Genomic DNA, 55,045 nt, shown 5'->3' on the forward strand with positions numbered 1-55,045 from the left:
AACGCTATCCATACCGAAGCTTCGAGCCTTCTAGCCGCGCGAAATGGCTCGATACCCAAGGAGGGATAAAAATCTACCGCGATGACTTCATCGTCCGTCCTTACGGCGAGCCTGACGGTAAGGGGTTCGACTGGCTGCGCCTAGGCCAGCGAGTAGCGGCAAACCCAGTTCAGGCTTCGCGAAAGGGATGGCGCGCCAATCCGCAGAGCCTCGCCGGAACGATCAAGATATCTCGTGCCACTAATCGTGGGTTGAACGATCAATCCAACCGCGAGGGCTTGATTGAGAACGATACCTTTCGTGCCTTCAGCACACTCATGATCCGGCTTATTAAAGAGTTCGAAGACGACCGAAGCTATATCCTCTTCAACTTAAATGAGTCCTACAAGACAGCCCACCCTGCAGCAACCGCCATAATTGAAGCCAAGTCTGTCGCCGACAGAATAGAACGGTCAGCGACCACGCCGTCGCGCGAAGATGCTGTCACAATGGTGCGCGCGTATCGGGCTCAAGTCGAGGAGATCCGTGAGCTCAATTCCGAACGCGGCATGCTGCGCGCGCTCGCTACATTGGGAACCGTCCTCATCTCCTTCTCACATGAGATGGGTCAACTTCAAAGCAGCCTGGAAAATCGTGCGACGACGCTTGCGCAACTGCTCAAACGACATATCACACCAGAAATGCTCGACGGCATCTCAGACGAAATGAATCCGTTCGAAATGCTCAAGGATGCCGAAGCGACTGATCGCAAGATAAAACAGTGGTTTAAGTTCGCGCTATTTTCCATCAAGGCTGATAAAAGGTCTTGGCGGGCAATCAAGTTGAGGGATCAACTGCGAACCATCCAAAGCGGTTGGCACGATTTTCTTGATACACGCCAGATCGCCCTCAACGTCGAATTCGCCGATGGTTATGACCCCGTCATTCGGGCTTTGGAAATCGACCTTGACAGTATATTCAACAATCTTCTGCTCAACTCGGTCGAGGCTTTCGTCTTAAGAAATCATGGTGGGGCGCGAGTAATCACGATCCAGATCAATCGGGGTTCGTCTAACGCAATATTGATCGACTATCGCGATTCGGGGCCAGGTATCGATCCGAATTACCGAAACGTGTCGCAAATCTTCAATTTCGGCGAGACAACTAAAACCGGTATCGACGGCAATGGCACCGGGATTGGAATGTGGATCTTGGACTCGGTCGTTAAGGAGTATGGCGGACGAGTCGAAGCCTTCCGTCCTTCGGCAGACTGGGGCTTTAAGGCCGAGATCCAACTGCCCGAGCGGAGGACAGAGCGTGCCTAAGCTAGTCTATGTAGACGAGCAAGACGACCAACGTCGAACCATGTTGCGAGCCGCGATTCTCTCAGAGGAATTTGCTGATGGCGAGGTACAATCGCTGGATCCTGTTCCGGAGCTGGTCGACATGGTCTCCCAGATTGAGGACCTCAATCCAGATGTGGTGATTACGGACTATCGTCTACACGAATATAAGGCAGGCGTTAAATACTCCGGCATCGAGCTCGTCGCAGCCCTTCAGGATCGCTATAGGGGTTTCCCGTGCTTCGTTACGACTGGCTGGGCTAGGGACGCAGCCGGAGAAGCTGCTAGCAGTTTCGACATCAATGCCATCTATTCAAAGAGCGAAACGCAGGTCACTGGCAACGACAGCCAAAATGCGTTGCCCTTCTTTAAACGCGTTCGCCTCAAGGTCGACGCTTATCACTCACTTCTTCAAAAGTTGGAAGATGAGCACGCAGAGCTGAAGGATAAGTTGAGCACGACAGGCCTGACGCCGGCCGAAACCGAGAGGCTGCTGGTCATCGACGGCGACCTGGAAGCGATGCTCGGTGCGCAGCATAGCCTACCCGCGGAGATCAAGCGGATAGCTCTCGAGCCTCTCAATGAAATCGTCGAGAAGGCTGAGAGGCTGTTGCAGGGTCTTGAAAAGGCATATCGCGACGAGGCGCCGGACTTGGGTGGCACAAGTGCCTAGAGTCGCACTGCCTGTCCGCTCTGCGAACGAGCCAGTACGTGCACGCTATGGTGACTACAAGCCGCAGCTGCGTCTCGATTTTAGTAAAAGCTGTGGCTATTGCGGCGACGAGGATCGGTTTTACGGAGGACTGCCCGGCTATCATGTCGATCATTTTGCGCCGAAAGACCAGTTCCCAGGCCTTGAAACTACCTATGCCAATCTCATTTATAGTTGCCCTTACTGCAACCGAGGAAAATCGAACAAATGGATAGGCAGTGATCCGTCCGTTTCGCACAATGGTAAGGAAGGTTTTGTTGACCCTTGCCTCGCGGAATTCGACGTTCATATCGATCGGGACGACGACGGAAATTTCGTTGCACTTACCCCGGTCGGCGCCTACATGATTAAGAATTTGAAGCTCTATCTCGCTCGTCACCGTTACATTTGGACTATTCGCAAGTTGCAATATTTTGCTGATCGCGCAGATCGGCTGCGCCACTTTGTCAGCAAGTCCGATGGCCAATACGTACCGTTGCTTGAGCTTCTCGCAGACATAAATGCCAGAATTAAAAAATATAATGACAGTGTCTTCGACGTCGCGGCCCAGTGATCGTAACCTTGGCATCGTTTATACGCCGCCGGAGATTGCTGATGCTATCGTCGAGGAAGTCGTCGCTCGGTCGGCGGCAAATCTAGTAGCGGTCCTTGAGCCGAGCGTTGGCGATGGGTCTTTTCTCGATTCTCTAAACCGGATTGGCCTTCTCGATCGGGTTACCGCGCTTGACGTCGATGATCGCGCGGTAGAGCGGGTTCGCGCTCGCCTAGCTGGAGTCCACATCGAGGTCGGCGAGTTTCTGGCTTACGCGGCCAGCACCGAAAAACGCTTCGATCTCGTCATTGGTAATCCGCCCTATATCCGCCGCAAGAATTTCGGTAACGATCTCAAGTCCGAGATTGAGGCCTTAGCCGAGCGCCGGGGCTATCCTAGAGCCAATCTGAAAAACGCGTGGTCGGCATTTTTGGTCGCCTCCGAGGCTTTGTTGACGGATGACGGCAAGCTTGCGTTTGTCGTTCCATATGAATTGATGAATGTTGATTACGGCATCGCGATACAACGCTGGCTCGTTGAGCGGTTTGCGCGGCTCGATATTTACATCCCGGATGAGAAGGCGTTTAAACAGATCGATCAAGACGCCGTGCTTTTGCTTGCATGCAAACGTTGCGAGCCGAAAGGGGCCTTCGTTCGACGGGTTGCCAGCCTTCAGGCGCTGTCGTCCGAGCCAAGAGCGGTCGATCTGAATACTCAAGGTGAGACTAGCATTAATCTGAAAGGATTTCTGCTTGAGTCCGATGTGCTGGAGCAGGTACGCGAGTTGGTTGGCGCCAGCCCAAGTATCTCGGACTTTTGTCGCAGCGGCGCTGGTATCGTAACTGCTGCAAATGACTATTTCATTCTCACTGACGAAGCTGTGCGCAAGCAGGAGCTTGATCGCTGGGCTAGGCCGATCCTCAAGAAAAGCGCCTATTTGGGAAGCGGCCCGATTTTCACGGCGAAGGATTTCGACCGCGTGCGCGCAAGCCTGCCGGCAAATCTCATTGATCTAAACGCCTACGATGAGGAAAGCCCCGACACAGCAGTCGAGACTTATCTCGACAGAGGCCGAAAGAGCGGCATTCCCAACTCGTATAAGGCCCGGCACCGGACCCAATGGTATAAGGTTCCTGTTACCTGGCTTGGAGAAGGTTTCTTCTTCAAACGTTCGCATGCTTATCCTCGACTGTGTGTGAACGCTGCCGGCGTTCATGTGACGGACACTGCCTATTCGATCGCTCCGATCGCGCCTGCAACAATTCGTGGAATTTGCTTCTCGTTTTACAACAGTGCGACTCTTCTCATGTCAGAGATCGAAGGTCGTTTCTACGGTGGGGGCGTCCTCGAACTCACGCCGAATGAATTCCGACGCTTACCGCTCTATTATGATGAGCCGAACGATGATGAGTTCGCTGCCTTCTGCAGCCAAGACGTTTGGTCCAATCCGATTGGACTTGCTTTGCGTGGAGACGAGCGCCTCATCGCTCGTCATGGCTTTGACAAGGCCACAGTTGAAGCGCTTCATGAGGCTTGGAAAACGCTTCGTAGTCACCGATTGCGCCACGGGCGATAGCCGAGAGCTTATCAGGTTTATACGCAGACGCTTCAACTGGGTTCGATGATCGAAGCCGAGCCCGGGGAGGGGACAGCAGCCGGTTCCTTTCTGAGCTCCGGGCCTTATCAATAGCGCTGTCGGTTCAGTAGCCCTCCATCACAACAGACGTCTGCCGCTCCCGCAACGTCGCCGTAATCGCCCCAATCCCCACCTCAATCTCGCGCCTGCCGACGAGCATCGCATCCCCGTTACACCTTCCAGCATCGACCGCAGCAGCTCCGCCTGGCCGACCAGCACCGCGTCCTTCTCCGCCAAGGCGGCGAGCGTGTCCGCTTCCAGGCGCTGGGCCACGCGGTCGTTTGCCGGCTGGTGATCAGGCCTTCCAGCGCGCCGACCTCGCGACCGTTCCCGTCGACCTTGCCCTACACCACCCCAGCCGCCTGCGCCCGCATATACGCCAACCCCGCCGCCGCCAGATCCCCCACGGCCATCCCCCGGAACACAAACGCCGTCGCCTCCTCCGCGCCCTCCCGCCCGGCAAAGTCGCCGCAGACCAGGCCCGTCAGGTCGCTGGCGACCAGCGCGGGGTCGACCATGGGTTTGGGCATCTGCTTCTCCTGCTCCAGGTCGTCGACGACGATGCGGTCGAAGCGGCGCATGGTTTCGGGCAACCAGGGCAGTGCTAGGTCGGTAATGGCGGTGAAGCTGCCCGGTTTCAGCCAGTTGGCGTCGAGGAACGGTTCGGGTTCGGGCACCAGGGTCACCGTCGTCACCACGATGTCGGCGCCCTCGACGGCGGCCCTTGCCGTGTCGCTGGGGATGGCTTCGAGGCCCCGCGACCGGGCCATTTCGCACAGCGCGTCGCGATTGCTTTTGCCGCGACCGAAGGCGCGGATTTCGCGCAGGGGAAAGAGGTCGGTGAAGGCTTCGAGGTGGCCGCGCGCTTGCACCCCGCAGCCGATGAAGGCGACGGTCGACGCATCGCTGCTGGCCATGCGCCTGGCGGCTACGGCGCTCAAGCCCGCCGTGCGCTTGGCCGTCACCCAGTTGCCGTCGACCAGGGCCAGCGGCAGGCCTGTCTCGGCGTCGAGCAGCGTGATCAGCGAATTGATCGTGGCCAGTCCGCGCTCTGCGTTGCGGGGATTCACCACCAGCGACTTGGTGGCCAGCACTGAAGGCACGGAGGCTACGCCGAGCGTGGCCATGAAGTAGCGGTCGTCGCCCGGCCACACGGCGGCCTTGGGCGCGCACCAGACTTCGCCCCGCCGCTGGCCTGATATCTGGCGTTCGATCTCGTCGACTATGTCGGGCGTGGAGATCGCCAGGCGATCGAGAACCGCCGACGACAGATAGGGCAGCGTTTCGGCGGCCGGGGACTGGTTGTTCATCTTGTCATGTTCCCTAGAAGGCGATCAGACTACACGATGTGCGCCGGGCCGAAAGCCTGGGCGATGCTGGCGACTGGATCGGCGAAACGGCTCGTCCTGGCGGGCCGTCGAATTTTTGCAGCTTTATCGCCGCCCATGGGTTATCCCAACACCATTCGACACGGAGTTTCGACCCATTGAGCGTAGCCTTTGCCAAGGAGGAAAGTGCGGAGGCGGCATCGGAAACCATCCTGCCGGCTCGGCCGATCTCCGATCGGATCAACCTCGTCACCGAGGCGGGCCTCAAGATGCTAAGCGATGAATTGGCGCGCGCCCGGCAGGCTCTCGAGGCCGCCAGCGTGCTGGACGATGTCAACGAGAGGCGGCGGCAGTCGGCGGTTCCGGTTCGCGATGTCACCTATTATGCCGAACGCGTGCGTACGGCGCAGCTCATGCCGGCGCCGACGTCCCGTGACGTGATCGCCTTCGGGCACACCGTTACCTTCGCGCGTGACGATGGCCGCACCCAGACCTTCCGCATCGTCGGCGAGGATGAGGCCAACCCGGCGCAAGCGTCCATATCGCATGGTTCGCCGGTCGCCATCGCGCTGATCGGCAAGAGCGTTGGCGATGTTGTCCAGCTGGGGCAGCGCGAACTCGAGATCCTGTCGATTTCTTAGCTGGACATCGGGGTACGACGTCAAAAACCCGGAACAGGCCGGGTCTTTCCACTCAGTCGAGCGCCAAGCGTCAAGGCCGCCGGGAAAGTCTTGACCACGGCGCGCATCACCGTCCTGCTGCCAGGCCGCAGCGCTATGCGGGCAATCAAGGCCGAGGCGCGCAAACGGGTCGAGAATTGCCGACGCCATTGCCTCTCGTAGCGGCGTCCGGCCTCGTCGTGGCCTTCGTTGCCTTTACCCGACGCGATCAGTTCCCGCGCAAGCAGCCAGCCGGATTGCAGCGCCATCGAAATCCCTTCCGCGATGACGGGATGTGACTCACCCGCAATGTTGCCGACGCGGAAGATGCCCTTGTCATAGCCAGCGCGAATGCCGGGATGAATCGGTCCCGCGGCGAGCCATGGGCCATCCAGTTCGGCACCGGCCAGCACCGTTGCCACGCCTCGGCACGAGGCCAGGACGTGGCGCGAGACTGCATCGGCGGCGGCGATGTTTCCCCAGCGCTGGCGCAGCCCTGACAGAACATCGCGGCGGAAGCAGCAGGATATGGAAACCCGGCCACGGTCCGCCGTTACCATGCCACCATAGCCGCCGGGGAATACCAGCAGCGGCATCAGGTCGGGCGAAAGTCCTGCGCCGATGAAATGCGCCTTGAAACCGAAAAGGTCGGAAGGTCGGCTCGTTCTTTCAAGCTGGCTTGGAAGTTTGCCTGCTTCCCAGGATCCGTGCGCGGCAATGATGACCGGTGCGGTCAAATCCCGTTGTTGCTGGCCCGCCTCCACGGTCACGGACTGCAAATCACCCTGCCGGTGAATGGCGACAGCCTTGCAAGGCTGGAGAATTTCGACACCGGCGCGTTCGGCGGCCTGCAACAGGACGGTATCCAGGCGATCGCGGCCGAGCGCGCGGCCGAGACCCGTCTCGGCGCGTGGCATTGGCGCCTCGGCCAAGACCTCGCCCGAAAAGAAGCCGACGCGCCGTATTTCGGGGCCGGCTTCCGCGCGCCAGATCTCGCCGACGCCCAACCGGTCGAGCAAGGCAAGGCTGGTGCCCGACATGAACTCGCCGCAGACCTTTCGGCGCGGAAACGCGACCTTCTCCACCATTGCCACCGACCAACCATGCTGGGCCAGCGCGATGGCGGTGGAGCTGCCGGCGGGGCCGGCACCGATGATGATTGCGTCGTGCGTCATCTGGCGCCGGGCATATTGGTGCCGGGCATTTTGGCACCGACAAAACCTTGCGTGAACAGGCCTTTGCGGGCCTCGATCACCGGCGTTCCCCCTGACGCTTGCCACAATTGCGAGAGTTCCTTGCCGCGAAAACCGGAGCGGACACTTTGGGTCGCATCGTTCAGTGTCACCGCGCCGGCGCCGATCAGTCGCAGGCATCGCGTCGCGACAAGCGGCCCCTTGGCCCTGAGCGGCTCGGTCGCGACCAGCAGCGGTGCCATCGTCATGATCCGGGAAAACAGCTCCAGGAGGCGCGTGTCGTCGAAGTGATGGAGGATAAGGTTGGCGCAGACAAGATCGAAGGGCCTGTCTGCCGTCCAATCGAATATATCGGCGGTCACGGGATGCGCGCGCCAACCCAATTCAGCGAAAGAATTGCACACATCCTTGCCGACCAAGTCGATCCTGTCGACCATGACGACCTCCACATCGGGCCAACGCCGCGCCATCAGCCGCGCCACACGCAGCATGAACTTTCCGTCACCGGCGCCCAGTTCGAGGATGCGCAGCGGCGGCGTTTGCACATTGGCGCGCATCAGCGAGGCCATGAACCTGGCCTGGAACATCAAGGCATTGATCCAGACGAGATCACGACGGGATGCGATCGCACGGGGATCATCGGCCGCGAGACCGTCGAGGAGTTCTGGCTCCAGATGCCGGATGTTTAGGTCGCTCATGCGATGGATCGGAATTTTTGGGGGCTTCAGCCGGCAATCCGGCACATTGAATTCGGTCGAACCTTCATGGCCGCGCTGTTCATTTGGGAATTCGCATCTGAACCCGATCCGGATGGCGAAGCCGAATTTCGGTCCCTTTCATACAGGATCGGAGGCTGGTATCACAGTTTGCTCATATGAAATATCGGCATCACGCAATAAAATGCCTTATGTCGGCGTTTGCCTTAGAAAACACTTCCCCAATTCCTAGACCTCTTGTGAGACCCGATTGGGCTCATTGTCGGAGCAATTTTGGCCCCTCAAGCGTATCTGAACCGCATTGCCACGTCCGTTCCACAACACGACGTGCATCAGTTCTATCTCCGCTATGGAGCTTTGCTGCTTGACGACGATGCCCAGCGCCTTGCGGTCTTCGAGCGCATGGTCGCTCTTGCCGGCATCGAACATCGCTATTCCTGCTTCGCGCCGGCCGACGATCCGCGCGGCGGGGCAATCGACCGCGACGGCACCTCGGTCAAGGGTTCGTTCGCCAGCACCGCGATCCGCATGGAGATGTACGAAGCCGCGGCACCTCAGCTCGCGCAACAGGCCGTCGACAAGCTTCTGGCCGACGAAGACCGCTCGCTGATCACGCATTTGATCGTGACCAGCTGCACCGGCTTTTCGGCGCCCGGCATCGACCTCGAGCTGGTGGCGCGATGCGGCCTGCCGAATTCGGTCGAGCGCACCATTGTCGGCTTCATGGGATGCTACGCCGCCATCAACGCCTTGAAGCTGGCACGCCATATCGTGCGCTCCGACCCGAAAGCCCGCGTGCTGACCGTCAACATCGAATTGTGCACGCTGCATTTCAGGGAAGCCACCGAGCTTGAGAAGCTGATCTCGTTTTGCCTGTGGGGCGACGGTTGCGCGGCCTCGCTGGTCACGGCCGAACCGCACGGCATCCTGCTCGAAAGCTTCCACGCCATCGTCGCTGCGGAGCGCAAGGAGCTGATGAGCTGGCACATCCGCGACGACGGCTTCGAGATGGTGCTGTCCGGCCAGGTTCCCGGCGCGGTCCGCGAGACGCTGCGCAACGAGCATGCGGCCATCCTCGGCGGCAGGCCCGCCAAGGAGATCGATTTGTGGGCGGTGCATCCCGGCGGCCGTTCCGTGCTCGACGCGGTCGAGCGGGCACTCAAACTGGACCCGTCCGCGCTCGCCGTATCGCGCGAAGTGCTGCGGCAATACGGCAACATGTCATCGGCAACCGTGATGTTCGTGATGGCCGAAATGCTGAAGGAGCCGGCGGGCTTGCTCGGCTGTGGCATGGCGTTCGGGCCGGGATTGACCACCGAGACCATGATGTTCCGGACTGCCTGATGAAGGCCCTGCACGAAAACATCTCGCTCGCGGCCCGTCGGCTGGCGCCCTATTTGCCGTATCCGCACTTCATGTGCGTGGCGCCTCTCGACGCCGTGCTGCGGGTGCTGTGGCGCGCGCAAGGCCAGATCCCTCCCGCCTACTGGCCCCGCCTGGTGCTCCTGCTGCTGCTTTCGCTGGTCAACACCGTCGCCTCCCTGCCTGAGCGCTTGATCGTTGCGGCATGGCTACGGCTGCGGCCGCCCCGGATGGGACGCGACAATGCCCCCGTCTTCGTCCTCGGCTACTTCCGATCCGGAACGACGTTTTTGCAGAACCTGCTGGCAGCCGACCCGGACCTGCGATCGCCGAGCTGGCCGCAGGTTCTGGCCCCTCAGGCCTTCATCCCTGGCTGGTTTCTGCTGCGCTATTTTTTCGTGCCCTTGCTGCCGTTGACGCGCCTCGGCGCGGTCGTGCCGGTGGGCGCCAGGCTGCCGGGGGAGGACGACTTCGCGTTGAACAATCTGGGCGGGATGTCCGTGCTCGCGGGACGCGCCATACTTCCCCGCCGGCAAGCCTTCTTCAATCGATTTCACGATCTCGACGCGCTTTCGGCGGACGAGTTCAGCCGCTGGCGCTCGCATCAGCTGGGTTTCGTCCAGAAGCTTGCTCTCGTTGCGGGCGGGCGGCGACTTCTGCTCAAGTCGCCGAGCCATACGGCGCGCGTGCGCTACCTCCAGGAAATGTTTCCGGGCGCCAAGTTCGTCCACATCTCCCGTTCGCCGGAGGTCGTGTTCCGGTCCAACCTGCTTCTGGCGCGCGAATTGCAGCGTGCATTCGCCCTGCAGCCGCCTCTGCCCGAGGACGAGCAGGAGGAGATCATCGCCCGCGAATATCTCGCGACAGAGATGCACTATCTGACCGATAGAGCCCGGATTCCAGCTGGCGATCTGGCGGAAGTGCGGCTGCAGGATCTCACCGCTGACCCCGTGGGCGAGATGAAGCGGATCTACCATGAGCTGGGCCTGCCATTTTCGCGCGGCTGCGAGGAGCGGGTGCTGCGGGTCGCCGCGACTTTCGGCAAACAGGTGCGAAGCTGCCATCCAGAGCTGAGCGAAAAGCAGAAAGCGCGGGTCGCGCGCCTCGAACCGCTGGCCGCCGCGTTTGGGCATGCGCCTCTACAGGCTCCCGGGACGCCCGATGTTGACAGCAAACAACGCATTGGATGACATAGGATCATGACAGCACGCCTATGGTCGCACGCAAGCTGGGCAGCCTTGGCCCGGCTGTTGCTTGTCGCCGCGCTGCTCGCGATCTGCGCGCCATCGCTTCCGGCGGCCGCCGATGAGCAGAGTGACGCGGTCAAGCTGGTCGAGACCGTGCGACAGGCAGCGATTGCGCTTGGGCACGGTGGATCGGCCGAGGGGCAGCTTCGCTCCATTTCCACGGCGTTCGACGGCAGGGGTATCGCGCAAGCCGTGCTCGGGACCTATTGGCGCCGGGCGAGTGCGGACGACCGCGCCTCGGTGACCGATGCGCTGCTTTATGCGATTGCACACAGGCTGGCCGACAGGCTGGAGCGGACGCAGGACAAGACTTTCACCGTGCTCGGCACAAAGGCTCTGGCCAATGGCGACATCCTGGTGCGCAGCGAATTCCGCCGGCCGCTCCACGGCCCAACATCCGTGGACTGGCGTGTGCGCCACTGTCGCGGACAACTCTGCATCGGCGATGTCCTTGTCGACGGCGGCTCCGTGACCGTGCAGCAGCGGGACCGCGTTGCCCAGTTGCTTGCCGGCAATGGCGGCTCGATCCCGGCACTTGTCGCCGATCTCAGGAAAGGCCGGGTATGATGCCGCGCTTGTGCTCATGTCCCTCCTCGTCGAATTGAGCAATGTCGGTCGCGACTTTGACGGCGGCCGCATTGTCGCCGTCGACGGTGTGTCGCTGGCGATCGAGGATGACGAGACCGTCGCCATTGTCGGCCGCAGCGGCAGCGGCAAGTCCACGATCCTGAACCTGGTCTGTGGGCTCGACCGACCGACACGCGGCGAAGTTCGGTTCGAAGGCAGGGCCATCAACGGGAGGGCCGCATGGGCGGCCGTGCGGGCCAGCAGGATCGGCATCGTTTTCCAGAACTTCTTCCTGCTGCAGTCCTTGTCGGCGCGCGAGAACATCGAGGTCGCCTTGCTCGGAAACCTCGGCGGAACGCGGCAGCGTCGCGTTCGCGCGCTCGAACTCCTGGCCCATTTCGGTCTGGCCGAACGCGCTACGCTGCGGCCGGCCGAGCTTTCGGGCGGCGAGCGCCAGCGGCTTGCCATTGCACGCGCACTTGCCAACCGTCCGAAGCTTCTCGTTGCGGACGAACCGACAGGAAGTCTCGACGTGCAGACGAGCCAGTCCGTGATGAGCATCATTGGCAACGCGCATCGCGAGTTCGGTACCGCTGTGATCGTGGTGACCCATGACGAGGACGTGGCCGCGCTGTGCGGCCGGCGCGTCGAGGTCTCCGACGGCCGCATCCGTTCGGACAGCCGAGCGATGCCTGCGCCCGCTCCATCCGCTAACCCATGACAGAGCTGACCCTTCCCTTGCGCGGTCTCCTTGCGCGCCCGCTTCGAACCCTGCTCACGGTTCTCGGCATCGCTCTGGCGGTCGCGGGGTTTGTGGCGCTTACCGGCCTGACGGCCGGCGTCCAGCGCTCGTTTGCCTCGGGAATCGATGAGAACGGCGCGGATCTGGTGGTGAGCCAGCGCGGCGCATTCAACCTGGTGAGCAGCACCGTGCCCAGGTCGCTGGGCGCCGGTCTTTCCTCGGTGCCAAACGTCGATGCCGTGTCGGGCGTTCTCCTCAACATCACCACCGCTGACGACGCCGCGAACATTGTCATGGCCGGCTGGCCGAGCGACAGCTTCCTGTGGAAAGACATGCACCTTGTGGCGGGGCGCGTCCCTGCGCCCGGGGACCAGTGGCCCGTGATCCTTGGCGAGTCGATCGCCACCGCATTGGACAAGCGGGTCGGTGATACCGTCGAGCTGCAGTTCCAGCCCTACCAGATTGTCGGCATCGCCTCGTTCTCGTCCGTGCTGAACCAGAACAGCGCGATCGTTCCGCTCGAAGGGCTGCAGCAACTCCTGTCGCGCGAGGACGTGTTTACCTTGTACGAGGTGAGGTTGAAGCGCCCGCTCGAGAAGGACGACATCGCTGTTGCCCGAACCCGGCTCATCGCCGCCGCACCGGGATTCGCGGTGGGCGACACCGAGCAGTTTGCCAACAGCATCCGCATCTTCGATCTGCTTCGGGCGATTGCCCAGACAATTTCACTGGTTGTCATGGCGATGGCCTCCGTCGCCGTTGCCAACACACTTCTGATGGCCGTGAACGAACGGACTTTCGAGATTGGAGTTCTCGCAGCACTTGGCTGGTCACCGCGGCGGATCCTTCGGCTCATTCTCATCGAAGGCGTGATCATGAGCGCGCTGGGCGGGGTTATCGGGATTATTCTGGGCGTCCTCACGATGCAGATGGCGGCGAAGACAAACTTCGCGGCGGGCTTGATCGTGCCTTATCTGTCAGGCTGGTCGATCGCACAGGCGCTGATCTTCGTCTTCATCGCTGGGCCCCTTGGCGCGCTCTACCCGGCCTGGCGCGCCACGCGCCTACTGCCTGCCGACGCGCTCCGCAGGATCTGACGCCGGCTCGCTGGGGCGCCTCACAACAAAAACGTCTGCCGCTCCCGCAACGTCGCCGTGATCGCGGCAATCCCCACCTCGATCTCGCGCTTGCCAGCCAGCATTGCATCCCCCGCGACGCCTTCGAGCATCGATCGCAGCAGCTCCGCCTGGCCGACCAGCACCGCGTCCTTCTCCGCCAAAGCCGCGAGCGTGCCCGCTTCCTGGCGGTAGCGCTGGGCCATGCGGTCGTTTTCCGGCACCGGCTGGTGGCGGATCTGGCCCTCCAGCGCGCCGACCTCGCGACCCAGGCGCTCGAGCGTCTGGGCGTTGGCGACGATCGTCGCGTCGGGGAAGGGGTTGGCCCGCGTCGGCGGCGCAATGTTGTCGCGGCGGTAGCGGGCCTCGGCCTCGTCGATGCCTGCCCGGGCGCGGGAAAGCAGCGAGCAGGCCATCTGGCGCACCCGCTGGTCGTCGGCGCGCAGCTGGTTTTCCTGGCGGTAGAAATTGTAGCCGTAGCCGTAGAACAGGTTGATGCCAACCTTGGCGAGCGGCCCGGCCTCGTAGAAGCGGCTCATCTTGTGGCGCCCACCTCATCGCCCAGCGGATAGAAGCCTGTCGGCTGGCCGCCAATGTTGAAGGGCAGGCCGGCGGCGGCGTTGGGCGCCGAGACCAGGCCCTTGTCGGCCATGCGCAACGCCAGGTAATAGCGGACCGCCTCGATGGGGCTCAGGCCAATCGCCTGCAGCGAGATCAGTTCGCGCATGCGCTCGTCGCGCGGCGTGATCAGCACCTTGAGGTCGTTCAGCATGATGCCGTAGACCTTGAGGAAATCGGTGAGATGCAGCTTCACCGCCTCGCGCACATCGCTGATGCGCTCGTTGATGTTCTCCATCTTGGTGACCTGGATGATCTGGTTGATCGCCTGTTCGATGGCCGGCCCGGCATAGTCGGCGATTTCCTTGGTGTCGATCACGGCACCCGCGAACGGCATGTGGGTGATGAGGTCCAGCGCCTCTTCCTTGCTGTCGATGTGGATGTAGTAGTCGACGACATAGGACATCTCCGCCATCTCGGCCGAGGTGGCGATGCCCTCATTGCGCACGAGCAGCTTGGAGCGATTGATGTAGATGACCTCGTAGACCCAGGGCGAGGAGCCGCCGAAAAACCCTTGCACGATCGAACCGACCAGCGGCTTGTCCGGCGTCTGCAGCGCGTATTGGCCGGTCTCGTAGACGTTGAGCACCGCGCCGCGCGATTTCAGGATGCAGAAATGGTTGCTTTCCACCGTCAGCAGCGAGCCCGAGACGATGCTCTCGTCGACGATCTTCATCGCCACCGTCCTGGTGCCGAGCGCGTCCGTGCCGTCGCGCTGCAGCGACGTGATGACCTGTCTGGTGATTGCCATTTTGACTTCCCCTCCTGATGGTGCGGCACGCCCAGCGCGTGCGCTATGCTGTCGACTTGCGGCTGAGCAGACTTGCTCAGCGATTTGTTTGCCGCGCCTTCGCGGTTCCTGAATGGCTCGGCGAACAGAGGCCCTTGCCGCCGAATTGTTGCTGCAGCCGGGCGGTGCGGTCGGTGCGCTGGCGGTAGCCGCCATCGCCATCGAGCAGGTATTTTGCCCGTTGCTTTTCGCGCGGCTGCGATCGCTTTGCCTGGATTGCCTGCTCGATCGGCTCTATCGCCACGGCGAGCCTGCGGCCGGCTCCGGTCCTGGACTCGTCGATGGCCCGGCTGACGACCTGCTTGATCAAATCCCCGCTGTTCTGGCCAAGAAAGTTCGAGACCAGCCCGGCGACATCGGCGGCGATGTCTTCAACCTTGTCGTCATCGGTGAATGAGGCCAGCGGCGAAGCCGGGCGACCTGTGTCTGATTGGACACGCGTTGCAGGGCGGCGGTTCTTGCCCAGCCGCTGCCAGAGAATGAATGCGAAGATCAGTGCAAAGACAAAAAACGACATTCGACCAGCCCCGTTCAATGGTCCGCGTTGATTGCAGGATGCGGTGGAAGCTCTCGTCCTCAGGCACGATTGGCCACCGCTGCTCGGCGGATCAATGGCGGCCGGAGTATCTGCGGACCCCCCAATTCCCTCCCGGTTAACACGTCAGACACAGTCTTGCCGGACGGGGCTGTCCGGGGCAAAAGCTGCGTCGTTGATAGGGGATGTCTCAAATGGCAGCCATACACATTATCGAGAGCATCCCAGCCATTGCCGGTCTTTCGGCGGCAGAGCGACATCAAGCAGCAAGATGCGTTCTGCCTGGGGCTTGATTGCCACGTGGTTCCCCCAATCCGTCGCTGCTTCGCAGCGCCACCTTTCCCCCCTCCGGAGGGAAAGGAAGGGAGCCTTGCTGGGCGGGCGTTGACGGCAAAAGGCTTGGCGCCTTTTCCTCTACCCCGTCGATCGGGGGAGAGGTGGCTCGGCGAAGCCGAGACGGAGTGGGGGTCGACCAGCGCCGCATAAGACAATGCATGCGCCAGGGGCGGGAAGGTGACCTTGCTAAAACCCGCGTTGTTGGGCTCAATGGTCGGACACGCTGCGAGGGAGGGCATGGAGATGAGCGAAGACAGTCCACGGCCGCTGGCGGAGATCGCCAGCTATCACGCCCACATCTACTTCGGCGGGCAAACGCAGCGGCAGCATGCCGAATGGCTGCGGCTTCGCATCGGCGAGCGGTTCCGCGTGCGCCTGGGCAATTGGCACGACCGGCAAGTCGGCCCGCATGACCAGCCTATGTACCAGGTCTCCTTCGCCAACGAGCTTTTCGGCTCGCTCGTTCCGTGGCTGATGCTGAACCACAGGGGCTTGAGCATCCTCATCCACCCGAACACGACCAACCCCAAGCGCGACCATCTGGTCGATCCGGTCTGGATCGGCCGGCCGCTTGACGTGCACGGCGACACGCTTCCGGACGATCATGAGGCGGAAGAGGCGCTGGAGGTCAACACCGAGCCGACGCTGCCCGCCTAGCGACCCTAATGCACCACGGCACGCAACCGCTCGCGCAGTTCCCTTGGTGCCACATCATACCGGCTCTTGAACGCCCTCGAGAAATGCGCGCTCGAATTGAAGCCGCAGGCGAAGGCGATTTCGGAGATCGAGGCGGAGGCGCGGGCGGGGGAGAGCAATTCTTCCTTGCTGCGCTCCAGGCGGCGGTCCCAGACGAAGCGTTCGAGCGTTGCGCCTTCGCCTTCGAAGGCGCGGTGGAGATAGCGGCGCGAGCAGCCCATGTGGCGGGCAATGTCCTGCGCCGACAGGCTGCTGCGGGCAAGGTTGGCGTCGATATAGGCGACGATGCGCTCGCGCAGCGCCTCTAACGGCGAGCGGCGGAATTCGGGCGCCATGGGCTTGGCCTGGATCAGGCCGTTGACGAGCTGGACCAGGCTGTCGCCGACGCGCCGGCTGCCGGCCTCATCGAGCTTGTGTGCCTCGCCGATCGCCATCTGCATCAGGCCGGAGACGATGTGGGTCAGGCTGTCACCGTTGCCGGGCAGGGGCAGGGGTGCGGAGAGGCGGGCGAGCGTGTCGTCGCCAAAGGTCGAGCGCGGCACCTGCAGGATCAACTGGTCGACATCACTGAGGTTCTGCAGGGAGTAGCTGCGCACGGGATCATAGATAACAGCCGATTGCGGGCCGAGGTCGACGGCCACCTGCTGCTGCTCGAAACGGCTGCGGCCTGAAAGCTGCATCAGGATTTTGATCGCGTCGGGGTCGAAGCTGCGCCAGAACAGCCGGTCGTTGAGCACCAGATGCGAATTGGCCTTGATCTCGGACAGCCGGCAGGCGCCGAGATTGACCGACACGAGTTGCGGGATCGACGGCACCGTGCCGCGCGGGAAGCGCTGCGTGATCGGGCCGAACAGAAGGCGTGATGTCGACAGGAAAGCTTCGCCGTCGGCGATGCTGACATGGTGGGCGGCGGCGTGCATGTGTTTCCTCCTCCAAAGAAACCTCCCGTCTTGTCGCGGGCTTGCGGCTGACAGGAACTTAACATGATAATTATCTCTGCCGCAACGGCAGAGAAGCATGCCATTGTTCACCGGTGAGGTGGGCGGAAATCTTCGCACCTGCCTCGCGCGCGGCCTCTCCCTGGCGCTCGGCAATGGCGTCGTCGATGCGCGATAGCGGCGAGGCTATCGCCAGCGTCCCGACGGGGAAACCGTCCGAGCCGAGGATGGGCGCGGCAACACTGTGCACGCCTTCCTCATAGCCCTGGGCGCTGCGTGAATAGCCACGCGTCGCCGCCAGCCGCACGGCCGCCATCACCGCGTCGCGGCTGGTCACGGTGTGGGCGGTGAAGGCGGCGAGCGGCTTGCCGAAATACACTTCCACGGTTTCCGGGCGCGAGAAGGCGAGGAAGGCGATGCCGGACGCGGTGCCGTGCAACGGCAGGATCTGGCCGACATCGACGCTGACGCGATTGGCCCTTGCCGAAAGCTCGACATGCACGGTGAGCAGCGCGCCGGCGCTGAACTCGGAGAGATGCACGGTCTCGCCGGTCTCCAGCGCCAGCTCGCGCACGATGGGGGCAGCGACGCGCACGAAGGGCAGGTGCGCGTCGCGCATGCGCGCCAGCCGTGACAGGCCGGCGCCCAGCCGGTAGCGGCGGCTTAGCGGCTCCTGCTCGATCAACCGGTGTTCGGCCAACGCCACCAGCAGGCGCCGCGCCGTGGCCTTGTCGAGACCCGACTTGCGGGCGATGTCGGAGAGGCCGATCTCCGGCTCCTTCGGCGTGAAAAGCTCCAGCAGCGAAATCGCCTTGCCGACCGTGCTCATTGCAGAATCTCCAAGATACTTAGCGTGTGAATTAACTTGACAGCAGCCTTTGCGGCTTGCAGTCTGGCTATAACATACAAAACGTCGGTTCATATGATGAACCGACATGGGAACGTAAAAACAAGGGGCAAACGCGGTTTCGCGGCAACGCCAAGTGCGGCGCCATACGCAATGCCAAGAGTGCCCCGTCTGGAGCGCAACTGGCGGCGGAGTGAGGAGAGGGAGAAAAATGCCCGATAGAAGTGCCGACCTGGTTCTGACCAATGGCCGCATCTACACGCTGGATCGCAAGCGGCCATGGGCCTCGTCGGTGGCCGTCAAGAGAGGGCGCATCGTGGCGGTGGGCGAGGCTGATGCGGTCGCCGGCCTGAGCGGACCGCAGACGCGCACCGTCGATCTCGGTGGCGCCATGCTGATGCCGGGCATTGTCGATGTGCACGCGCATCTGATGATGGGCGGGCAGGCGGAACTGTTCGAGCTGCGCTTTGCGCCGACCTCGAGCTTCGAAACGCTGATAGCGCGCGTCGCCGAGGCGGCGGCCAAGGCGCCGGAGGGATCCTGGATCATCGGCGGCCAGTGGGGCAGCGACCTGTTGCCCAAGCTCAACTCGCTGGAGGCGCTGGCCGCACTCGACAGAGCCAGCCAGGGTCGGCCGGTGATGCTGCGCGACGACACCTATCACAACAGGTGGATCAACTCTGAAGCACTGCGCCTGGCCGGCGTTTCGTCAGGCACGCCGGATCCGGAAAAGGGCTCGATCGGCCGTGACCCGGCCTCGGGCGCACCGACCGGCATGATGATCGAATCCGCCGCCGGCATCGTCGAAAGCACCATCGCCAGATCGGGCCACTACACCGAAGAGATGGATCGCGCGGCGATGGCGCAGTCGATCGCTACGCTCAATTCCTACGGCGTCACCGCTTTCCTCGACGCCGCCGCCATGCAGCCGATCCTGGCGGCGCTGAAAGGCCTCGATGATCGCGGCGAACTGACCGCCTGGTCGGTGTCGGCGATGCCGGCGGTCGAGCCGTCCTTCATGTTCGGCATCGCCGGCGACGAACTGATCGCGCTGCGCGAGAATTATCGCGGCGTTCATGCGAAGCCCGACTTCGTCAAGGTGTTCCTCGACGGCGTGCCGGGCGCGCGCACCGCCGCCTTCCACGAGCCTTATACCAGCGATCCGATCCTCGGCTGCTGCTTTCGCGGCTCGACCATCGTCACCGTCCCGGACCTGATCCGCTGGGTCGGCAAATGCGAGAAGCTCGGGCTCGGCGTGAAAATCCATTGCGCCGGTGATGCCGCCGTCAGCCAGGCGCTCGACGCCATCGATGTCGTGCGCTCCTTCAACGGGCCAACCAAACTCATCCACCACATCGCCCATGCCAGCTACATCGCGCCCGACGATATCGCCCGCTTCGCCGAACTCGGCGTCGCCGCCGACCTGTCGCCGTTCCTGTGGTATCCGACCAGCTTCCTCGAAGGCCACAAGCAGACGATGGGCGAGGCCCGTGCGCTGCGCTTCTGGCCCAACAAGGATTTGCTGGAGGCCGGCGCACTGCTGGCCGGTGGTTCCGACTGGCCCGTCATGCCCAATCCCGATCCTTGGGACGGCATCGAAGGGCTGGTGACGCGCCGCAACCCGAGCGGCGAATTCAAGGGTGCGGCGCTGTGGCCGGAGCAGGCGCTCGATGTCGCCACCGCGCTCGAAATCTTCACCATCAACTCGGCCCGCGCCATCGGGCTCGCCGACACGGTTGGTTCGATCGAGATCGGCAAGTCAGCCGACTTCATCAAGCTCGACCGCAACGTGCTCGACATACCGTCCGACGAGATCGCCGACACCAAGGTGCTGACCACCTGGTTCGAGGGGAGGGTCGTCTATGAGCGGAACTGACCGCCCCATCCCGGTGACGGTGCTGACCGGTTTCTTGGGCTCGGGCAAGACGACAGTGCTTAACCGCCTGCTGCGGCGGCCGTCGCTTGCCGGGGCCGCCGTCATCATCAACGAGTTCGGCGCTATCGGCCTCGACCATCTGCTGATCGAGGCGAGCGAGGAACAGTTCACGCTGCTCGGCAATGGCTGCATCTGCTGCACGGTGCGCGGCGACCTGGTGGCGACGCTGAAGGCGCTCGACGGGCGCAGCTGTGCCGGCGAAGTGCCTGAGCTGACCCATGTCATCATCGAAACGACGGGGCTCGCCGATCCAGCACCAATCCTGCACACGCTGATGGCCGAGCCGGAATTCGCGGGCCGCTATGTCATCGCCGGCGTTGTCGCCACGGTCGATGCGGTCAACGGCGGATCAACGCTCGACCGTCATGCCGAAGCGACCAAGCAGGTGGCGGTTGCCGACCAGCTGCTGGTGACCAAGACCGATCTGGTTTCAGCGGAAGCGTTGGGCGTATTGCGACGGCGGTTGGAGGCGTTTGCGCCGGCGGCGCGGCAGAGCCTGGCGCACAATGGCGAGGCCGATTTCGACATACTTGATAACCAGCATCTTGGCGCCGCTGGTGACCTTGACCGCATTTCTGCCTTGCTGGAGATGGCCCAGCCCGATTGTGGCCCCGACTGCGCGCACGATCATGCGCATCACCATGGCCACGCGCATCACGGCATCCAGTCCTACAGCTTCGTCATCGACGAGCCTGTCGAGTGGGCAGCCTTCGCGCGCTGGCTCGACTACGTCGCGGCGCTAAGGGGCGAGGATCTCTTACGCTTCAAGGGCCTCGTGCACGTCACCGAGCAGCCGGAGCGGCCGCTGGTGCTGCACGGCGTGCAGCATGTCTTCCATCCGCCGGTGCGGCTCGATGCCTGGCCGTCGGCCGACCGGCGCACGCGGCTGGTATTTATCGTGCGCGACATCCCACGCGAAACCATCGCACGCACGCTGACCAAATTCGCCGCCATCGATGCCGCCAGCATCAGGGCGCCGGATCGCACTGCTGCTTGATCAGAAAATGAATCAGAAAAAACAGGGGAGTGACTGACATGCAATGGAAATCCAGCCTGGTGGCAGTGGCCTTCGCGGGCGTGAGTCTTGCCGCCATGGCCGGGACGGCATCCGCCGCCGGCCCGACCTGCAAGGACGGAACGATCAAGGTCGGCGCGGTCTCGACCATCACCGGCCCCGCTGATTTCAGCGAGGTGCCAAAGGCGACGCAGGCGGCGTTCGATGCCGTCAACGCCGCCGGCGGCATCAATGGCTGCAAGATCGATTACACGATCGCCGACGACAAGGCGGATCCTGCGGTCGCGGCGCAGGCCGCGCGCGACCTGATCGACAACAAGGAAGCGGTGGCGCTGGTCGGCTCCGGCAGCCTGCTCGACTGCGCGGTCAATTCCGCCACCTACAGCCGCAAGAAGGTCCTGTCCGTGCAAGGCCTCGGCGTCGACGCCGCCTGCTTCTCCTCGCCCAATGTGGCGCCGGTCAATGTCGGCCCCTACACGCTCTCCACCGCGATGGCCTACTACGCCACCAACCAGCTGAAGAGCGAAAAACTGTGCGCCTTCTTCATCATCATCGGCGGCACGCAGGAGGCCTACAAGAAGGCGATCGAGAACTGGGAGAAAATCTCAGGCAAAAAGATCCACCTCATCGACCTGACGCTGCCCTTCCAGGGCGACCTCACGCCCTATGTCATCAAGGCGCGCGATGCTGGCTGCGACGCGGTGCTGACCAACCAGGTCGAGCCGCAAGTGGTGCAGCTGATCAAGACCGTCGATGCGCAGAAGATCACAGGCATCAAATGGCTGTTCCTGGCGCCCGGCTACACCGAGCAAGTCGCCTCGGCATTGGCCGACACCAAGCAGCCGATCTATGTCGGCACCGAATGGGAGCCCTTCACCGAGAAGAGCTCGCCCGCCAACGCGCAATGGGCGGCCGACATGCAGAAGGCCGGCCGGCCGCTGACCGCCTTCTCGCAAGGCGGCTATCTCGCCGCCCAGCTGTTCCTGAAAGTGGTGGCGTCGATCGATGGCGAGGTGACGCGCGAGAGCGTGACCAAGGCGCTGCACGAGATGCAGCCGATCACCAATCCGCTCGCCGGCAGCCCTTATGTCTTTGGCACAGCCAAGGTCCATTCGCCGATGCAGGCGACCAAGGTGATGAGACTGGAAAAGGGCGCCTGGACCGTCGAGACGCCGGACTGGGTCGTGCTGCCGCGGGCCAAGTAAGTCCTCCCGGGGCGTTGGCGCCGCTCCTCATCTGCCTGCTGGCGTCCAGGACAATGAGGGCGGCGCCGACTTCGGGAAAAAATTCGGCTCGAAGCCTGCCATTTCTCCAACCGGGATAACCAATGAACGCATTGCTTACATCCGCCGTGGCGGGGCTGACAGCCGGAGGCACCTATGCCTTGCTCGGCGTCTGCGCCGTCTTCACCTACCGGCTGGTCGCCGTGGTCAATTTCACCGGGGCGGCGATCGGCACGGCAGGGACCTTCGTGCTGTTCGCGCTTTATGAAGCCGGTTTCCCGCTCTGGCCCTCGGTGCTGGCCGGCATCGCGGCCAGCACGGTGGTGGGCGTCGCCATCGGCTTTATCATGACGCGGTGGTTCGGCGAGGCCAGCGCCTCGACCAAGGCGGCGGTCACCGTGGCTTTGCTGGTCGGCATCATCGCCATCGGGCTGCGGCTCACCGGCGGCCAGCATCCGCACAACATGCCGGAGCTGTTTCCCGGCTCCGCCTTCCGCCTGGCCGGCGTGGAGGTGACCATCGCCTCGGTGCTGACCATCGGGCTGGCTGCGCTGTTCACCGTTCTCGCCGACCTCTTCCTCAACACCACCAAGGTCGGGCTGAATCTGCGCGCGCTGGCCGACAGGCCAATGGCCGCCGAACTGCTCGGCATCCGCGTGCAGCTCCTGTCGCTGCTGGTCTGGGGCATGACCGGCGCTTTCACCACCTTCGCGCTGATGATCATCGCGCCGCAGCGCTCGCCAAATTTCATGACGCTCAGCCTGCTCGTCGTGCCGGCCCTTGCGGCAGCCCTTGTCGGGCTGTTTCGCAGTTTCTGGCGCACGCTCGCCGGTGGTATCGGGCTTGGCCTGGTCGAAGGCATGGCAAGCTCGGTCGACAGCATCAGCCAGTATCGCAGCGCCATCCCATTTCTGGTCGTGCTTGCCGTTCTCTTGTGGTCGCAGCGGGAGGCTCGTTGGGATGAAGCGCGCTAGTCTGAAAGCTTCGCTGATCGTCATCATCGCGGCGATTGTCCTTGGCGGCGTCATTGCCGGCCTGCTACCGTCCTACTGGGTGTTTTTGGCGACTTCGGTGCTGATCACCGGCGTCGCGCTGCAGAGCCTCGGCCTCGTCGCCGGGCGCACCGGCATGATCGCGCTTTGCCAGATGTCGTTTGCCGGCGTCGGCGCCTGGACGGTCGGCTATCTCAACCTCGCCGAGGCGCCGGGCGGGCTGGCCGTGTGGATCCTCATCGGCGGACTGGCGGCGGTACCGCTCGGCGTTGCCATCGGCCTACCGGCGCTCAGGCTGCGCGGCATCAACCTCGCCATCGTCACGCTGTCCTTCGCCACCGCCTTCGACACCATCCTGGCGACCATGACCTATCCCGGCCAGACCGATTTCCTGCAGGTGCCCCGGCCGGAATTGTTCGACAGCGACGAGGGCTATTTCGTCTTCGTGCTGCTGTTCTACGTCGCCGTCGCGGTGACACTCGAAGTGCTCAGCCGCTCGCGGCTTGGCGCGTCGTGGCTCGCCGTGCGCCATTCCGAACGCGCGGCGGCCGCGCACGGCGTCAGCATCGCCACCGCCAAGCTGTCGGCCTTCGCCATCTCGGCTTTCATCGCCGGCATTTCCGGCGGCCTGCTCGCCGGCTATCTCGGCACGCTGGTCTCGGAAAACTTTGGCATGATGCAATCGCTGTCGCTCTATGCGGTGGCGGTCATGACCGGCGCGCATTTCGCCGAGGGCGCGATCATCGGCGGCTTGCTGGTGGTGATGTTCCCGGAAATCCTGCGCCGGCTCGATCTGCCGCAGGATATCGGCAATGTGCTGTTCGCCATCGGCGCCACGCAGGCGCTGTCGACGGGCGAGACGATGAGCGAGACTTTTCGCCGGCAGTTGCGCAAGCTGATGCCGGCACGCGTCAGGGCGGCCGCCTCGGCGCCGGCAAGCGATTTGCCGAGCCCGGTCAGCCGTGCCGCTGGTCCGGCGCTCAGCATTGACAAGCTCACCGTGCGCTATGGCAGCGTGGTGGCGCTCGACGGCGTCAGCCTGACGGTCGCCGCCGGCACGGTCGCCGGGCTGATCGGCCCGAATGGCGCGGGCAAGTCGACCTTCATCGACGCCGTCGCCGGCTTCCTGTCGAGCTATGAGGGCAGCATCCGGCTGGGCGGCAAGCCGCTCGAAGGCATGCCGGCGCATCTGCGTGCTCGCGCCGGCTTGCGCCGCACCTGGCAGACCAACCGCATCGCACCGGAACTCACCGTCGGCGGCTATCTGGCGCTCGCGGCCAAGGGCCTGTCGGCGAGCGAGACCCGGGCGATCCTCGGCTGGCTCGATTGTCCCGATCCAGACACGCTGGTGGTCTCGGTCGATGCCGGTACAAGGCGACTGCTCGACGTTGCCGGCGTGGTGGCGGCACGGCCGGCGGTGGTGCTGCTCGATGAGCCTGCCGCCGGCCAGTCGCATGAGGAGAGCGTGCGGTTGGGGCAGCGCATCGCCGAAATCCCAAAACTGTTCGGCTCGGCGGTGCTTCTGGTCGAGCACGACATGGATCTGGTGCGGGCGGTGTGCTCCGAGGTCACCGTACTCGATTTCGGTCGTGTCATTGCCTCCGGGCCGCCGGCCAAGGTGCTCGACCAGGGTTCGGTGAAGAAGGCCTATCTCGGGATCGAGGAAGAGAGCGTGGCGGCATGAGCAAGCTCGTCGTTTCCAACCTGTCGATCAACCGCGCCGAATTGCCCGTCGTGTCGTCGCTCGATATTGCGGTCGAAAGCGGCGCCATCAGCGTCGTGCTCGGCGCCAATGGTGCGGGCAAGACAACGCTGCTCGAAGGCTTGTCGGGCATCATCCCGGTTGCCGGCGGCTCGATCGAAATCGATGGCCGCGAGATCCAGAAGGCGCGGCCGGGCGTGCGCTCGCGCGAAGGCCTCGCTCATGTCGAGCAGGGCCGCACCGTGTTCAGGCAGCTCACCACGGAGGAGAATCTTCGGGTGAGCCTGCACTCGGGTTCGGACTTGGCCGAGGCCTATGCGCTGTTTCCCGAACTGTTGCAGCGCCGGACGGTGAAGGCGAGCCTCTTGTCGGGCGGCGAGCAGCAGATGCTGGTCATTGCTCGTGCACTGCTGACGCGGCCCAAGGTGCTTTTGATCGACGAGATGTCGGCTGGCCTGGCGCCGGTCATCGTGACGCGGCTGATGAGCGCGGTGCGCAAGCTTGCAGACAATGGGCTCGCGGTGCTGCTGGTCGAGCAGTTTGCCGCACTCGCATTGTCGATCGGCAACCGCGCCTATGTCATGCGGCGCGGCCGCGTCGTCCATGACGGCGATTGCCTGAAGCTGCTGAAATCGCCTGACGAACTGCACCGGCTCTATCTCGGGGGATAGGGCTCGATCAGGCAGCGCGTTTCCAGCAGGCGATGAAATGGCCGGCTTCAACCTCCTGGGCGACTGGTTCGGCCTTGAGGCAGCCGGCGTCAGCCAGGGGGCAACGGCCGGCGAAGGCGCAGCCGCCGGGGGCGGCTTCGATGACGGGTTGCGCTTCGGCCAGGGTCGCGGCCTGCCCATCGTTCGAGGACGCGGCAAGCAGCATCTGCGTGTAGGGGTGGTTGGGGCCGGCAAAGATCTGGTCGGAGGAACCGGTCTCGACCAGGCGGCCGCGATAGAGCACGCCGATGCGGTCGGCCATGTAGCGCACGACCCTCAGATCATGGCTGATGAAGAGGTAGGCGGTGTCCTGCTTGCGCTGGAGATCGTTGAGCAGGTTGAGCACCGTCGCCTGCACCGAGACGTCGAGCGCCGAGGTCGGCTCGTCCAGCACGACCAGCCTCGGCAGGCCGGCGAAGGCACGCGCGATGGCCGTGCGCTGGCGCTGGCCGCCGGACAGCGTTCCGGGCTTCTGCTCAGCCGTTGTGCGCGCGAGCCGGACCGAGGCCAAGAGGTCGCCGACGCGCTGCGGCACCGCGCGGCGCGGCAGGCCGGCCAGCCGCCGCAGCGGGCGGCCGAGGATGCGGCTTATGCGCTGGCGCGGGTTGAGCGTACGGTCCGGCGACTGGAACACCATCTGCACGTCGCGCCGTTCGCTGTGGTGGCGCCGCTCGACCAGCGGTGCGACCGTCTTGCCGAACAGCTCGACCGTACCCGCGGTCGGCGGCTGCAGGCCGGTGACGATGCGGGCCAGCGTCGACTTTCCGGAGCCGGACTCGCCGATCAGCCCATAGGTCTCGCCGCTGGCGATGTCGAGGTCGATGCCGTGCAGCACCGGCTGGCCGCCAAAGGATTGTTTGATGCCCCGGCACGAGACGGCGATGTCGCGCTGCCGCGCGGGCAGGGCGTTCTCCTCGCTCTCGACGGCGGGCGCGTCCGAAGTGAGGTCGATGGGGCTCGCATCCTCGGCCAGCCTGCCGTCGCGCTTGGTGCGGTTGAGCGTCGGAATGGCGGCGACCAGCGCCTTTGTGTAGGCGTGGCGCGGATTGTCGAACACATCTGTGGCGGCGCCGGTTTCGACAATCGAGCCCGCCTGCATCACCGAGACCCGGTCGCAGGAGCGGCGGATCAGGTTGATGTCGTGGCTGATCAAAAGGATCGAGGTGCGGTGCTCGCGGCGCAGATCGTCGAGGATGGCGATGATTTCGGATTGCACGCTGGCATCGAGCGCCGTGGTCGGCTCGTCCATCACCAGCAGCGACGGGTCGAGCGCGATGGCAATGGCGATGTTGGCGCGCTGCTGCATGCCGCCCGACAATTCGTGCGGATAAAGCTGTAACACTCGTTCCGGGTTGGCGACGCGGACGCGGCCGAGCAGTTGTGCCGCGCGCGCGGACGCATCGTCGTGATGCATCGGGCGGTGGCGCAGGATCGTCTCGGTGATCTGGCCGCCAATGGTCATGCTCGGGTTCAGCGCCGAGCCCGGATGCTGGTAGACGGCGGCGATGCGGTCGCCGCGCAGCCGGCGCAGTTCGTTGGTCGAGAGGTCGCGGATCTCGCGGTTCTCGAAGGCCAGTTGCGCGGCTTCGACGCGGGCATGGTTGGGCAGGTAGCGCAGCACCGCCAGCGCCACCGAGCTTTTGCCCGAGCCGGACTCGCCAACCAACCCGAGCGCTTCACCCTGGCCGATCTCAAGCGAGATGTCATCGACCGCGCGAAGGATGCTTCTGGCACCCCGGTAGGACACGGAGAGGTGCTCGACGTTTAGAACCGAAGACATGAATGACCTGAAACCACTTTCTGCGCGGGCCGCGATCAAGGGTAATCGCTTCCGCTTTCACAGGGAACAATCTCTATAAAATTACTCGAATTAAACGTGAGCGCAATCTAACTTTCGAGAACAGGACGATTTTCGGAGCACGGCAACAAGCCGCCGTGCCAGCGGTTTTCCGCATCCGCAGGGAAGGGACTTTGATGTCGCACATGATCCTCAGCGCGTTCTTCTTCAACCCGCAGGGCGACCACCGCATGTCGTGGCGCCATCCTCGTGCGCCGGGGCGGGAAGTGCTCGATTTCGACTATTACCGCGAGCTGGTGCAGGCGGCCGAGCGGGCCAGGATCGACACCATCTTCGTCGCCGACCACGTGTCGATCTGGGATTCGGTCAAGAGCGGCGTCGCGCACTACGCCAATGCCCGCCTCGAGCCGCTGACGCTGTTGTCGGCGCTGGCCGGCGTGACCAGGCATATCGGCCTCATCACCACGGCGTCGAGCTCCTACAGCGAGCCCTACAATGTGGCGCGCATGTTCGCCTCGCTTGACCATATCAGCAAGGGCAGGGCGTCGTGGAACGTCGTCACCTCGGCGATGGACGAGGAGGCGCGCAATTTCGGCCGCGACGGCAATATCGAACACGCCTTCCGCTATGAGCGGGCCGGCGAGTTCCTCGATATCGTCAAGGCGCTGTGGGACAGCTGGGAAGACGAGTCGCTCCTGATCGACAAGGAGACGGGCTATTTCGCCGACCCCGACAAGGTCCATCCGATCGAGCACAAGGGCAAGCATTTCAAGGTGCGCGGGCCGCTCAACGTGTCGCGGCCGCCGCAGGGCCATCCGCTGATCGTCCAGGCAGGCTCGTCCGAGGACGGCAAGAATTTTGCGACTGCCCAGGCCGATGCGCATTTCGCCATCTACAGCACCAGGGAAGACGGCATCAAATATCGGCAGGACATCAACGACCGGCTGGCGCGCCACGGCAGGCGGCCGGAGAGCTTCAAGATCCTGCCCGGCATCCTGCCGATCGTTGCCGCCTCCGAAGCCGAAGGCCGCGACAAGCAGGAGTATCTGCAAAGCCTGCTTCCCGACCAGGTCGGCATCGACCTGTTGTCGAGCTGGAGCGGTCTCGACCTCGCGGCCTATCCGCCCGATGGCCCGCTGCCGGCGCTGCCCGACGAGAGCACCTTCAATGGCGGGCGCACCTCGCTCAACCGCGTCAAGCAATGGTCGAAGCAGAATCTCAGCCTGCGCGAGATCGCCCGCAAGCTCGCCAACAGCGGCTCGGTGCCGACGGTTGCGGGCACGCCGAAGCAGATCGCCGACCAGCTCGAAGACTGGTTCGTCGCCGGTGCCGCCGACGGCTTCAACCTGATGTTCCCGCTGCTGCCGGAAGACTGGGTGAATTTCGCCGAGCAAGTGGTGCCGGAACTGCAGCGCCGCGGCCTGGTCCCGACCGAATACGCACCCGGCACCTTGCGCGACCGCTTCGGGCTTGCCCGCCCCGCCAACCGCTTTGCCGAGCAGCGCGCCAATGCGCGCGCCGTCTCGTGAGGACCAAGCCATGACCGCCGCGCCAAATCTCCAGCCCCGTGAAGCCACCGCTCCGCGTCTGATCAACGTGCTGCACAGCCCCAAGCGCATCCGCGTCAAATTCGGCGGCCGCACAATTGCCGACAGCCGCAATGTGCTGGTGCTGCGCTCCAACCATTTCCTGCCGATCTATTTCTTCCCGGCGTCCTCGGTCGATGCGTCGGTGCTGAAGCCGTCGCTGCATAAGGAGCCGCACGCCGTCGGCGGCGAGACCGCCTATTGGGACATCGACAGCGGCGACAAGCGCGCCGCCAACGCGGCGTGGTCGTTCACGGCACCGCCGGATGAAAATCTGGCGCCGCTGGCCGGCCGCATCGCCTTCACCTGGAAGGCGGTCGACCAATGGTTCGAGGAGGAAGAGGAAGTCTTCGTCCACGCCCGCGATCCCTATGCGCGCATCGACGTGCTGCAAAGCTCGAGCCATGTGCAGGTCTGGTTCGACGGCGAGATCATCGCCGACAGCAAGCGCCCGGTGCTGCTGTTCGAGACCCATCTGCCGACGCGTTTCTACTTGCCTCAAGAGGATATCAGGCTGGAGCGGCTGACGGCGTCCAGTTCGACGACGCGATGTCCCTACAAGGGCATCGCCTCCTACTGGTCGGGTCTGTTGAACGACGGTTCGGTTCGTCCCGACATCGCCTGGAGCTACCGCGACCCGATCGACGAAATGCCTAGGATCAAAGGCCTGATCGCCTTTTATCCGCAAGCGGTCGACCGCATCCATCTCGACGGCCAGCCGGCCTGACGGCGGCTTTTCCCCAATCCTCCCATTCATCAGAGAGAAAAAATGACAAAGCGTTCCGACATCGATTTGCTGCGCAACCAGTCGACGCGTGGCCAAAATGGCGACATCTGGAATGTCGCGGTGGATGAATATGCGCAAGGGTTCCTCAAGCGTCGCGACCTCCTGAAATACGCCGCACTCCTCGGTCTCACCGGCTTTGCCGCCTCGCAAGGCCTGTTCACATCAGGCGCACGCGCGGCAACCGCCGGCGGCACGGTCCGCGTCGGCCTCGGTCAGCCGACCAAGGCGATCGATCCCGTCACCATCACCGATCCGGCCAGCATCGGCGTGCTCAGCCAGGTCGGTGAATACCTGATCCTCGATGATCCCAAGGACGGGCTGCAGCCGAAGCTTGCATTGTCCTGGGAAGCCGACGAGACGGCCAAGCGCTGGACCTTCAAGCTGCGGCCGGGCGTCAAGTTCCACGATGGCCGCAGTGTCACCGCAAAGGATGTGGTGGCGAGCTTCGAACGGCTGGTCGATCCGGCCAGCGGCTCGTCGGCGCTGTCGGCCTACAAGGGCATCCTGTCCAAGGGCGGCGCCAAGGTTGTCGACGACGAGACGGTCGCCTTCGATCTCGACCAGTCGAACGGCAATTTCCCGTTCTATGTTTCCTCCGACGTCTACAATGCCGTCATCCTGCCGGCCGACTATGCCGGCGACTTCGAGAAGAATTTCAACGGCACCGGCCCGTTCAAACTGGACTCCTTCCGCCCCAAGCAAGGCGCCAGCTTCGTGCGCAATCCGGATTATTGGGGCGACAAAGCGCTGCCCGACCGCGTCGAGATCAAGTTCTTCGACGACGAGCAGGCGCAGGTGCTGGCGCTGCAGGCGGGCCAGCTCGACGTCATTCCCAGCACAACGCGCCTGGAACTGGCGATCGAAGGCAATCCGAACTTCAAGCTGCTCAGCGTGCAGGCGAGCTCGCATGACCCGGCGCATCTGCGCACCGACCAGGCGCCGTTCACCGACAAGCGCGTTCGCCGCGCGCTGGCGCTGACCATCGACCGCGAGGCCGTGGTCAAGGGTCTGCTCAAGGACCGTGCCGTCGTCGGCAACGACACGCCGTTCGCCCCGATCTTCCCCTCGGCCGATCCGTCGGTGCCGCAGCGCAAGCAGGACATTGCCGAGGCCAAGCGCCTGCTGGGCGAAGCCGGCGTGCCCAATGGCTTCGAGGTGACGCTGACCACCGAGCGCGCCTATGACATTCCCGACTATGCCGTGATCATCCAGAACTTCGCCAAGAAGGCCGGCATCGACATCAAGCTCAACGTGCTGCCGCAGGATGCCTATTACGGCTCGGCGACATTCGGCAGCTCGCCGTGGCTCGATTCCAATCTCGGCATCACCGATTTCGGCCATCGCGGCACGCCCGACATCTTCCTCAACGCGACGCTGAAGAGCTCGGGCGCCTGGAACGCGGCGCATTTCAACAACCCGGACTATGATGCGCTGCTGCTCGACTACGGCAAGGCGCGCGACCTGCAGGCGCAGCGGGTTGCCGCCGGCAAGATCCAGAACCTGCTGCTCGACGAGACGCCGCTGATCATCAGCTATTTCTCGCAGTACAGCCGTATCGTCTCCTCGAAGGTCGAAGGCGTGCGCTTCACCGCGATCTCGCACCTGCTGCTCGACAAAGTGTCGTTCGTTTGAGCGGCATCGCCTCGATCGCGATCGTCCGGCCCGTGGCGGCACGCGCAGGCTCGCTGCTGCTCACGCTGTGGCTCGTCAGCGCACTGGTCTTCCTCGCCGGGCAGGTGCTGCCCGGCGATGTCGGCCGTGTCATGCTCGGCCCGTTCGCCGATGCGCAGTCGGTCGCTGAGCTCAATCACAAGCTCGGCACCGACCAGCCAATTCTTCTGCAATACTGGCACTGGTTCAGCCGGGCGATCACAGGGGATTTCGGCGACTCGCTGTCGATGCGCGCGCCGGTGGTGCCGTTCGTCCTGCAAGGCATCCGCAATTCCGCGGCACTCGCCGGCGTCGTGCTGCTGTTCCTGGTGCCGATCGGCATCGGCGCCGGTGTTGCCGCCGGCTTGCGGGCCGGCAGTCTCATCGACAAGCTGATCGTACTGACCGGCGTCTCGCTGTCGATCGTGCCCGACTTCGTCTCGGGCCTGTTGCTGCTGATGGTCTTCGGCCTTTGGCTGGCCTGGTTTCCGATCACCGGTGCGGCGCCGGATGGGGCCGGCTTCTGGACGAGCAGCTACTATCTCATCCTGCCGGCGCTGCCGCTGGTGCTGAACCTGATCGGCTATGTCGCGCGCATGACCAGGGCAGGGGTGATCGAGGCGCGCGCGGCCGACTATACGCGCACCGCGATCCTCAAGGGCTTGAGCCCGTCCCAGGTTCTGTTCAAGCATGTGCTGCGCAACGCGCTGGTGCCGACGGTGGCGGTCATCGCCACGCAGAGTGGCTTCCTGCTTGGCGGGCTGGTGGTGATCGAGGCGCTGTTCGGCATCCAGGGCCTCGGCAATCTGGTGCTGAGTGCCGCCAAGGCACGCGACTTCCCGATGCTGGAGGCCGGCGTGCTGGTGATGGCAACGATTTTCGTGTCGACAGCGGCGATCGGCGACTTCCTGCAGGCACTGCTCGATCCGCGCCAGCGACGGCGGAGTGCGCCATGACCGATCTAGCCCAGTCTCCGATGCGCAGCGACATCAGGCTCTCCTGGATCGGCAGATTGCGCGGCTCCTTGCCTGACGTGGCGCGGTCGACCGTGATCGGTTCAACGGTGCTGCTGTTCTGGGTCGCCTGCGCGGTGTTTGGCTCGCAGTTCTTGCCGTTCGATCCCTATGCCGAGGATTTCCTGTCGATGATGACGCCGCCCGACGCGGTGCACTGGTTCGGCACCGACCAGCTCGGCCGCGACGTGCTTTCGCGCATCATCGTCGGCTCGCGCGACATCCTGCTGGTGGCGCCGTTGGCGACGCTGGCCGGTGTTACAGCCGGCAGCATCATCGGCCTGGTGCTCGGCACCTTTGACGGCCTGGTCGACGCCATCGGCGCGCGTCTGCTCGATGCGGTGATGTCGCTGCCCTTCATCGTGCTGGTGACGATGGCGCTGGTGGCGATCGGCCCGTCCAACCTCACCGTCATCGCGGTGATCGGCCTTGCCTATGCGCCCCTGGTGGCGCGCACCGTGCGTACCGCCGCGCGCGAACAGCGCGAGCGCGACTATATCAGCGCCGCGCGACTGGCCGGCGAAGGACGGCTGGCGATCATGTTCCTCGAAATCCTGCCCAATGTGCGCGAGACCATCCTGATCGAGCTCATCACCCGGCTCGGCTATGCCTTCTTCTCGATCGCGACGCTGAGCTTCCTCGGCCTTGGCATCCAGCCGCCATCGGCCGACTGGGGACTGGCGATCGCCGACGGCTATGGCTTCCTCACCGGCGGCAAATGGTGGGTGGTGGTGTTCAATTCCGCCGCGATCATCTCGCTGGTGATGGCCACCAACCTCATCGCGCAAGGCATCGGCGCGTTCGAGAACAGCGACAAATAGGCCGCAGTCAGTCGAAAAGTTTAATCGGCGCAGTCTCGCAATGGTGCCGGCGCGCAGGCAGGGACGCCGCTCGGCATCGCGTCATGCGCCGGCCTCGCTGCAGGGCTGACTCTTTTCCCAATGCTCAAACGTCTTAGCTACAGTGAAGCAATGGAGCAGGTCGATGAGCCTCAAGGACAAGAAAGTCGTGGTCACCGGTGGCAGCCGGGGGCTTGGTCTCGGATTGGTGGAGGCGCTGGTCGAACAGGGCGCCAGCGTGACTGTCGTTGCGCGCGGCGCGGAGGCGCTGGAGGCGGTTGGGGTTCGGCTCGGGGTCGCCACCATTGCCGCTGATGTCAGGGACGAAGATGCAGCTTATCGCATTCTGGGCGAGGTCCGCCCTGATATCGTCGTGCTCAACGCCGGTGCCACGCCCCGGATGGGGCGGCTGGACCAGTTGAAGTGGGAGGATTTCTCCGTTTCCTGGGAAACCGACGTCAAGGCCGGGCTCTACTGGCTGCAGGCGGCGCTGAACCTGCCGCTGAAGCCGGGCAGCCGGGTGCTGGTCGGGTCGAGCGGTGCGGCCGTCACCGGGTCGCAGATGTCGGGCGGTTATGGCGGCTCCAAGCGTATGCTTTGGTTCATGGCCAAATATGCCAATGGCGTGGCGCAGGAGAAAAATCTCGGCATCCGCTTCCAGGCGATCCTGCCGCGACAGATTATCTTGGGAACGGGGATCGGGGATGTGGCGGCCGGCGCCTATGCAGGCTCAATGGGCATCACGCCGGAAGAATTCATCACCCGCTTCGGCGCGCCGATGCCACCCCGCGCATTCGGCGACAGGGTGGTTTCCGTGCTGGAGGACCCGCAATATGCCGAGGGCGTCGTCTTCGGTCTTAACGGCGATGCAGGGGTGACGATCATGGAGGGTGCTGCGGCTTGAGAAAGGGAAAACCTGCCGTGGAGCGCGACCGACAGGAGGGCCTGCTTGCCCTTGCCGCTGCGCTGCGGCCGGAGCTGCACCGCTATTGCGCGCGGCTGATGGGCTCTGTCATCGATGGCGAGGATGTCGTGCAGGATACGTTTGCCCGGGCCTTCGTCGCGCTGGACGAACTGTCCGAGGTGCCGCAGCTCAGGCCCTGGCTGTTTCGCATCGCCCACAACCGCGCGCTGGATCTGTTGCGCAGCCGCGCGATCCGTGTCGCCGAGCCCATCGAGGCGGCCCTTGAAATTGCCGACGAGACCGAGGCCGATCCGGTGGAGACGCTGATGCGCAGGGAGGCGATCGAAACCGCTGTGTCGCGCTTCGCTGAGCTTCCGGTGTTGCAGCGCAGCGCCGTCATCCTGAAAGACGTGCTCGACGAGCCGCTGGCCGAGATCGCCGCTTTGCTTGGCATTTCCGTCGATGCGGTGAAGGCGCATCTGGCGCGCGGCCGCGCCCGGCTTCGGCAGATCAACGCCCAGGAGAGTTCGCTTCCCGATGCGCGCATCGCTTCCGCCGCCGTGGTTCGTTACGTCAGCCTGTTCAACCAGCGCGACTGGGACGGCCTGCGCGCGCTGCTTGCCGATGATGTGAGACTTCAGCAGTCCATGCATCCGCCGCGCTCGGGGGCCGCCGATGTCGGTACGTTCTTCACGATCTATGCCAAGAGCGAGGGCCTGTGGCTCCGGCCGGCCTGGGTCGAGGGCCGCGAGGTGATCGCGGTGTTCGAAAGCCGGGCGGCGGCGAAGCCAACTCACTTCATGTGGCTGGAGTGGCGGGACGGGCGGATCAGCTTCATCCGCGACTATCGCTATGTCGGCTATGTCGCCGATGATGCGGGGCTGGTGCTGGCAGGTGACATCCAGGTCCTGCGGGCGCGGGACTAAGGCCTGATTTCCTTCAGCGCCGCCGGCAACACATTAAGCCAATTGCCATAAAGCCGTTTTAAAGGTTCCCTCGACTTAGTCCTAACCGAGCAGGCCCTCAATCGTGGCCGCCACGGCTTCCGGGGCATAGGGCTTGGGTAGGAAGACACCGCCGCTTGGCATCGCGTCCGCCGCCGGCTGGCGCTTGCCCGAGGTGATGATGATCTTGATCGGCGGCCAGCGATCGCGCACGGCTGCGGACAGGCGCAATCCGTCCATGGAGCCCGGCATATCGATGTCGGTGAACAGGATGACGATGTCCAGACGTGTCTCCAGAATACGGATCGCCTGGTCGGCATTGCTGGCCTCCAGCACGTTGTAGCCCGCCTCGCGCAATTCGTCGGCGATGGCGAACAGCAGAAAGGCTTCGTCTTCGACGACAAGGACGGTGGCGAGGCTCTGATTGTTCATGGCACGCCCTATGTAGTCAGTACGGTGCTGTCGGCAATTGGGGTGCCGGTGCGTTCAACAAACACTCAACGCCGTCGGGGCGGTAATCGATCCGCACCGTTCCGCCGAAATCGGTGCCAAGCACGCGTTCGATCAGGAAGCGGCCGAAGCCGCGCCGGGTCGGCGGGCTGACCGGCGGGCCGCCGCTCTCGCGCCAGCGCCAGGTCAGCCGCTTTTCGCCGGGCGCCTCGGCCGATGGCTGCAACGACCATTCGATCGACACTTTGCCTTCCGGTGTCGACAGCGCGCCGTATTTCAGCGCGTTGGTGGCGAGCTCATTGACGGCCAGCGCCAGCGTCAGCGCCATCTTCGGGTTGATCGGCAGCGCCGGCCCGGAAATCGAGATCTGCTCGAGCGGGAAGGTGGCGATGGTGTTGTCGACCACCTCGCGGATCGAAGCGCTGGTCCAGCGCGTCTTGTTGAGGATGTCGTGGGCGTTGGCGAGCGCGCGCAGACGCTCGTTGAAGGTGGCGCTGGCGGTGGCGATGTCGGTGTTGCGCAGCGTCTGCGAAGCGATGGCCGCGACCATCGCCAGGATGTTCTTGATGCGGTGTTCGAGCTCGTGGGTGAGCAGTTCCTGCCGTGCCTGCGCCTCGCGCCGGTCGGTGACATCCTGCATGACGCCGAACATCTTGACCGGCTTGCCGGTCTCGTCATGGACGAAGTCGATGTGGCGCGACAGCCAGCGCAATTCGCCGGTGTCGGGCCGCCGGATGCGGTATTCCACGGCAGGCACAGCGGTGCCTTGCGCACGCGTTTGCGGGTTGGAGCGGATGTCCTTGTCGTCGGGAATGACGATGTTTTCCAGGACGGAGATGTGCACGCTTTCGCGCGGCGACAGGCCCCAGAGACCCCAAAAGCCTTCGGAGCCGACCACGATTCCACTGGCGATGTCGAGTTCGAGGGCGGCGATGCCGGCCGCATTTTGCGACAGCTGCAAGCGGCGCTCGCTCTGCAGCAGGGCCTGTGCCGCCTGCTTCTGGTCGTCGATATCGGTGTTGGTGCCGATCCAGCGCAGGATGGCGCCGTCGCTGTCGCGGATCGGAACCGCACGCGCGATGAACCAGCGATAGACACCGTCATGCCGGCGCAGGCGGAACTCGGTCTCGTAGAATGTGCCGGCGGCCAGCACCTCTTGCCATTTTCCCACGGCCGCATCGATGTCGTCGGGGTGCACGATCGCGCCCCATGCCTGACCGTCGAGCTCGCCAGGTTTCGCACCGGAGTAATCGTAGACGCGCGGGTTGAACCAGTCGAGCAGCCCCTCCGGTGTCGCCGTCCAGACGTGGTTCGGCATCGCCTCGGCGAAGGTGCGGAACTGCATCTCGCTTTGCCGCAGCGCCTGTTCGGCGATCAGCCGGTCGGTGACGTCGATGCCTTGCACGAAGATGCCGATCACCTCGCCTGAGGGATTGCGCACCGGCTGATAGACGAGGTCGATGAAGCGGTCTTCGGTGGCGGCGCCGGGCGTGCGCTGCAACTTCGCCTTCAAGGCGTAGCCGATGAACGCCTCGCCGGAGGTGAACACCTGATCGAGCAGTTCGAAGAAGCCCTGGCCTTCGACCTCGGGCAAGGCCTGGCGGACGGGCAGGCCGATCACATCGCGGTGGCCGACCAGCTGCATGTAGGCGGCATTGGTCAGCTCGAACACATGTTGAGGGCCGGACAGCATGGCCATGAAGCCTGGCGCCTGTTCGAACATCTGTCGCTGGCGGTCGCGTTCACTTGTGCGCCAGCGCTCGGCGGCGACCTTGGCGGTGGTTTCGATGACGATGGCGATGACGCCGGCCGGTTCGCCGCTTTCGTCGAGCACCGGCGAATAGTCGAGATCGAGCCAGACCTTTTCGGGTTTGCCGGTCCGATTGAGCGTCAGCATCTGCTCACGATAGGCAAGCGTGCCGCCGCCCAGGCACACCTTCATGATGTTGTCGTTGAAGTCGGCCACTTCAGGCCAGCCTTCGCGGACCTTGGAGCCCAGCAATTGCGGATGGCGGCCGCCGGCGAATTCCGAATAGCCGTCATTGTAGATCATGACGCCGTCCTGCCCCCACAGCATGACGATCGGCACATTCGAGCGCAGGATCAGCGACACCGCCGTCTTCAAGCTCTGCGGCCAGTCCTCGATCGGCCCGATCGAGGTCGAGGCCCAGTCGAACGTGGCGATCAGGCAGCCGAGCTCGCCGCCGCCCGACAGGAATGCAAGGTGACGGTTGTCTGCGGTCATGGTGCTGGTTTGCGGCATGCAGTCTCGCGGATCGGTCGGCATCTGTTCGGGAGTCGATTGGTGCTGGCTAACATGTCAGCTTTGGGTCGCGTGCGATTCATGTCGACCCGCCCGGTATCGCGGGCGTGGCTGTGTGCGATGACAGATTGCCGTGTTGCCGGCTTGTTGACGATACGGTGACCAAGCATTGCTCCCCCGAGCGCCTCAACACCGGACAAGCCATTCGGTTCCCGGCGCCTGCCGATTTTCCTTCGGCGCGGTTGTCGGATTGTGAGAGTGTAAGTCGGCTATTCGATCGAATTTCTTTGCAAACCGTTAATGCGGCCATGCTGTAATTCAGCAATCGCTAAATTAAGTGATCGACCAGGGGTGAGCATGACCAAGAATCTCGGCAATGCACGCTACGTGCCGCCACAGGACACGAAAACCTCCTTCTTCAGCAAGGCAGCACCCGCGCTGTTCCCGCTGGTCGTGGCGGCGCTGGGCTACATGATCGGACGGCAGTTCTTCGGCATATAGGTGCTCGGCGCGTAGGCTTGACGGCCACTTGCCTTGAAGAGCCTCACGCGCCTGTCCGGCGTCTACGGCTTCTTCCATCACTCCGGCCCGCCAATCCAGTCGACCAGCAGGGCGACGATGCCAAAGACTGCACCGATGGCGCAGACCGCTGGCCAGCCGCCCCAGGTCCATGCGATGCCGGCCAGCAATGAGCCGATGGCGCCGCCGATGAAGAAGATACCGACGAACAGGCCGTTGAGGCGGCCGCGTGCCTCGGGCCGAAGCAAGTTGACAGCACGGCGGCCGAGCGTCTGGTCGCCGGTGACGCCGATGTCGAGCAGCACGGCGCTTAAGCCCATCAGCACCAGCGGTTGCCAAGTCGCTCCGGACTGGAAGGAGCCGGCCCAGGCGGCGAGCGCCATGGCGCCGATCAGCACGAGATGGCAGAAGATGGTGGCGGTTCGCGTCCAGCCATGGTCGCCGGCGCGGCCGAACAGCGGCGTGACCACGGCGCCGCCGGCGCCGACCAGCGCGAACAGCGCAATGCCGCGCTGGCCAAGGCTGAAAGGCGGCTCCGCGAGGCGCAGGGCCACCGCTGTCCAGAACAGGCTGAATGCCGCCATCACCAGCGCCGCCGTCAGCGCGCGACGCCGCAACACTGGCTCGTCGCGCAGCAGGCCGAACAGCGAGGCAATCAGCGCGCCATAAGACGATTTCGCCTCCGGCCGCCGCTGCGGCAAGGTGAAGGCGAGAACGCAGGCGAGCAGGATGAGGGCGGCATCACTGAGGCCATAAAAGACACGCCAGCCCCAGGCGTCGGCGATGAAGCTGGCCAAGGGCCGCGCCAGCAGGATGCCGATCATCAGCCCGCTCATCACATCGCCAATGACGCGGCCGGCCTCGCCGGGCGGCGCCATCGAAGCGGCGATCGGCACCAGGATCTGGATCGCCGAACAGGCAGCACCCAGGATGAACAGGACGATCAGCAGCGAGGCGATGGTGGGCGCGAGGGTGGCGACGCTGGCCGCAAGGGCGGCTGTCAGCAGCATGCCCAGGATCAGGGCGCGGTTTTCAGTGAGGTCGGCCATCGGCACCAGGAAGAACAGGCCGGCGGCGTAGCCGAGCAGCGTGGACATGGCGACCAGGCCGACGCTCGTGGCACCGGCGCCGAGCGACGGGCCGATCAATCCGACCAGCGTCTGCGGCGCGAACAGATTGGTGACGATGATGCCGGTGGAGGCGGCAAAAAGCAGCGTTTGCGGGCCGGTGATGGTTGTAGCTGGCAGCCGTTCGCACAACTGGCCGTCGTTGATATCGGGCATGAAGTCCTCAAGAAGTTGCATATTGTGCAGGGACTTTATGCCAAAGCTTTATCATGCTACAATTCAATCAATTCAATAATGATTATGCGGGGTACGCATGAACATCCATGATCTCGAAGCCTTCATCGCCGTGGTGGAAACCGGCTCGATCGTCGGTGCCTCGGCCAGGCTCAACCTCACCCAGCCGGGCGTCACGCGTCGTATCCAGAACCTCGAGGATGGGCTGGCGACAGCACTTCTCGACCGCCAGTCGAAGCCATTGAAGCCGACGGCTTCGGGGCGCGAGGCCTATGAGCATGGAAGGCGCGTGCTTCGCTCGCTGGAGGATTTGAAGGCCGGCGTGTCGCCGCAAGGCGAGGTCAAGGGCGAGTTCCGTCTGGGCATCATGCCCTATCTCTCCGATGCAGCACTGGCGCAGCCGCTCGACAACCTGCGCGCCACCTTTCCGCGGCTGACGCTGCGCATTACCTCGGGCTGGTCGCCAAGGCTGGTCGAGCAAGTGGCGCGCAGCGAGCTCGACGCGGTGGCGGTGTGCCTAGCCGAAGGCCTGGCGCCACCGGACGAACTGGTCTGTGACGATCTCGGCGCGCAATCGGTGCTGCTGGTGGCATCGCCCGGCCTTGGCGTGCCGAAGCAAGCCGACCTCGCATCGCTGTCGCGCTTTGCCTGGGTGATGAACGAAAACGGCTGCGGCTTCCGCGCCTTCATCCGCCAAAGTTTCGAGGCGGCAAGGCTGCCGTTCCAGGTGGGCGTTGAGGCGCTCAGCGTCGACCTCAGAATGTCGCTGGTGGCGCGCGGCCATGGCATCGGGATCGTGACGCCGGGCGCCTTCGCCGACAGCCGTTGGCGCGACGCGGTGGAGGTCATCGACTGCCCCGATTTCAAGCCGCAAGTCCGCGCCTGGCTGCTGCACCGCCCGCCGGCCGGAAGGCTCAGCCGCCCGATCGCGCTGTTCCGCGACGCGCTGATCGATGGGCTGAAGGTGCCGATGCCGCTGGTGTCGTAGGCGGGGCGAGCAGGCGGTAATGCCGCAGCCTTCAAGAGGCTGAAACTCCTTGTGCGCTTGCCTGGGATCACTGACATTACCGCGGGGTTTTGGAGCATCCTATGCGGACGGCGGCAGGGCAGGACTTTCTCGAATTTTGCGCGGCGACAAGCGACGTCAGCAAGGTCATCGAATGCTTCATCGACGCGATCGGCGTTTTCGGCTTCACGGCCAGTGCTGGAGGCGCCTGGGCGGGCGCCGGCGGCTCGCGGTCCTATCGCTTCTATTTCAACGATTGGCCAAAGGACTGGTTCGAGTCCTACATGGCGAAAGGGTACATGGAGATCGACCCCATGATCCTGGAGGCGCGCCGTCGCATGACGCCGTTCCTGTGGACCGAAATGGGGGATGCACGGACCTTTACCGTCGAGGGTGCGGCGGTCATTGCCGCCGGCAAGGCCTATGGCTGGGGCGAGGTCATGGGCATACCGATCCATGGGCCTTCCAGCTACCAGGGACTGGTCTCGGTCGCCGCCCTGAAGCCGGTGACGATGAATGCGGTGGAGAGAGCCATGATACGCTCCATGGCGCTCGCCGTGCACGACAAGGCCTATGAAGCGGTGGGGTTCGGTTTCAGCAACCGCTCGCCGATCCTGCTGACGCCCAGGGAGGCGGATTGCATGCGCTGGGTCGCAGCGGGCAAGACCGATGCGGAAATCGCCATCATCCTGGGCATCGCCTCGGCGACGGTCCATTACCATATCGAGAACGTGAAAAAGAAGGCCGGCACGCGCAGCCGCAGCGAAGCGGTGGCGTTGCTGGTGCTGGCCGGAACCGTCTAGAGCAATTCCAGGAAAAGTGTGAAACGGTTTTCCCGGGAAAAGCGCGTAGCGCTTTCCCTTGGGAATTGCGTCAAAACAAAGAGTTAGACACGCTTCAAGCCTTTTCCCTTTTCCAGCGTACGATCTGTCGCGGGCGAGCGTGGCCGCTCGCGCCATGCAGTCCTCCTCCGCTTTTCAGCTAGGATGCGCTGGCATTCGAACTGCCTTAGTCATTCCCGCATCAGCACATGAATCGCAGAGATGCCTGCGTTGGCGGGAAGCGGGGCGGTCGTCGATGGACGAAAGCAGGACTGTTTTTGTCTGTCGCAGTGCGGCGGCGGGAGGCTGGCCATGGGCGCCAGCTGGACCGCGAGCCGCCGGCATCTCCAGCGATGTCAGCACCCGGGCCATGCTCCAGGAGCCGTGCGTCACCAACCCTGCACTGGGGGATCCAGTGTTTTTGTCGGGAGCCTTGCAATGAAAATCTTCTATGCCGTGATGATAGCCGCGGTCGCGCTTGTGAGTTCAAACGAGGCGTTCGCCCGCTACACCACCACGCAAGGTCCTTGCGCGGTGGATGCCAATCGCTTCTGCGGCGGCGGCGTGCTGACGACGGGCGCCGCGCCCAAGTGCCTGGCCGACCACAAGGACCAGCTGTCGGCATCGTGCAAGGCGCGCCTGTTCAAGCACAAGAAGAAGTAACCGGCAGGCCGGCCGCGATAGCGGAATGTGCGCCTTCAGGTGGGGCCATGCGGCTGCTTCATGGACGGTTCGTCTGGTCTCGATACCACCAGTCAGGCGCATGTGGCGCCGATCCCCGGGCGGGGGATCGGCGCTCTCTTGTTGACGCGGTGCCTCAACAGACGCAACATCAAATTGGGACGGGGGTTTCAGCATGACATCGCATTTGACCGGGTTGCGCCGCTGCGCTTTTGCCCTTGCGGGCATCGCGGCGATTGGACTGTTCGTCACGTCAGCCATTGCCCAATCTGCGCCGGCGCCGGTCGGCGTCTGGTACAGCGATGCGGGCGAGACGATGGTTATCGGGCAGACCTGCCAGATCGAGGCCAACGGCACGGTTGGCGCGATCGGACAATGCAGCTGGGATCCATCGTCCAATGGCGGCATCCTGGCCATCATGAACGTCAACGCCTACCAGCCGGCGCCGGTCTATTTCAATATCGTCTGGATCGATGATTCCAGCTTCTCGATTTCCGGCGATGTTTTTCATCGCAGGGGATGACGTTCCGTTGACATCCGTCTCGCCGTTCCAACACCATTAGCGGATGCAATTGACCTGGTCTGAAATTGTCGTCTCCTTTCGCGACAGGCGTTTGGCTAATGCAAACGACCCGTTTGCCTCAGCATTTGCCGGCATCGAAGAGCTCGCGTCTTTCATCGCGGCCGGACCTTTGAACTCGGTTCTGTTCGGATGGACGTCGATGTTCGACCTGTGCATTCAGCAGACCGCCGTCGAGCCCCGTTCCGGACCTCATCTACGGGTCCGTCCGCTGGATTCCGGACAAATCGAATTCCGCTATGTCGACACCCTCATAACTGCGAAGCAGTGGCACAGGGAGGTGGCGCCGGATGCCGTTATGGAGCGGTTTATGCGCTTCATGGATCAACTCGGATGGGCGCGATCTTGAAGAAGACGGAATCGAGAATGGCACCACCGCGCAAGGCGCCGATGGCGCTGACCGAGGCGCTGGTGGCGCGCACCATGCGGGTGGTCGAGGATACCGGGCCGACGCCGGGCATGGTCTATATGACCGACGCCGACTATGCGCGGTTTCGCGACGAGATCCTGGCCTCAGCGCCGCCCGGGCCGCTGAAACTGTTCGCCTATGGCTCGCTGCTGTGGAAGCCGGCCGGCGAGGTGAGGGGTGGCGAGAGGGCGGTGGCGCGGGGTTGGCACCGGTCGTTCTGCTTCACGGTGCAGCGCTTTCGCGGCACGCTGGAGCAGCCTGGGCTCATGATGGCGCTCGACCGCGGCGGCCAATGCCAGGGTATGGTGTTCGAGATCGCCGAGCCGGTTGGCGAAAATCTGGAAGCGCTGCTGCGCCGTGAGATGACTATACTGCCCGCCGTCAACGTGCCGCGCTGGCTGCAGGTGAGGACCGAAGGCGCAGTGAGCCGGGCGCTCGGCTTCGTCGTAGACCCCGCCAATCCGCGCTATGCCGGCAAGCTCGACAAGCCAGCGGTCGCGGCGACGCTCGCCAGGGCCGTCGGCCATTGGGGCTCAGGCGCGCAATATCTGTTCGAGACGATCCGCCATCTCGACGCCTGCGGCATCCGCGACCGTAATCTTTGGCAATTGCAGGAACTGGTGGCGCAGGAGATCGGGCGGGCTCATGCCGCCGGCTAGCCTTAGCTGGCATTTCAGGTGTTGCGCGACTCAGAAAATTTCTAAGCCTTTCCAGCAGCTTATGCGTAAGTGCGGTGAAATCGCTTGATGTGGCGGCACAGCGCCTCGGCGATCGAGGCGCACAGTTTGGAGCCTTTCCAAATCTTCCGCTTGACGAACATATATCCCTGCGGTTATACGTCAACCAATAGCCAACGGGTTATCGATCTGACATGCCAGACGCCCACGACATGCTCTTCAGGACGCTCTCAGACCCGACCAGGCGGGCGATCTTCGAACGGCTGTGTCGCCAGGGAGAGCAGACAGTGGGAGCGCTGACGAGCCAGTCGGGCGTCTCGCAGCCGGCGGTGTCGAAGCATCTCGGCCTGCTGAAGCAGGCCGGGCTGGTGCGCGACCGCCACGAAGGCCGCCAGACGCATTACAGCGCGCAGCTTGGCGCGCTGGCGCCGCTGATGGACTGGACACGGGAGATGGCGGGGTTTTGGGAGGCCCGCTTCGACGATCTCGAGGATTTACTCAAAAGGATGGACCAGTGAACGATACCCGCACTGTCGTCGTCGAGCGGCAGATTTCCCATCCGCCTGAAAAACTCTGGCGCGCGCTGACGCAACCGCATCTGATGCAGGAGTGGCTGATGAAGAATGATTTTGCACCTGTTGTCGGCCACCGCTTCAACATCAGCGCCGATTGGGGCGGCATGCTCGACTGCGAGGTGCTTGCTGTCGAGCCGAACAAGACGCTGTCCTACACCTGGGACCTCGCGCATCAGGATCCGGCCTTCGATCTCAGGAGCGTGGTGACCTTCACGCTGACCCCGACGCCTGAGGGAACGCATCTGCGCATGGAGCAATCCGGTTTCCGGCCCGAGCAGAGGCGGGCTTATGGCGGCGCCAAGATGGGATGGCCGCAATTCCTGGAGAAGCTGGAGCAGCTTCTCGACCGGACGGATTAGTCCGCCGGCCAGATTGAAAATCGCAGCTGGCGAAACAGGGCGGCCTGCCGCCAGCAAAAGCTATGGAGAAAGACGATGAAGATCAAACTGACCAGCATCCATGTCGACGACCAGGACAAGGCGCTTGCCTTCTACACCGATGTGCTCGGCCTGACCAAGAAGGCCGATTTCAGCAACGGGCCGTTCCGCTGGCTGACGGTTGCCTCGCCTGATGAGCCGGAGGGCACCGAATTGCAGCTGGCGCTCAACAACAATCCGGCGGCCAGGGCCTATCAGCAGGCGATGTTCGAGCAGGGCCAGCCGGCGGTGATGTTCTTCACCGACGACGTCAAGGGCGACCACCAGCGCATCACGGCCAATGGCGGCACCTTCACCATGGCGCCGACCGAGGTGACCGGCTCGACCATCGCCAAGCTCAACGATGGCTGCGGCAATCTCATCCAGATCACACAATTGGCGCGCTGGTAGCCACGCCTTTTTCACACGCATTTCACGGGAGGTCATCTTGGACTGGAGCAAATGGATCAGGCAGACGCATCGCTGGCTGTCGATCATCTTCACGGCAACCGTCGTCGCCAATTTCGCCACCATGGCGTTCGGGCAGCCGCCTGCCTGGGTGGTCTATTCGCCACTGCCGCCACTTTTCCTGCTATTGTTCAGCGGCCTTTACATGTTCGTATTGCCCTACGTCGCGAAGAAGGAAACAGCATGACGACCACCGGATCGCAGGAGAGCAAGTCTCCCTCGGAGCTGATCGACGGCAGGATTAGGGAACTCGGCGACTGGCGCGGCGAGATGCTGGGACGGCTGCGCGCGCTCATTCATCAAGCCGATCCCGACGTGGTCGAGACCTGGAAATGGCGCGGCGTGCCGGTGTGGGAACATGACGGCATGATCTGCACCGGCGAAACCTACAAGAGCGTCGTCAAGCTGACCTTCGCCAAGGGGGCGGCACTGCCCGATCCCTCGAAGCTGTTCAACTCCAGCCTCGAAGGCAATACGCGGCGGGCGATTGATTTCCAGCAAGATGCTGAGATCGATGAGGCGGCGCTGAAGGCGCTGGTGCGCGCTGCCATCGCCTTGAACACCTCGAAGGCCAAACGCTAGGCGCTGCCAGCCTCGCCATCCAGCCTCGCCATAAAGACGGCCGCGTTTACGATCTGGGAAGCTTGATGGTGCTAGATATCGCCGGATGATGGCTGGCCGGGTTGGCCGGTCCCGGATGGATTCGCCATGAAAAACCCGATGCGCATGCCGTGGGTGGACACGGCCAAAGGTCTCTCGATCATCCTCGTGGTCATGATGTACTCGGCCTACAACACCGGCGAGTACACGGGCGGGGTGGGCTTTCTCCACTATGTCATCGGCTTCGCGACACCGTTCCGCATGCCGGAATTCTTCCTGATCTCGGGCCTGTTCCTGTCGCAGGTGATCGACCGGCCGTGGCGGCGCTATATCGACCGGCGCGTCGTCCACTATCTCTATTTCTACGTGCTGTGGGCGATCATCTCGATCGGGCTGAAGATCGGCATCTTCAGCCGGGATCCCGGCGGCATGCTGCACGATCTCGCAATGGCCGTCGTCCAGCCCTATGGCGTGCTGTGGTTCATCTACATGCTGGCGGTGTTCGGCCTTGTCGCCAAGCTTTTGCGGCAGTTCCGCGTGCCCGCCTGGATCGTCATTGCGCCAGCCGCCGCGCTGCAGATGTGGGCGCCGCATCCCGACAGCTACGCGCTTGAACAATTCGCGGCCTATTTCGTGTTCTTCTATCTCGGCTTCGTGCTGGCGCCGCTGATTTTCCGGCTGGTCGAATGGACGCAACCCCGCCCGGCGGTGGCCGTCGCTGGTCTGGCTCTGTGGGCTGTCGTCAACGGCCTGCTCGTCTATTCGCCGGGTTATGCCATGCACCCGGTCGGCATGCAGATGGGCCTGGCGGCCTGGCCGCCGCTGCATCTCACCTTGGCCGTCGCAGGCGCGGTGGCGCTGTGCGTGCTTGGCGGCTTCCTGTCGCAATTCGCCGCGATGGAATGGCTGCGCTGGCTCGGCGAACATTCGCTGGTCGTCTATGTCGCCTTCACCATCCCGATGTCGCTGTTTCGTGGTGCAGCACTTGCAAGCGGCCTGCTGACCGACACCGGCTTGCTCAGCCTGGCGGTGCTGCTCGTCTCGATCATGAGCCCTGTCGTGCTCTACCTCATCATCCAACGCGTGGGCTTCGGCATGTTCCTGTTCGAACGGCCGGTCTGGGCGCATGTCGACAACAGCGCGCCGCAACCAGCGCCGAAATCGGCGCTGCCTGCCACTGCCGCTCAATCCAGCCGGACATAGTCGAGCCCGAAAGGGCGGCCGACCTCAGCCGTCGCGCAGCCACACCAGCATCTCGCCGGGCTCGCGATTGTCCCAGGCGAAATAGGGGATGGCGGTCAGGCGCGTCTCGACGCTGGCCGGTGGCTCACGCCGATAGAGCCCGTCCTGCCAGCCGTCGCCGGCATCGGCCCATGCCGTGGCTGAAAGCGTCACCACGCCGCCCAGCAGTCCGGGCGCCTCATGCGCTTCTATGCCTGCCGTACGCGGCAGTGTCAGGCGATGCAGCCGGCTGTCATTGTCCGATGCCTCGACGCAATAGATCAGCGGCCCGCGCGACAGCGCGACGCGGCCGGCATCCTGCCTGACCTCTGGATTGGCGTAGAGCCGCTCGATCGGCATTTCGAGGTCGAGCCGGACGCGATCGCCCTTTTGCCAGACGCGCCGGATCGCGGCATAGCCGTCGCTGGTCACGTCGTCGAGGTCGATCGCTTCACCGTTGATTTCCAGCTTGGCACCGGAACTCCAGCCCGGCACGCGCAGATGCAGCGTGAAGTCCACCGGCGCCTGCGGTTCGACCGTGATCTCGACGGCGCCTTCCCAGGGATAGCGGCTCGCCTGGGTGAGGCTGACCGCAACGCCGCCAATGTCGAAGCGGGCGGTGGAGTCGCCGTAGAGGTGGACGGCGAGCGCATCGTCCGCCAGGCTGTAGAAATAGCTGCCGATCGAGGCGACCATGCGCCCGACATTGGGCGGGCAGCAAGGGCAGCGGTGCCATTTCCATCTGTTGTGCCGGCCCCGGCTTTCCAAGGGGTTTTCATAGAAGAACAGCGAGCCGTCGAGCGACAGGCCGGAGATCGAGCCATTGTAGAGCGCACGCTCCATCATGTCGGCATAGCGGGCGTTCGGCCCCATGCCGAGCATGCGGCTCGCCCAGAACACCAGGCCGACGGCGGCGCAAGTCTCCGCATAGGCGCTCTCATTGGGCAAGTCGTAGTCGCTGGTGAAGCCCTCATTGTGCGCCGACGGCCCGAGCCCGCCGGTGATGTAGAGGTTTTTGGTTGTGAGATCGTCCCACAGCCGGTCGAGCGCCACGCGCAGCGTGTCGTCGCCATATTCGGTGGCGATGTCGGCCATGCCCGAATAGAGATACATCGCCCTGACCGCATGGCCGACGACCTTGTCCTGCTCGCGCACCGGTCTGTGCGACTGATTGTATTCGTAAGTCTTGAAATGATAGGCCTTGGGATCGGCGCCACGGGCGCGTGCTTCCTCGTCGAAGAAATGCGGTTGTTGGCCGCGCTGGTCGATGAAGTACTTCGCCAACTCCATGTATTTCGTCACGCCGGTCACGCGCGCCAGCTTGACCAGCGCCAGCTCGATCTCCTCATGGCCGCAATAGCCCTTCTTCTTGCCGGGCTCGGGCCCCAGCACCGAGGCGATGTGGTCGGCATAGCGGCACATGATGTCGAGCAGCTTGCGCTTGCCCGTCGCCTGATAGTAGGCGACCGCCCCTTCGATCAGGTGGCCGGCGCAATAGAGCTCGTGGCAGTCGCGCAGATTGGTCCAGCGCTTGCCCGGCTGGATGCGCTGGTACCAGCTGGAGAGATAGCCGTCCTCCTGCTGCAGTTTGCCGTACATGTCGATGACGGCGTCGATCTTCTTCTCCAACTCGGGGTTCTTGCGCCGGTAGAGCGAATAGGCCGCGGTCTCGATCGTCTTGCCGAGATCGGAATCCCAGAACATCTGCGTCGTCACCGTCGAGCCGGTGAATTCGGCGCCTTGGCGGTTGGCTTCATCGGGCGAGGGCGAGTGGAAGGGAATGACGACACCGGGCGAGGGGCGGTCGGGATCGATCTGCTCCAGCATGCGTGCCTCGACGCAGCGCTCATAGAGGATGTCGGCGGTGCGAGCGGCGACCGCGTCGGCGCGGTCGCCCCAGAAGCCGTGCACGTCGACCTGCGGCACCGGCAGCGGCCGGAAGGCGAGCTTTGGGTTTCCGGTTTTGGGCGATGCGGTCATGAACTCACTCCATTCGATCTGTTATTTGACGGCCCCGGCCATCAGGCCGCGGATGTAGAAGCGCTGCAAAGCGAGGAACAGGATCAGGCAGGGCACCATCATCACGGTGACACCCGCCTGCACGGCGCCCCAGTCGATGGCGCCGAAGCGGCCCGACTGAAGTGCTGTCATCATCACCGGCAGCGTGAATTTGGATTGGTCGGTCATCAGCACCAGGGCAGCGAGGAATTCGTTCCAGGCGCCGAGGAACGCAAACAGCGCGATGGTGACGACGCCCGGCCAGACCAGCGGCAGCATCACCTTCAAAAGCATGGTGACGTTGTTGGCGCCGTCCATGCGGGCGGCTTCCTCGATCTCGCGCGGCACCGCGTCGAAGGCGTTACGCATCATGAAGATCGAGAACGGCAATTGCAGCGTCACATAGACGCCGACCAGGCCGGTCAGCGTGTTGTGCAGGCCAAGCTTGGTCAGCACCAGGAAGATCGGCGTCAGGATCGACTGGAACGGGATCATGATCGTCGACAGGATGAGGACGAAGAACAGGTCCTTGAACGGAAACCGGAACCGCGAGAAGCCATAGCCGGCCAGCACGCTGACGATGACCGACAGGATGACGGTCATCACCGAGACATAGATGCTGTTTTGCGCCGAGGCCCACAGCCCGTCGCCGAAGGAGTTGAGCGTGGCATAGTTTTCGAGCGAGAACCCCGTGGTCGGCCATGGCGGCAGCGGCGGCAGGCGCGCTTCGGCCGCCGGCTTGAAGGCCGACAGCACCGTCCACACGATCGGCGCCACGAACAATATCGAGGCGATGATGCCGGTGGAGTGCCTGGCGAGGCGGGCGGCGAGCTTGCCTCTGGCTGATATCGCCTGCGCCATCAGTCGAGGCCCTCCGGCTTGCGCAGCAGCCAGAGCTGGACGAGACTGAGCGCCACCAGGATGACAAGCAGCACCATCGAGAGTGCCGCGCCATAGCCGAGCTTGAACGAGACGAAGGATTGGTTGAAGATCCAGTAGACCGCCGTCAGCGTCTGGTTGCGCGGGCCGCCGCGCAGGATGATGTAGAACTGGTCGAAGGCGAGGATCGAGCCGGCGACCGACAGGATCAGCGCCAGCGCCAGCGTGCGGCGCATCAGCGGCAAAGTGATTGCCCTGAACCTGGCGAACGGCCCGGCGCCGTCGATGACGGCGGCCTCCTGCAAATCTTGCGGGATCGATTGCAGGCCGGTCATCAGGATGATCATGGTGAAGCCGGCGACCTTCCACACCACCATGGCGATGATCGACCAGAAGGCCGGCTGGAAGGTCGCCAGAAGGTTGAACTTCTTGTCAATCAGGCCAAGCTCGTAGGCGGCTGGGCTGAACAGGCCGGAATCGACATTCAACAGCCACGACCAGAGCAGGCTCGCCGATGCGAAGCCGACCACCGCCGGCATGAAGAAGAAGGTGCGGTAAAGGTTGGCCAGCGGACGCGGTTTTTCGATGAAGATCGCCAGGGGAAAGGCGACGGCGAAGATCGCGATGGTGACGATCACCGTGTAGTAGCCGGTGAATTTGAGCGCGTTCCAGAACCTGGTGTCGCGCAGGATGGCGACGTAATTGTCGAAGCCGATATAGAAGTGATCGCCCATCAGCGGCCAGTTGTGCAGCGACATCCACGCCGTCATGCCGAGCGGGATGACGAAGAACACCATCACCAGCGCGACGGCTGGCGCGACGTAGAGCAGGCCGATCCACTGCCGCCGCCCGGCGCCGACGAGTTTTTTGGCGCGAGGCGGGGCGGTGGTGGTTGCGATGGTGGTCATGGTTTGCGTGCTCTTGCGTCGGATCCAGTTGGCCGCCCTACCTCCCCCTTGTGGGGAGGTCGGACCGCAGGTCCGGGTGGGGGACTGGCGCTGACCCCCACCCCGCTGCTTCGCAGCGACCCTCCCCACAAGGGGGAGGGTAAGGAATACGCCGGCCACCCGCCCAGGGAGACAGGCGGATGGCCGGCAGGCGGCCGCTATTTCTGCGGCGCCTGGTCGATGATCGACTGCATGGTCTCCTGCGCGTTGGCGATGGCGCCATCGACATCGTCGCCGAAGAAGACCTCGTTGATCATCTGCGTCCACGGACCGTTGGCGGAGTTGATCAGATCGTTGAACACCACCGAATAGGGCGTCTTGCCCTTGGCCATGGCCTCGGCGGCGATCTGGTAGCGCGGGTCGAGGTCCTTCAGCGCGTCCTTGGCGATGTCGCCGCGCACCGGCAGGCTGCCATATTTGGCGAGGATCGTCTGGCCTTCGAGCGAATAGGCGAAATCGAGAAATTCCTTCACCACGGCGAGCTTCTTGGTGCCCTTGGTGACGACGAAATTGTCGCCGCCGGCAAAGGACGACCAGCCGCCATCCTTGCCCGGCAGGAAAGTGACGCCATAGTCGACATTGGGATACTGGGTGTTGAGCGCACCGATGGCGAAGGCGCCGGATGGCGAGATGCCGATGTTGCCGGCGGCAAACGCGGCGAAGAAGTTGGCGCCGGTGTCGGTTTGCGCGCCTGCCGGCACCAGATCCTTCTTGACCATCGAGCGGTAGAGATCGATGGCGCCGCGCAGTTGCGGGCTGTCCAGCGTCGCCTTCGAGCCGTCCGCGCTCAGGATATCGCCGCCCGAGGCCCAGATCAGCGGCGTGAAGGTGAAGATGTTGCAGCCGCCGCAATTGCCGGAGAAGTAGAAGCCCTTGATGTTGCCGCCGAGCGCGTTGACCTTTTCGGCGTCGGCGGCGATCTCGGCCCAGTTGGTGGGGCCTTTTTCAGGGTCGAGGCCGGCCTGCTTGAACAGCTTCTTGTTCCAGATCAGCACCGAGGCGTCGGCCGAGAAGGGCAGGCCGTAAATGTGGTCCTTGTAGGTGCCGGTCTTCACATGCGCCGGCGACAGGCTGGCGAAATAGGGCAGGGACTTGGCCCAGTCGGTGATGTCCTCCAACTGGCCGGAGGCGGCGAAGGACGGCGTGTAGATCAGGTCGAGCGACAGCGCGTCGGGCGCCGTGCCGCCGGCTGCGGCGGCGCCATATTTCGGGATGATCTCGGCATTGGGGATGATGTCGAGCTTGATCTGGTCCTTGTGCACCTTGTTGTAGGCGTCGACGATCTTCGGCATGAAGTTCGAGCCGTCGGCGCGCACCCAGATGTTGGCGGTGTCGGCGGCGGCAGCGCCGAGACCGCTGCCCAGCACGGCAGCGGTCAGGGCCAGTTTGGGGGCCAGTTTGGCAATCAGGTTCCTCATATTCTCCTCCTCCAGGGTTGGCCGCTGTGCGCGGCTTGGCGCCGATCACGCGGCGCTTTCGTTTCAGCCATCCAGCGGATGGCCGCAGGAATGCCGCACCACCAGCCGGCACGGCAGTTTTCGAATGCCCGGCGCGGCGGGCTGGCCACCGACCAGTGAAAGCAGGGTCAGGCCTGCCTCGCGCCCGAGGGCGACCAGGTTCATGTCGACCGAAGTCAGCGGCGGGCGCGTCGCTTCGGCGACAATCTCCCAATTGTCGAAGCCGATGACGCCGACATCGCTAGGCACGCTCAAGCCCCGTTCGCGCAACGCATCGATGACGCCGCGCGCGATCTGGTCGTTGCCGCAGAAGACGGCGTCCGGCCTTTCGCTTTTGCCGTCGAAAAGGATCGTCACCGCCTCATGGCCCCAGGCTTCCGACCAGGAGCCGAGCAGCGGTTCGGTGACCGGCAGGCCGTTTTCGGCGAGCACGTCGCGATAGGCCTGGGCGCGGGCATGCACCACGGCAAAGCTCGCCGGTCCGCTGACATGGGCGATGCGCCGCCGGCCAAGCCGGCAGAAATGCTCGACCGCCAGCCGCGCGCCGCCGGCATCGTCGGAGACGAAGGCGACGGCGTCGGGATCGGGCTGGGTGAAGGCATAGATCACTGGGATGCGCAGATTGGCGAGATCGACCGGCAGATGGCGGTCGATGCGTTTTCCCGTGGCGATGATGCCGTCGACGCGCTTGTCGAGCATGGCCTCGACATGCAACTGGCCGAGGCGCGGATCCTCCTCGACATTGCACAGGAACACCGAGACGCCATTGTCGACCAGCGCGTCTGAAATGCCCGACATCAGCGGCAGCGAGAAGCGGCCATAGGTGTCGTTGGTGAGCAGGCCTACGGTGAAGGAGCGGCGCCTGAGCAGGCTCTGCGCCAGGCTGTTCGGCCGGAAGCCCAGGCTGCGCGCCGTCTCGCGGATGCGCTCGCGGGTCTCGGCGGTCATGCGCCCCTGGTCGTTGAGCGCCTTCGAGGCGGTGGCGACGCTGACGCCGGCCTGCGCCGCCACGTCACGCAAGGTGACGGGCTTGGGGAAAACCGAAACAGGCTGATCGTCCGATGCCATCGCGCCGAGAATCCTGGGTTGAGAAAAGGTTTTCTCACATAGGCCGGAATAAGGCCCGGCCAATGGCCGAGCCCGGTCGAAACTGTTTGGAAAAACCTTTTCTCAACTCAAGGCTAGGCCAGATCAGGGGGACGTTCAAGGGGAAAAATGGTCTTGATCGAGCAAACGCGGCTGGGTTCGAATTTGCGGCAGGTCGAAGCCGGTGCGAAAGGCCGCGTGCTGCGGCCTAAAGACTAGACGCCCTCGAGGCGTTGGATCGTCGCTTCGATCCATGCGGTGACCGCAGCGATGCGAGCGAGGTGGCGAAGATCGGGATGCGTCAGCAGCCACAATTCGCGCGCGGGGAATGGATGGGCGTCCTCCGGCATGCGCGCAAGTCCCGCGATACGGTCGGCAACAATGCAGGGCAGCAGCGAGCGGCCAAGGCCTGCGAGGATCGCCTGCAGCAGCGGTTCGGCATCGTTGACGACGAGTTGGGCATAACCCTCCTTGCGGGCGACGCCGGCAATCCAGCGCGGCTGCGGCAGAGACGCCATGCCGTCCTCATAGGTCAGCCAGGGCAGATCCGTGATCTGCCGGGGCAAGTCGGGCGCCGACAGGTGGCTGGCGGCATAGGCGGCATAGGCGAGCGTGCCGATGCGCCGGGCGATGATCCGGCTGCCGGTTTCGGGTCCGGGCCGAGCGAGCCGCAGCGCGATGTCCGCCTCGCGGCGGGTCAGGCTTACATCATGGGGGTCGGCTACCAGTTCCAGCCGCAATCCTGGATGGCGCACGACAAGATCGGCCACAGCGGGGATCAGCACCCGGTTGATGAGGATGGGCACGGCGGTGACCCGCACGGTGCCGCTGATCTCGCTGTCGGCGCCCTTGACCGCGAGCGTCAGGCCACCGATCTCGGCCTCCACGGCTTCCGCACGGTCTGCCGCGATCTCGCCGGCCTGCGTCGGTCGCATCTCGCCCGCCTCAGCGCGCTCGAACAGCCGCGCGCCGAGCGTGCGTTCGATCGCCCGCAGGCGCCGTGCCACCGTCGTTGGATCAAGGCCGAGCCGGCGGCCGGCCGCGGCGAAGGAGCCGTCGCGCTTCAGTGCCAGGACATAGCGCAGGTCATTCCAGTCAATGTCGTGCATTTTCGCAGCTCTATCAGGTGATCTTTCAGCATGAAGCTGCGAGAATGCTGCGTTAAAGTTGCTCTGTCCATCACTGGAGAGACGCCGTGATCCGTGCCGAAGACCTCGCCCCTGAATTCCATCGCCGGCCCGCACAGAACTGTCCAGCCAACGGCACTGGCCGGATATGAGCATGGCCGATCTGTCGATCGCCGGTCATTCCGGCGGCGCGGTGCTGTTCCTGCTGGCTGCCGCCTTCATCGCCGGCTTCGCCCGCGGCTTTTCCGGTTTCGGCGCGGCGCTGATCTTCATGCCGCTGGCAAGCGCGGTTATCGGGCCGCAATCGTCAGCGCCGCTGCTGCTGATCATCGATGCGGTCGCCGCGCTCGGACTGCTGCCGCGTGGCTGGCTGCTGGCGGACCGGCCCAGCGTCGGCACGATGACGCTGGGCGCGCTGGTCGGCGTGCCGCTCGGCACCTATGCGCTGGCGCGGATGGATCCATTGACGCTGCGCTGGAGTATCGTGCTGTTGGTGGTGCTGCTGCTCGGCCTTTTGATGTCGGGCTGGCGTTACCATGGTCGTCCCGCCACGCCGCTGACGATCGGCGTCGGT

At 63.8% G+C, this 55,045-nt stretch carries 56 protein-coding genes (2 of these 56 only partly in view); 38 read left to right on the top strand and 18 right to left on the bottom strand.

All coding sequences use genetic code 11. The features are described 5' to 3' along the window. The 4 genes in view from EB235_RS14240 to EB235_RS14255 are tightly spaced (each overlapping or abutting the next) and all read left to right on the top strand, a layout consistent with a single transcriptional unit that may run on beyond the window. Window positions 1–1,304: the 3' portion of a sensor histidine kinase gene (locus EB235_RS14240; RefSeq protein ID WP_027030353.1), read on the top strand. 1,195 nt of this gene lie to the left of the window's left edge; the window shows 1,304 of its 2,499 coding nt (coding positions 1,196–2,499); the start codon falls outside the window, past its left edge; its stop codon occupies window positions 1,302–1,304. Next, a complete protein-coding gene (locus tag EB235_RS14245) occupies window positions 1,297–1,995 on the top strand; it encodes a response regulator (RefSeq protein ID WP_027030352.1) in 699 nt (232 codons plus the stop codon). The genes EB235_RS14240 and EB235_RS14245 overlap by 8 nt, the downstream gene beginning before the upstream one ends. Then, complete coding sequence (locus EB235_RS14250) at window positions 1,988–2,587, top strand: HNH endonuclease signature motif containing protein (RefSeq protein WP_167334864.1); 600 nt, start codon at window positions 1,988–1,990, stop codon at window positions 2,585–2,587. The genes EB235_RS14245 and EB235_RS14250 overlap by 8 nt, the downstream gene beginning before the upstream one ends. Beyond that, on the top strand, window positions 2,535–4,142 hold the full coding sequence (locus EB235_RS14255) for an Eco57I restriction-modification methylase domain-containing protein (protein WP_080680796.1): 1,608 nt from the start codon (window positions 2,535–2,537) through the stop codon (window positions 4,140–4,142). Before EB235_RS14250 ends, EB235_RS14255 begins: the two co-directional genes overlap by 53 nt. Window positions 4,143–4,546: 404 nt before the next feature. Here EB235_RS14255 and EB235_RS14260 read toward each other — a convergent pair whose 3' ends face one another. Beyond that, window positions 4,547–5,512 carry an ornithine cyclodeaminase family protein gene (locus EB235_RS14260; protein WP_027030349.1) on the bottom strand — a complete coding sequence of 322 codons (966 nt, stop codon included), beginning with the start codon at window positions 5,510–5,512 and terminating at the stop codon, window positions 4,547–4,549. A gap of 176 nt (window positions 5,513–5,688) precedes the next feature. Between EB235_RS14260 and greA the strand changes: the two genes are divergently transcribed. After that, window positions 5,689–6,171 (top strand): transcription elongation factor GreA, encoded by a 483-nt coding sequence (gene greA / locus EB235_RS14265; RefSeq protein WP_027030348.1) that lies wholly within the window; start codon window positions 5,689–5,691, stop codon window positions 6,169–6,171. 20 nt (window positions 6,172–6,191) lie between these two features. Here the strand turns inward: greA and EB235_RS14270 are convergent, their stop codons facing one another. Both EB235_RS14270 and EB235_RS14275 read right to left on the bottom strand, forming a co-directional pair. Beyond that, on the bottom strand, window positions 6,192–7,364 hold the full coding sequence (locus tag EB235_RS14270; protein ID WP_027030347.1) for an NAD(P)/FAD-dependent oxidoreductase: 1,173 nt from the start codon (window positions 7,362–7,364) through the stop codon (window positions 6,192–6,194). Next, window positions 7,361–8,080 (bottom strand): class I SAM-dependent methyltransferase, encoded by a 720-nt coding sequence (locus EB235_RS14275; RefSeq protein WP_051429640.1) that lies wholly within the window; start codon window positions 8,078–8,080, stop codon window positions 7,361–7,363. Before EB235_RS14275 ends, EB235_RS14270 begins: the two co-directional genes overlap by 4 nt. A gap of 291 nt (window positions 8,081–8,371) precedes the next feature. On the opposite strand from EB235_RS14275, the gene EB235_RS14280 reads away from it, so the two are divergent. From EB235_RS14280 to EB235_RS14300, 5 genes are read left to right on the top strand one after another with little or no spacing between them, the layout of a single operon-like run. Beyond that, window positions 8,372–9,442, top strand: a complete 1,071-nt coding sequence (locus EB235_RS14280; protein WP_027030346.1) for a type III polyketide synthase — start codon at window positions 8,372–8,374, stop codon at window positions 9,440–9,442. Continuing rightward, window positions 9,442–10,650, top strand: coding sequence for a sulfotransferase family protein (locus tag EB235_RS14285; protein ID WP_027030345.1), 1,209 nt, complete (start codon window positions 9,442–9,444; stop codon window positions 10,648–10,650). The genes EB235_RS14280 and EB235_RS14285 overlap by 1 nt, the downstream gene beginning before the upstream one ends. A gap of 9 nt (window positions 10,651–10,659) precedes the next feature. Then, a complete protein-coding gene (locus EB235_RS14290; protein WP_080680795.1) occupies window positions 10,660–11,274 on the top strand; it encodes an ABC transporter substrate-binding protein in 615 nt (204 codons plus the stop codon). Between the two features lie 16 nt (window positions 11,275–11,290). Next, on the top strand, window positions 11,291–11,995 hold the full coding sequence (locus EB235_RS14295) for an ABC transporter ATP-binding protein (RefSeq protein WP_027030343.1): 705 nt from the start codon (window positions 11,291–11,293) through the stop codon (window positions 11,993–11,995). Then, on the top strand, window positions 11,992–13,113 hold the full coding sequence (locus EB235_RS14300; protein ID WP_027030342.1) for an ABC transporter permease: 1,122 nt from the start codon (window positions 11,992–11,994) through the stop codon (window positions 13,111–13,113). The genes EB235_RS14295 and EB235_RS14300 overlap by 4 nt, the downstream gene beginning before the upstream one ends. Before the next feature lie 20 nt (window positions 13,114–13,133). Here the strand turns inward: EB235_RS14300 and EB235_RS14305 are convergent, their stop codons facing one another. From EB235_RS14305 to EB235_RS14315, 3 genes are all read right to left on the bottom strand, one after another. Continuing rightward, the gene (locus EB235_RS14305; protein WP_027030341.1) at window positions 13,134–13,670 is read right to left on the bottom strand and encodes a hypothetical protein; all 537 of its coding nucleotides are present in this window, start codon (window positions 13,668–13,670) and stop codon (window positions 13,134–13,136) included. Then, window positions 13,667–14,500 carry an SPFH domain-containing protein gene (locus tag EB235_RS14310; protein WP_027059738.1) on the bottom strand — a complete coding sequence of 278 codons (834 nt, stop codon included), beginning with the start codon at window positions 14,498–14,500 and terminating at the stop codon, window positions 13,667–13,669. The genes EB235_RS14305 and EB235_RS14310 overlap by 4 nt, the downstream gene beginning before the upstream one ends. A 76-nt stretch (window positions 14,501–14,576) precedes the next feature. Next, window positions 14,577–15,056: a hypothetical protein gene (locus EB235_RS14315; RefSeq protein WP_027030340.1), complete on the bottom strand. Its 480-nt coding sequence runs from the start codon at window positions 15,054–15,056 to the stop codon at window positions 14,577–14,579. Window positions 15,057–15,653: 597 nt separating this feature from the next. On the opposite strand from EB235_RS14315, the gene EB235_RS14320 reads away from it, so the two are divergent. Further along, entirely contained in the window at window positions 15,654–16,067 is a 414-nt protein-coding gene (locus tag EB235_RS14320) for a DOPA 4,5-dioxygenase family protein (RefSeq protein WP_027030339.1), read from the top strand. A gap of 5 nt (window positions 16,068–16,072) precedes the next feature. On the opposite strand, the gene EB235_RS14325 is transcribed toward EB235_RS14320, so the two are convergent. Both EB235_RS14325 and EB235_RS14330 read right to left on the bottom strand, forming a co-directional pair. After that, window positions 16,073–17,026: a helix-turn-helix domain-containing protein gene (locus tag EB235_RS14325; protein WP_027030338.1), complete on the bottom strand. Its 954-nt coding sequence runs from the start codon at window positions 17,024–17,026 to the stop codon at window positions 16,073–16,075. 70 nt (window positions 17,027–17,096) lie between these two features. Continuing rightward, the gene (locus tag EB235_RS14330; protein ID WP_027030337.1) at window positions 17,097–17,873 is read right to left on the bottom strand and encodes an IclR family transcriptional regulator; all 777 of its coding nucleotides are present in this window, start codon (window positions 17,871–17,873) and stop codon (window positions 17,097–17,099) included. A gap of 229 nt (window positions 17,874–18,102) precedes the next feature. Here EB235_RS14330 and EB235_RS14335 point away from each other — a divergent pair, with 229 nt between their 5' ends. The 6 genes from EB235_RS14335 to EB235_RS14360 all read left to right on the top strand — a co-directional run bounded on the left by EB235_RS14335 (window position 18,103) and on the right by EB235_RS14360 (window position 25,430). Next, window positions 18,103–19,767 carry an amidohydrolase gene (locus EB235_RS14335; RefSeq protein WP_027030336.1) on the top strand — a complete coding sequence of 555 codons (1,665 nt, stop codon included), beginning with the start codon at window positions 18,103–18,105 and terminating at the stop codon, window positions 19,765–19,767. Then, a complete protein-coding gene (locus EB235_RS14340) occupies window positions 19,754–20,824 on the top strand; it encodes a CobW family GTP-binding protein (protein ID WP_027030335.1) in 1,071 nt (356 codons plus the stop codon). Before EB235_RS14335 ends, EB235_RS14340 begins: the two co-directional genes overlap by 14 nt. 38 nt (window positions 20,825–20,862) lie before the next feature. After that, a complete protein-coding gene (locus EB235_RS14345) occupies window positions 20,863–22,047 on the top strand; it encodes an ABC transporter substrate-binding protein (RefSeq protein WP_032925493.1) in 1,185 nt (394 codons plus the stop codon). A 122-nt stretch (window positions 22,048–22,169) separates the two neighbouring features. Beyond that, window positions 22,170–23,039: a branched-chain amino acid ABC transporter permease gene (locus EB235_RS14350; RefSeq protein ID WP_027030333.1), complete on the top strand. Its 870-nt coding sequence runs from the start codon at window positions 22,170–22,172 to the stop codon at window positions 23,037–23,039. Further along, the gene (locus EB235_RS14355) at window positions 23,026–24,741 is read left to right on the top strand and encodes a branched-chain amino acid ABC transporter ATP-binding protein/permease (RefSeq protein ID WP_027030332.1); all 1,716 of its coding nucleotides are present in this window, start codon (window positions 23,026–23,028) and stop codon (window positions 24,739–24,741) included. Before EB235_RS14350 ends, EB235_RS14355 begins: the two co-directional genes overlap by 14 nt. Then, window positions 24,738–25,430 (top strand): ABC transporter ATP-binding protein, encoded by a 693-nt coding sequence (locus EB235_RS14360; RefSeq protein ID WP_027030331.1) that lies wholly within the window; start codon window positions 24,738–24,740, stop codon window positions 25,428–25,430. The genes EB235_RS14355 and EB235_RS14360 overlap by 4 nt, the downstream gene beginning before the upstream one ends. Window positions 25,431–25,437: 7 nt before the next feature. On the opposite strand, the gene EB235_RS14365 is transcribed toward EB235_RS14360, so the two are convergent. Continuing rightward, a complete protein-coding gene (locus EB235_RS14365; RefSeq protein ID WP_032926409.1) occupies window positions 25,438–27,249 on the bottom strand; it encodes a dipeptide ABC transporter ATP-binding protein in 1,812 nt (603 codons plus the stop codon). Between the two features lie 194 nt (window positions 27,250–27,443). Here EB235_RS14365 and EB235_RS14370 point away from each other — a divergent pair, with 194 nt between their 5' ends. The 7 genes from EB235_RS14370 (at window position 27,444) to EB235_RS14400 (ending at window position 34,972) form a co-directional block, all read left to right on the top strand. Beyond that, the gene (locus EB235_RS14370) at window positions 27,444–28,796 is read left to right on the top strand and encodes an LLM class flavin-dependent oxidoreductase (RefSeq protein WP_027030330.1); all 1,353 of its coding nucleotides are present in this window, start codon (window positions 27,444–27,446) and stop codon (window positions 28,794–28,796) included. A 10-nt stretch (window positions 28,797–28,806) separates the two neighbouring features. Next, window positions 28,807–29,580 carry a DUF427 domain-containing protein gene (locus EB235_RS14375; RefSeq protein WP_027030329.1) on the top strand — a complete coding sequence of 258 codons (774 nt, stop codon included), beginning with the start codon at window positions 28,807–28,809 and terminating at the stop codon, window positions 29,578–29,580. A gap of 42 nt (window positions 29,581–29,622) precedes the next feature. Next, window positions 29,623–31,272, top strand: a complete 1,650-nt coding sequence (locus EB235_RS14380) for an ABC transporter substrate-binding protein (RefSeq protein ID WP_027030328.1) — start codon at window positions 29,623–29,625, stop codon at window positions 31,270–31,272. Then, on the top strand, window positions 31,269–32,246 hold the full coding sequence (locus tag EB235_RS14385) for an ABC transporter permease (protein WP_027030327.1): 978 nt from the start codon (window positions 31,269–31,271) through the stop codon (window positions 32,244–32,246). The genes EB235_RS14380 and EB235_RS14385 overlap by 4 nt, the downstream gene beginning before the upstream one ends. Further along, on the top strand, window positions 32,243–33,124 hold the full coding sequence (locus tag EB235_RS14390) for an ABC transporter permease (RefSeq protein ID WP_080680793.1): 882 nt from the start codon (window positions 32,243–32,245) through the stop codon (window positions 33,122–33,124). The genes EB235_RS14385 and EB235_RS14390 overlap by 4 nt, the downstream gene beginning before the upstream one ends. Before the next feature lie 163 nt (window positions 33,125–33,287). Then, window positions 33,288–34,046 carry an SDR family NAD(P)-dependent oxidoreductase gene (locus EB235_RS14395; protein ID WP_027030325.1) on the top strand — a complete coding sequence of 253 codons (759 nt, stop codon included), beginning with the start codon at window positions 33,288–33,290 and terminating at the stop codon, window positions 34,044–34,046. Continuing rightward, a complete protein-coding gene (locus EB235_RS14400) occupies window positions 34,043–34,972 on the top strand; it encodes a sigma-70 family RNA polymerase sigma factor (RefSeq protein WP_032925491.1) in 930 nt (309 codons plus the stop codon). The genes EB235_RS14395 and EB235_RS14400 overlap by 4 nt, the downstream gene beginning before the upstream one ends. An 81-nt stretch (window positions 34,973–35,053) precedes the next feature. Here EB235_RS14400 and EB235_RS14405 read toward each other — a convergent pair whose 3' ends face one another. Together EB235_RS14405 and EB235_RS14410 are read right to left on the bottom strand one after the other, a co-directional pair. After that, the gene (locus tag EB235_RS14405) at window positions 35,054–35,422 is read right to left on the bottom strand and encodes a response regulator (protein ID WP_027030323.1); all 369 of its coding nucleotides are present in this window, start codon (window positions 35,420–35,422) and stop codon (window positions 35,054–35,056) included. A gap of 16 nt (window positions 35,423–35,438) precedes the next feature. Beyond that, window positions 35,439–37,685 (bottom strand): PAS domain S-box protein, encoded by a 2,247-nt coding sequence (locus tag EB235_RS14410; RefSeq protein ID WP_208603626.1) that lies wholly within the window; start codon window positions 37,683–37,685, stop codon window positions 35,439–35,441. Window positions 37,686–38,060: 375 nt separating this feature from the next. Here EB235_RS14410 and EB235_RS14415 point away from each other — a divergent pair, with 375 nt between their 5' ends. Further along, window positions 38,061–38,204, top strand: coding sequence for a hypothetical protein (locus tag EB235_RS14415; RefSeq protein WP_080680792.1), 144 nt, complete (start codon window positions 38,061–38,063; stop codon window positions 38,202–38,204). 77 nt (window positions 38,205–38,281) lie between these two features. Here EB235_RS14415 and EB235_RS14420 read toward each other — a convergent pair whose 3' ends face one another. Beyond that, complete coding sequence (locus EB235_RS14420) at window positions 38,282–39,505, bottom strand: MFS transporter (RefSeq protein ID WP_032926403.1); 1,224 nt, start codon at window positions 39,503–39,505, stop codon at window positions 38,282–38,284. Window positions 39,506–39,602: 97 nt separating this feature from the next. On the opposite strand from EB235_RS14420, the gene EB235_RS14425 reads away from it, so the two are divergent. The 12 genes from EB235_RS14425 (at window position 39,603) to EB235_RS14480 (ending at window position 46,959) form a co-directional block, all read left to right on the top strand. Further along, window positions 39,603–40,511, top strand: a complete 909-nt coding sequence (locus tag EB235_RS14425; protein WP_027030321.1) for a LysR family transcriptional regulator — start codon at window positions 39,603–39,605, stop codon at window positions 40,509–40,511. Between the two features lie 101 nt (window positions 40,512–40,612). Next, window positions 40,613–41,332 (top strand): helix-turn-helix transcriptional regulator, encoded by a 720-nt coding sequence (locus EB235_RS14430; RefSeq protein ID WP_027030320.1) that lies wholly within the window; start codon window positions 40,613–40,615, stop codon window positions 41,330–41,332. 456 nt (window positions 41,333–41,788) lie between these two features. Beyond that, window positions 41,789–42,013, top strand: a complete 225-nt coding sequence (locus tag EB235_RS14435; protein WP_027030319.1) for a hypothetical protein — start codon at window positions 41,789–41,791, stop codon at window positions 42,011–42,013. A gap of 193 nt (window positions 42,014–42,206) precedes the next feature. Next, on the top strand, window positions 42,207–42,554 hold the full coding sequence (locus tag EB235_RS14440) for a hypothetical protein (RefSeq protein WP_027030318.1): 348 nt from the start codon (window positions 42,207–42,209) through the stop codon (window positions 42,552–42,554). Between the two features lie 43 nt (window positions 42,555–42,597). Then, complete coding sequence (locus EB235_RS14445) at window positions 42,598–42,960, top strand: hypothetical protein (protein WP_027030317.1); 363 nt, start codon at window positions 42,598–42,600, stop codon at window positions 42,958–42,960. A gap of 17 nt (window positions 42,961–42,977) precedes the next feature. Further along, window positions 42,978–43,679 (top strand): gamma-glutamylcyclotransferase, encoded by a 702-nt coding sequence (locus EB235_RS14450; protein ID WP_027030316.1) that lies wholly within the window; start codon window positions 42,978–42,980, stop codon window positions 43,677–43,679. A 212-nt stretch (window positions 43,680–43,891) separates the two neighbouring features. Next, entirely contained in the window at window positions 43,892–44,215 is a 324-nt protein-coding gene (locus EB235_RS14455) for an ArsR/SmtB family transcription factor (protein ID WP_027030315.1), read from the top strand. After that, window positions 44,212–44,631: an SRPBCC family protein gene (locus tag EB235_RS14460; RefSeq protein ID WP_027030314.1), complete on the top strand. Its 420-nt coding sequence runs from the start codon at window positions 44,212–44,214 to the stop codon at window positions 44,629–44,631. The genes EB235_RS14455 and EB235_RS14460 overlap by 4 nt, the downstream gene beginning before the upstream one ends. Before the next feature lie 75 nt (window positions 44,632–44,706). After that, the gene (locus EB235_RS14465; RefSeq protein ID WP_027030313.1) at window positions 44,707–45,099 is read left to right on the top strand and encodes a VOC family protein; all 393 of its coding nucleotides are present in this window, start codon (window positions 44,707–44,709) and stop codon (window positions 45,097–45,099) included. A gap of 37 nt (window positions 45,100–45,136) precedes the next feature. Continuing rightward, window positions 45,137–45,343 carry a hypothetical protein gene (locus tag EB235_RS14470; protein WP_027030312.1) on the top strand — a complete coding sequence of 69 codons (207 nt, stop codon included), beginning with the start codon at window positions 45,137–45,139 and terminating at the stop codon, window positions 45,341–45,343. After that, window positions 45,340–45,738: a DUF1801 domain-containing protein gene (locus EB235_RS14475; RefSeq protein WP_027030311.1), complete on the top strand. Its 399-nt coding sequence runs from the start codon at window positions 45,340–45,342 to the stop codon at window positions 45,736–45,738. Before EB235_RS14470 ends, EB235_RS14475 begins: the two co-directional genes overlap by 4 nt. Before the next feature lie 126 nt (window positions 45,739–45,864). After that, window positions 45,865–46,959: an acyltransferase family protein gene (locus tag EB235_RS14480; RefSeq protein ID WP_027030310.1), complete on the top strand. Its 1,095-nt coding sequence runs from the start codon at window positions 45,865–45,867 to the stop codon at window positions 46,957–46,959. Window positions 46,960–46,983: 24 nt separating this feature from the next. On the opposite strand, the gene EB235_RS14485 is transcribed toward EB235_RS14480, so the two are convergent. The 6 genes from EB235_RS14485 to EB235_RS14510 form a co-directional block, all read right to left on the bottom strand. Next, window positions 46,984–48,957 (bottom strand): glycoside hydrolase family 127 protein, encoded by a 1,974-nt coding sequence (locus EB235_RS14485; protein ID WP_027030309.1) that lies wholly within the window; start codon window positions 48,955–48,957, stop codon window positions 46,984–46,986. Between the two features lie 21 nt (window positions 48,958–48,978). Continuing rightward, complete coding sequence (locus tag EB235_RS14490; RefSeq protein WP_027030308.1) at window positions 48,979–49,836, bottom strand: carbohydrate ABC transporter permease; 858 nt, start codon at window positions 49,834–49,836, stop codon at window positions 48,979–48,981. Beyond that, a complete protein-coding gene (locus tag EB235_RS14495) occupies window positions 49,836–50,762 on the bottom strand; it encodes a carbohydrate ABC transporter permease (RefSeq protein ID WP_027030307.1) in 927 nt (308 codons plus the stop codon). The genes EB235_RS14490 and EB235_RS14495 overlap by 1 nt, the downstream gene beginning before the upstream one ends. A gap of 197 nt (window positions 50,763–50,959) precedes the next feature. Then, entirely contained in the window at window positions 50,960–52,219 is a 1,260-nt protein-coding gene (locus EB235_RS14500) for an ABC transporter substrate-binding protein (protein WP_027030306.1), read from the bottom strand. Window positions 52,220–52,282: 63 nt separating this feature from the next. Further along, entirely contained in the window at window positions 52,283–53,326 is a 1,044-nt protein-coding gene (locus EB235_RS14505; protein WP_027030305.1) for a LacI family DNA-binding transcriptional regulator, read from the bottom strand. Window positions 53,327–53,559: 233 nt separating this feature from the next. Further along, window positions 53,560–54,453, bottom strand: coding sequence for a LysR family transcriptional regulator (locus EB235_RS14510; protein ID WP_051429636.1), 894 nt, complete (start codon window positions 54,451–54,453; stop codon window positions 53,560–53,562). 166 nt (window positions 54,454–54,619) lie between these two features. Between EB235_RS14510 and EB235_RS14515 the strand changes: the two genes are divergently transcribed. Beyond that, window positions 54,620–55,045: the 5' portion of a sulfite exporter TauE/SafE family protein gene (locus tag EB235_RS14515; protein WP_051429635.1), read on the top strand. The gene runs 348 nt beyond the window's last position; only the first 426 of its 774 coding nucleotides appear in the window; the start codon lies at window positions 54,620–54,622; the stop codon falls past the right edge of the window.

The sequence above is a fragment of the Mesorhizobium loti R88b genome (assembly GCF_013170845.1).
GTDB lineage: Bacteria > Pseudomonadota > Alphaproteobacteria > Rhizobiales > Rhizobiaceae > Mesorhizobium > Mesorhizobium loti_B.

What these genes read in the sequence shown, in the direction of transcription:
- EB235_RS14330 (WP_027030337.1), bottom strand. Translation starts at nt 17,873, where the DNA reads ATGAGCACGGTCGGCAAGGCGATTTCGCTGCTGGAGCTTTTCACGCCG.
- EB235_RS14505 (WP_027030305.1), bottom strand. Translation starts at nt 53,326, where the DNA reads ATGGCATCGGACGATCAGCCTGTTTCGGTTTTCCCCAAGCCCGTCACC.
- EB235_RS14300 (WP_027030342.1), top strand. Translation starts at nt 11,992, where the DNA reads ATGACAGAGCTGACCCTTCCCTTGCGCGGTCTCCTTGCGCGCCCGCTT.
- EB235_RS14465 (WP_027030313.1), top strand. Translation starts at nt 44,707, where the DNA reads ATGAAGATCAAACTGACCAGCATCCATGTCGACGACCAGGACAAGGCG.
- EB235_RS14440 (WP_027030318.1), top strand. Translation starts at nt 42,207, where the DNA reads ATGACATCGCATTTGACCGGGTTGCGCCGCTGCGCTTTTGCCCTTGCG.
- EB235_RS14450 (WP_027030316.1), top strand. Translation starts at nt 42,978, where the DNA reads ATGGCACCACCGCGCAAGGCGCCGATGGCGCTGACCGAGGCGCTGGTG.
- EB235_RS14315 (WP_027030340.1), bottom strand. Translation starts at nt 15,056, where the DNA reads ATGTCGTTTTTTGTCTTTGCACTGATCTTCGCATTCATTCTCTGGCAG.
- EB235_RS14480 (WP_027030310.1), top strand. Translation starts at nt 45,865, where the DNA reads ATGAAAAACCCGATGCGCATGCCGTGGGTGGACACGGCCAAAGGTCTC.
- EB235_RS14295 (WP_027030343.1), top strand. Translation starts at nt 11,291, where the DNA reads ATGTCCCTCCTCGTCGAATTGAGCAATGTCGGTCGCGACTTTGACGGC.
- EB235_RS14285 (WP_027030345.1), top strand. Translation starts at nt 9,442, where the DNA reads ATGAAGGCCCTGCACGAAAACATCTCGCTCGCGGCCCGTCGGCTGGCG.
- EB235_RS14435 (WP_027030319.1), top strand. Translation starts at nt 41,789, where the DNA reads ATGAAAATCTTCTATGCCGTGATGATAGCCGCGGTCGCGCTTGTGAGT.
- EB235_RS14430 (WP_027030320.1), top strand. Translation starts at nt 40,613, where the DNA reads ATGCGGACGGCGGCAGGGCAGGACTTTCTCGAATTTTGCGCGGCGACA.
- EB235_RS14305 (WP_027030341.1), bottom strand. Translation starts at nt 13,670, where the DNA reads ATGAGCCGCTTCTACGAGGCCGGGCCGCTCGCCAAGGTTGGCATCAAC.
- EB235_RS14415 (WP_080680792.1), top strand. Translation starts at nt 38,061, where the DNA reads ATGACCAAGAATCTCGGCAATGCACGCTACGTGCCGCCACAGGACACG.
- EB235_RS14405 (WP_027030323.1), bottom strand. Translation starts at nt 35,422, where the DNA reads ATGAACAATCAGAGCCTCGCCACCGTCCTTGTCGTCGAAGACGAAGCC.
- EB235_RS14445 (WP_027030317.1), top strand. Translation starts at nt 42,598, where the DNA reads ATGCAATTGACCTGGTCTGAAATTGTCGTCTCCTTTCGCGACAGGCGT.
- EB235_RS14335 (WP_027030336.1), top strand. Translation starts at nt 18,103, where the DNA reads ATGCCCGATAGAAGTGCCGACCTGGTTCTGACCAATGGCCGCATCTAC.
- EB235_RS14290 (WP_080680795.1), top strand. Translation starts at nt 10,660, where the DNA reads ATGACAGCACGCCTATGGTCGCACGCAAGCTGGGCAGCCTTGGCCCGG.
- EB235_RS14510 (WP_051429636.1), bottom strand. Translation starts at nt 54,453, where the DNA reads ATGCACGACATTGACTGGAATGACCTGCGCTATGTCCTGGCACTGAAG.
- EB235_RS14340 (WP_027030335.1), top strand. Translation starts at nt 19,754, where the DNA reads ATGAGCGGAACTGACCGCCCCATCCCGGTGACGGTGCTGACCGGTTTC.
- EB235_RS14380 (WP_027030328.1), top strand. Translation starts at nt 29,623, where the DNA reads ATGACAAAGCGTTCCGACATCGATTTGCTGCGCAACCAGTCGACGCGT.
- EB235_RS14360 (WP_027030331.1), top strand. Translation starts at nt 24,738, where the DNA reads ATGAGCAAGCTCGTCGTTTCCAACCTGTCGATCAACCGCGCCGAATTG.
- EB235_RS14495 (WP_027030307.1), bottom strand. Translation starts at nt 50,762, where the DNA reads ATGACCACCATCGCAACCACCACCGCCCCGCCTCGCGCCAAAAAACTC.
- EB235_RS14260 (WP_027030349.1), bottom strand. Translation starts at nt 5,512, where the DNA reads ATGAACAACCAGTCCCCGGCCGCCGAAACGCTGCCCTATCTGTCGTCG.
- EB235_RS14320 (WP_027030339.1), top strand. Translation starts at nt 15,654, where the DNA reads ATGAGCGAAGACAGTCCACGGCCGCTGGCGGAGATCGCCAGCTATCAC.
- EB235_RS14270 (WP_027030347.1), bottom strand. Translation starts at nt 7,364, where the DNA reads ATGACGCACGACGCAATCATCATCGGTGCCGGCCCCGCCGGCAGCTCC.
- EB235_RS14375 (WP_027030329.1), top strand. Translation starts at nt 28,807, where the DNA reads ATGACCGCCGCGCCAAATCTCCAGCCCCGTGAAGCCACCGCTCCGCGT.
- EB235_RS14410 (WP_208603626.1), bottom strand. Translation starts at nt 37,685, where the DNA reads ATGACCGCAGACAACCGTCACCTTGCATTCCTGTCGGGCGGCGGCGAG.
- EB235_RS14365 (WP_032926409.1), bottom strand. Translation starts at nt 27,249, where the DNA reads ATGTCTTCGGTTCTAAACGTCGAGCACCTCTCCGTGTCCTACCGGGGT.
- EB235_RS14275 (WP_051429640.1), bottom strand. Translation starts at nt 8,080, where the DNA reads ATGAGCGACCTAAACATCCGGCATCTGGAGCCAGAACTCCTCGACGGT.
- EB235_RS14455 (WP_027030315.1), top strand. Translation starts at nt 43,892, where the DNA reads ATGCCAGACGCCCACGACATGCTCTTCAGGACGCTCTCAGACCCGACC.
- EB235_RS14310 (WP_027059738.1), bottom strand. Translation starts at nt 14,500, where the DNA reads ATGGCAATCACCAGACAGGTCATCACGTCGCTGCAGCGCGACGGCACG.
- EB235_RS14490 (WP_027030308.1), bottom strand. Translation starts at nt 49,836, where the DNA reads ATGGCGCAGGCGATATCAGCCAGAGGCAAGCTCGCCGCCCGCCTCGCC.
- EB235_RS14350 (WP_027030333.1), top strand. Translation starts at nt 22,170, where the DNA reads ATGAACGCATTGCTTACATCCGCCGTGGCGGGGCTGACAGCCGGAGGC.
- EB235_RS14420 (WP_032926403.1), bottom strand. Translation starts at nt 39,505, where the DNA reads ATGCCCGATATCAACGACGGCCAGTTGTGCGAACGGCTGCCAGCTACA.
- EB235_RS14425 (WP_027030321.1), top strand. Translation starts at nt 39,603, where the DNA reads ATGAACATCCATGATCTCGAAGCCTTCATCGCCGTGGTGGAAACCGGC.
- EB235_RS14345 (WP_032925493.1), top strand. Translation starts at nt 20,863, where the DNA reads ATGCAATGGAAATCCAGCCTGGTGGCAGTGGCCTTCGCGGGCGTGAGT.
- EB235_RS14475 (WP_027030311.1), top strand. Translation starts at nt 45,340, where the DNA reads ATGACGACCACCGGATCGCAGGAGAGCAAGTCTCCCTCGGAGCTGATC.
- EB235_RS14355 (WP_027030332.1), top strand. Translation starts at nt 23,026, where the DNA reads ATGAAGCGCGCTAGTCTGAAAGCTTCGCTGATCGTCATCATCGCGGCG.
- EB235_RS14390 (WP_080680793.1), top strand. Translation starts at nt 32,243, where the DNA reads ATGACCGATCTAGCCCAGTCTCCGATGCGCAGCGACATCAGGCTCTCC.
- EB235_RS14500 (WP_027030306.1), bottom strand. Translation starts at nt 52,219, where the DNA reads ATGAGGAACCTGATTGCCAAACTGGCCCCCAAACTGGCCCTGACCGCT.
- EB235_RS14395 (WP_027030325.1), top strand. Translation starts at nt 33,288, where the DNA reads ATGAGCCTCAAGGACAAGAAAGTCGTGGTCACCGGTGGCAGCCGGGGG.
- EB235_RS14325 (WP_027030338.1), bottom strand. Translation starts at nt 17,026, where the DNA reads ATGCACGCCGCCGCCCACCATGTCAGCATCGCCGACGGCGAAGCTTTC.
- EB235_RS14255 (WP_080680796.1), top strand. Translation starts at nt 2,535, where the DNA reads ATGCCAGAATTAAAAAATATAATGACAGTGTCTTCGACGTCGCGGCCC.
- EB235_RS14370 (WP_027030330.1), top strand. Translation starts at nt 27,444, where the DNA reads ATGTCGCACATGATCCTCAGCGCGTTCTTCTTCAACCCGCAGGGCGAC.
- EB235_RS14485 (WP_027030309.1), bottom strand. Translation starts at nt 48,957, where the DNA reads ATGACCGCATCGCCCAAAACCGGAAACCCAAAGCTCGCCTTCCGGCCG.